The 56,729-nt window shown below is 59.0% G+C and carries 53 protein-coding genes, 4 tRNA genes, 1 rRNA gene and 1 pseudogene (1 of these 59 running past the window's edge); 21 read left to right on the top strand and 38 right to left on the bottom strand.

What is annotated here, in order from left to right; translation table 11 throughout:
• Window positions 1-109 (bottom strand): 16S ribosomal RNA (locus ACZ9W6_RS07455); the annotation flags it as partial.
• Window positions 110-407: 298 nt separating this feature from the next.
• On the opposite strand from ACZ9W6_RS07455, the gene istA reads away from it, so the two are divergent.
• The 6 genes and pseudogenes from istA (at window position 408) to ACZ9W6_RS07485 (ending at window position 3,588) form a co-directional block, all read left to right on the top strand.
• A complete protein-coding gene (gene istA, locus ACZ9W6_RS07460; protein WP_465190472.1) occupies window positions 408-1,121 on the top strand; it encodes an IS21 family transposase in 714 nt (237 codons plus the stop codon).
• Window positions 1,118-1,810: pseudogene (istB, locus tag ACZ9W6_RS07465) on the top strand (IS21-like element helper ATPase IstB). The gene istA and the pseudogene istB overlap by 4 nt, the downstream one beginning before the upstream one ends.
• 1,291 nt (window positions 1,811-3,101) lie before the next feature.
• A tRNA-Leu gene (locus ACZ9W6_RS07470) sits at window positions 3,102-3,188 on the top strand.
• Window positions 3,189-3,222: 34 nt separating this feature from the next.
• Window positions 3,223-3,309, top strand: a tRNA-Leu gene (locus ACZ9W6_RS07475).
• Between the two features lie 56 nt (window positions 3,310-3,365).
• A tRNA-Leu gene (locus ACZ9W6_RS07480) sits at window positions 3,366-3,452 on the top strand.
• 49 nt (window positions 3,453-3,501) lie between these two features.
• Window positions 3,502-3,588 (top strand) — tRNA-Leu (locus ACZ9W6_RS07485).
• 147 nt (window positions 3,589-3,735) lie between these two features.
• Here ACZ9W6_RS07485 and ACZ9W6_RS07490 read toward each other — a convergent pair.
• The 15 genes from ACZ9W6_RS07490 to ndk form a co-directional block, all read right to left on the bottom strand.
• Complete coding sequence (locus ACZ9W6_RS07490) at window positions 3,736-5,031, bottom strand: adenylosuccinate synthase (RefSeq protein ID WP_465190473.1); 1,296 nt, start codon at window positions 5,029-5,031, stop codon at window positions 3,736-3,738.
• Between the two features lie 27 nt (window positions 5,032-5,058).
• Window positions 5,059-6,210, bottom strand: a complete 1,152-nt coding sequence (locus ACZ9W6_RS07495; protein ID WP_465190474.1) for an ATP phosphoribosyltransferase regulatory subunit — start codon at window positions 6,208-6,210, stop codon at window positions 5,059-5,061.
• Window positions 6,211-6,290: 80 nt separating this feature from the next.
• Complete coding sequence (hflC, locus tag ACZ9W6_RS07500; RefSeq protein ID WP_465190475.1) at window positions 6,291-7,157, bottom strand: protease modulator HflC; 867 nt, start codon at window positions 7,155-7,157, stop codon at window positions 6,291-6,293.
• Between the two features lie 12 nt (window positions 7,158-7,169).
• Entirely contained in the window at window positions 7,170-8,351 is a 1,182-nt protein-coding gene (hflK, locus tag ACZ9W6_RS07505) for an FtsH protease activity modulator HflK (RefSeq protein WP_465190476.1), read from the bottom strand.
• The gene (hflX, locus tag ACZ9W6_RS07510) at window positions 8,338-9,474 is read right to left on the bottom strand and encodes a GTPase HflX (RefSeq protein WP_465190477.1); all 1,137 of its coding nucleotides are present in this window, start codon (window positions 9,472-9,474) and stop codon (window positions 8,338-8,340) included. Before hflX ends, hflK begins: the two co-directional genes overlap by 14 nt.
• A 74-nt stretch (window positions 9,475-9,548) precedes the next feature.
• Window positions 9,549-9,803, bottom strand: a complete 255-nt coding sequence (hfq, locus tag ACZ9W6_RS07515; RefSeq protein ID WP_465190478.1) for an RNA chaperone Hfq — start codon at window positions 9,801-9,803, stop codon at window positions 9,549-9,551.
• 82 nt (window positions 9,804-9,885) lie between these two features.
• Window positions 9,886-11,250 (bottom strand): ribosome biogenesis GTPase Der, encoded by a 1,365-nt coding sequence (der, locus tag ACZ9W6_RS07520; protein WP_465190479.1) that lies wholly within the window; start codon window positions 11,248-11,250, stop codon window positions 9,886-9,888.
• A gap of 12 nt (window positions 11,251-11,262) precedes the next feature.
• Window positions 11,263-12,399: an outer membrane protein assembly factor BamB gene (gene bamB / locus ACZ9W6_RS07525; RefSeq protein ID WP_465190480.1), complete on the bottom strand. Its 1,137-nt coding sequence runs from the start codon at window positions 12,397-12,399 to the stop codon at window positions 11,263-11,265.
• A 1-nt stretch (window position 12,400) separates the two neighbouring features.
• On the bottom strand, window positions 12,401-13,033 hold the full coding sequence (locus ACZ9W6_RS07530) for a YfgM family protein (RefSeq protein WP_465190481.1): 633 nt from the start codon (window positions 13,031-13,033) through the stop codon (window positions 12,401-12,403).
• Between the two features lie 14 nt (window positions 13,034-13,047).
• Window positions 13,048-14,319, bottom strand: coding sequence for a histidine--tRNA ligase (hisS, locus tag ACZ9W6_RS07535; RefSeq protein WP_465190482.1), 1,272 nt, complete (start codon window positions 14,317-14,319; stop codon window positions 13,048-13,050).
• 48 nt (window positions 14,320-14,367) lie between these two features.
• The gene (gene ispG / locus ACZ9W6_RS07540; protein WP_465190483.1) at window positions 14,368-15,642 is read right to left on the bottom strand and encodes a flavodoxin-dependent (E)-4-hydroxy-3-methylbut-2-enyl-diphosphate synthase; all 1,275 of its coding nucleotides are present in this window, start codon (window positions 15,640-15,642) and stop codon (window positions 14,368-14,370) included.
• A gap of 6 nt (window positions 15,643-15,648) precedes the next feature.
• A complete protein-coding gene (locus tag ACZ9W6_RS07545) occupies window positions 15,649-16,539 on the bottom strand; it encodes a RodZ domain-containing protein (RefSeq protein WP_465190484.1) in 891 nt (296 codons plus the stop codon).
• A gap of 8 nt (window positions 16,540-16,547) precedes the next feature.
• On the bottom strand, window positions 16,548-17,291 hold the full coding sequence (pilW, locus tag ACZ9W6_RS07550; RefSeq protein ID WP_465190485.1) for a type IV pilus biogenesis/stability protein PilW: 744 nt from the start codon (window positions 17,289-17,291) through the stop codon (window positions 16,548-16,550).
• Window positions 17,291-18,382, bottom strand: a complete 1,092-nt coding sequence (gene rlmN, locus ACZ9W6_RS07555; RefSeq protein ID WP_465190486.1) for a dual-specificity RNA methyltransferase RlmN — start codon at window positions 18,380-18,382, stop codon at window positions 17,291-17,293. Before rlmN ends, pilW begins: the two co-directional genes overlap by 1 nt.
• A gap of 86 nt (window positions 18,383-18,468) precedes the next feature.
• Window positions 18,469-18,894 carry a nucleoside-diphosphate kinase gene (ndk, locus tag ACZ9W6_RS07560; protein ID WP_465190487.1) on the bottom strand — a complete coding sequence of 142 codons (426 nt, stop codon included), beginning with the start codon at window positions 18,892-18,894 and terminating at the stop codon, window positions 18,469-18,471.
• A 144-nt stretch (window positions 18,895-19,038) separates the two neighbouring features.
• Here ndk and ACZ9W6_RS07565 point away from each other — a divergent pair, with 144 nt between their 5' ends.
• Window positions 19,039-19,935, top strand: a complete 897-nt coding sequence (locus ACZ9W6_RS07565; protein ID WP_465190488.1) for an SPOR domain-containing protein — start codon at window positions 19,039-19,041, stop codon at window positions 19,933-19,935.
• 60 nt (window positions 19,936-19,995) lie between these two features.
• On the opposite strand, the gene zapE is transcribed toward ACZ9W6_RS07565, so the two are convergent.
• The 14 genes from zapE to cmk all read right to left on the bottom strand — a co-directional run bounded on the left by zapE (window position 19,996) and on the right by cmk (window position 32,492).
• Window positions 19,996-21,153 (bottom strand): cell division protein ZapE, encoded by a 1,158-nt coding sequence (gene zapE / locus ACZ9W6_RS07570; protein ID WP_465190489.1) that lies wholly within the window; start codon window positions 21,151-21,153, stop codon window positions 19,996-19,998.
• Window positions 21,154-21,345: 192 nt separating this feature from the next.
• Window positions 21,346-21,690 carry a hypothetical protein gene (locus ACZ9W6_RS07575; RefSeq protein WP_465190490.1) on the bottom strand — a complete coding sequence of 115 codons (345 nt, stop codon included), beginning with the start codon at window positions 21,688-21,690 and terminating at the stop codon, window positions 21,346-21,348.
• A gap of 315 nt (window positions 21,691-22,005) precedes the next feature.
• Entirely contained in the window at window positions 22,006-22,899 is an 894-nt protein-coding gene (cysM, locus tag ACZ9W6_RS07580; RefSeq protein ID WP_465190491.1) for a cysteine synthase CysM, read from the bottom strand.
• Between the two features lie 53 nt (window positions 22,900-22,952).
• Window positions 22,953-23,411: an NUDIX hydrolase gene (locus ACZ9W6_RS07585; protein ID WP_465190492.1), complete on the bottom strand. Its 459-nt coding sequence runs from the start codon at window positions 23,409-23,411 to the stop codon at window positions 22,953-22,955.
• Window positions 23,408-24,403 carry an ADP-glyceromanno-heptose 6-epimerase gene (rfaD, locus tag ACZ9W6_RS07590; protein WP_465190493.1) on the bottom strand — a complete coding sequence of 332 codons (996 nt, stop codon included), beginning with the start codon at window positions 24,401-24,403 and terminating at the stop codon, window positions 23,408-23,410. The genes ACZ9W6_RS07585 and rfaD overlap by 4 nt, the downstream gene beginning before the upstream one ends.
• 15 nt (window positions 24,404-24,418) lie before the next feature.
• Window positions 24,419-24,997, bottom strand: coding sequence for a DUF924 family protein (locus ACZ9W6_RS07595; protein WP_465190494.1), 579 nt, complete (start codon window positions 24,995-24,997; stop codon window positions 24,419-24,421).
• Between the two features lie 26 nt (window positions 24,998-25,023).
• Window positions 25,024-25,986 (bottom strand): D-glycero-beta-D-manno-heptose-7-phosphate kinase, encoded by a 963-nt coding sequence (rfaE1, locus tag ACZ9W6_RS07600; protein WP_465190495.1) that lies wholly within the window; start codon window positions 25,984-25,986, stop codon window positions 25,024-25,026.
• Window positions 25,987-25,994: 8 nt separating this feature from the next.
• Entirely contained in the window at window positions 25,995-27,314 is a 1,320-nt protein-coding gene (locus ACZ9W6_RS07605; RefSeq protein ID WP_465190496.1) for a UDP-glucose dehydrogenase family protein, read from the bottom strand.
• Window positions 27,311-28,057: an orotidine-5'-phosphate decarboxylase gene (gene pyrF / locus ACZ9W6_RS07610; RefSeq protein WP_465190497.1), complete on the bottom strand. Its 747-nt coding sequence runs from the start codon at window positions 28,055-28,057 to the stop codon at window positions 27,311-27,313. Before pyrF ends, ACZ9W6_RS07605 begins: the two co-directional genes overlap by 4 nt.
• Before the next feature lie 21 nt (window positions 28,058-28,078).
• A complete protein-coding gene (gene lapB / locus ACZ9W6_RS07615) occupies window positions 28,079-29,242 on the bottom strand; it encodes a lipopolysaccharide assembly protein LapB (RefSeq protein ID WP_465190498.1) in 1,164 nt (387 codons plus the stop codon).
• 38 nt (window positions 29,243-29,280) lie between these two features.
• Entirely contained in the window at window positions 29,281-29,571 is a 291-nt protein-coding gene (locus ACZ9W6_RS07620; RefSeq protein ID WP_465190499.1) for a lipopolysaccharide assembly protein LapA domain-containing protein, read from the bottom strand.
• A 150-nt stretch (window positions 29,572-29,721) separates the two neighbouring features.
• Window positions 29,722-30,018: an integration host factor subunit beta gene (locus tag ACZ9W6_RS07625; RefSeq protein ID WP_465190730.1), complete on the bottom strand. Its 297-nt coding sequence runs from the start codon at window positions 30,016-30,018 to the stop codon at window positions 29,722-29,724.
• Window positions 30,019-30,027: 9 nt separating this feature from the next.
• Complete coding sequence (rpsA, locus tag ACZ9W6_RS07630) at window positions 30,028-31,713, bottom strand: 30S ribosomal protein S1 (protein ID WP_465190731.1); 1,686 nt, start codon at window positions 31,711-31,713, stop codon at window positions 30,028-30,030.
• A gap of 119 nt (window positions 31,714-31,832) precedes the next feature.
• Window positions 31,833-32,492, bottom strand: a complete 660-nt coding sequence (cmk, locus tag ACZ9W6_RS07635; protein ID WP_465190500.1) for a (d)CMP kinase — start codon at window positions 32,490-32,492, stop codon at window positions 31,833-31,835.
• Between the two features lie 149 nt (window positions 32,493-32,641).
• Between cmk and aroA the strand changes: the two genes are divergently transcribed.
• Window positions 32,642-33,934, top strand: a complete 1,293-nt coding sequence (gene aroA, locus ACZ9W6_RS07640; RefSeq protein ID WP_465190501.1) for a 3-phosphoshikimate 1-carboxyvinyltransferase — start codon at window positions 32,642-32,644, stop codon at window positions 33,932-33,934.
• A 147-nt stretch (window positions 33,935-34,081) separates the two neighbouring features.
• Window positions 34,082-34,513, top strand: coding sequence for a pyrophosphohydrolase domain-containing protein (locus ACZ9W6_RS07645; protein ID WP_465190502.1), 432 nt, complete (start codon window positions 34,082-34,084; stop codon window positions 34,511-34,513).
• Between the two features lie 6 nt (window positions 34,514-34,519).
• Here ACZ9W6_RS07645 and ACZ9W6_RS07650 read toward each other — a convergent pair whose 3' ends face one another.
• Together ACZ9W6_RS07650 and ACZ9W6_RS07655 are read right to left on the bottom strand one after the other, a co-directional pair.
• Entirely contained in the window at window positions 34,520-34,978 is a 459-nt protein-coding gene (locus ACZ9W6_RS07650; RefSeq protein WP_465190503.1) for a YaiI/YqxD family protein, read from the bottom strand.
• Window positions 34,975-35,868: a prephenate dehydrogenase gene (locus ACZ9W6_RS07655; RefSeq protein WP_465190504.1), complete on the bottom strand. Its 894-nt coding sequence runs from the start codon at window positions 35,866-35,868 to the stop codon at window positions 34,975-34,977. Before ACZ9W6_RS07655 ends, ACZ9W6_RS07650 begins: the two co-directional genes overlap by 4 nt.
• Before the next feature lie 69 nt (window positions 35,869-35,937).
• Here ACZ9W6_RS07655 and ACZ9W6_RS07660 point away from each other — a divergent pair, with 69 nt between their 5' ends.
• Window positions 35,938-36,237 carry a DUF4936 family protein gene (locus tag ACZ9W6_RS07660; protein ID WP_465190505.1) on the top strand — a complete coding sequence of 100 codons (300 nt, stop codon included), beginning with the start codon at window positions 35,938-35,940 and terminating at the stop codon, window positions 36,235-36,237.
• Here ACZ9W6_RS07660 and ACZ9W6_RS07665 read toward each other — a convergent pair.
• The 6 genes from ACZ9W6_RS07665 to ACZ9W6_RS07690 form a co-directional block, all read right to left on the bottom strand.
• Window positions 36,234-38,585, bottom strand: coding sequence for a heavy metal translocating P-type ATPase (locus ACZ9W6_RS07665; protein ID WP_465190506.1), 2,352 nt, complete (start codon window positions 38,583-38,585; stop codon window positions 36,234-36,236). The two genes, ACZ9W6_RS07660 and ACZ9W6_RS07665, sit on opposite strands and share 4 nt — an antisense overlap.
• Before the next feature lie 115 nt (window positions 38,586-38,700).
• Window positions 38,701-39,528 carry an ABC transporter permease gene (locus tag ACZ9W6_RS07670; RefSeq protein ID WP_465190507.1) on the bottom strand — a complete coding sequence of 276 codons (828 nt, stop codon included), beginning with the start codon at window positions 39,526-39,528 and terminating at the stop codon, window positions 38,701-38,703.
• A gap of 3 nt (window positions 39,529-39,531) precedes the next feature.
• On the bottom strand, window positions 39,532-40,794 hold the full coding sequence (locus ACZ9W6_RS07675; RefSeq protein WP_465190508.1) for an ABC transporter permease: 1,263 nt from the start codon (window positions 40,792-40,794) through the stop codon (window positions 39,532-39,534).
• 87 nt (window positions 40,795-40,881) lie between these two features.
• Window positions 40,882-41,922 (bottom strand): ABC transporter substrate-binding protein, encoded by a 1,041-nt coding sequence (locus ACZ9W6_RS07680; RefSeq protein ID WP_465190509.1) that lies wholly within the window; start codon window positions 41,920-41,922, stop codon window positions 40,882-40,884.
• 75 nt (window positions 41,923-41,997) lie between these two features.
• Window positions 41,998-43,110 carry an ABC transporter ATP-binding protein gene (locus ACZ9W6_RS07685; RefSeq protein WP_465190510.1) on the bottom strand — a complete coding sequence of 371 codons (1,113 nt, stop codon included), beginning with the start codon at window positions 43,108-43,110 and terminating at the stop codon, window positions 41,998-42,000.
• 381 nt (window positions 43,111-43,491) lie between these two features.
• Complete coding sequence (locus tag ACZ9W6_RS07690; RefSeq protein WP_465190511.1) at window positions 43,492-48,300, bottom strand: NAD-glutamate dehydrogenase; 4,809 nt, start codon at window positions 48,298-48,300, stop codon at window positions 43,492-43,494.
• Between the two features lie 517 nt (window positions 48,301-48,817).
• Between ACZ9W6_RS07690 and ACZ9W6_RS07695 the strand changes: the two genes are divergently transcribed.
• From ACZ9W6_RS07695 to ACZ9W6_RS07745, 11 genes are all read left to right on the top strand, one after another.
• On the top strand, window positions 48,818-49,582 hold the full coding sequence (locus ACZ9W6_RS07695) for an ABC transporter substrate-binding protein (RefSeq protein WP_465190512.1): 765 nt from the start codon (window positions 48,818-48,820) through the stop codon (window positions 49,580-49,582).
• Window positions 49,583-49,658: 76 nt separating this feature from the next.
• Complete coding sequence (locus ACZ9W6_RS07700; protein ID WP_465190513.1) at window positions 49,659-50,420, top strand: ABC transporter substrate-binding protein; 762 nt, start codon at window positions 49,659-49,661, stop codon at window positions 50,418-50,420.
• Between the two features lie 81 nt (window positions 50,421-50,501).
• Window positions 50,502-51,191 carry an ABC transporter permease gene (locus tag ACZ9W6_RS07705; protein ID WP_465190514.1) on the top strand — a complete coding sequence of 230 codons (690 nt, stop codon included), beginning with the start codon at window positions 50,502-50,504 and terminating at the stop codon, window positions 51,189-51,191.
• A complete protein-coding gene (locus ACZ9W6_RS07710) occupies window positions 51,188-51,919 on the top strand; it encodes an ABC transporter permease (protein WP_465190515.1) in 732 nt (243 codons plus the stop codon). Before ACZ9W6_RS07705 ends, ACZ9W6_RS07710 begins: the two co-directional genes overlap by 4 nt.
• A 9-nt stretch (window positions 51,920-51,928) precedes the next feature.
• On the top strand, window positions 51,929-53,059 hold the full coding sequence (locus tag ACZ9W6_RS07715; protein ID WP_465190516.1) for a succinylglutamate desuccinylase/aspartoacylase family protein: 1,131 nt from the start codon (window positions 51,929-51,931) through the stop codon (window positions 53,057-53,059).
• On the top strand, window positions 53,056-53,871 hold the full coding sequence (locus tag ACZ9W6_RS07720; RefSeq protein ID WP_465190517.1) for an ABC transporter ATP-binding protein: 816 nt from the start codon (window positions 53,056-53,058) through the stop codon (window positions 53,869-53,871). The genes ACZ9W6_RS07715 and ACZ9W6_RS07720 overlap by 4 nt, the downstream gene beginning before the upstream one ends.
• Window positions 53,872-53,967: 96 nt before the next feature.
• Window positions 53,968-54,951, top strand: a complete 984-nt coding sequence (locus ACZ9W6_RS07725) for a GlxA family transcriptional regulator (protein ID WP_465190518.1) — start codon at window positions 53,968-53,970, stop codon at window positions 54,949-54,951.
• Between the two features lie 182 nt (window positions 54,952-55,133).
• Window positions 55,134-55,601 (top strand): MarR family winged helix-turn-helix transcriptional regulator, encoded by a 468-nt coding sequence (locus ACZ9W6_RS07730; protein WP_465190519.1) that lies wholly within the window; start codon window positions 55,134-55,136, stop codon window positions 55,599-55,601.
• Window positions 55,591-56,136 (top strand): cytochrome b, encoded by a 546-nt coding sequence (locus tag ACZ9W6_RS07735; RefSeq protein WP_465190520.1) that lies wholly within the window; start codon window positions 55,591-55,593, stop codon window positions 56,134-56,136. The genes ACZ9W6_RS07730 and ACZ9W6_RS07735 overlap by 11 nt, the downstream gene beginning before the upstream one ends.
• An 8-nt stretch (window positions 56,137-56,144) precedes the next feature.
• Window positions 56,145-56,690 carry a YceI family protein gene (locus ACZ9W6_RS07740; protein WP_465190521.1) on the top strand — a complete coding sequence of 182 codons (546 nt, stop codon included), beginning with the start codon at window positions 56,145-56,147 and terminating at the stop codon, window positions 56,688-56,690.
• Window positions 56,691-56,711: 21 nt separating this feature from the next.
• Window positions 56,712-56,729, top strand: partial view of a YceI family protein gene (locus ACZ9W6_RS07745; protein ID WP_465190522.1) — the 5' portion only. Its footprint extends 549 nt past the window's final position; the window shows 18 of its 567 coding nt (coding positions 1-18); the start codon lies at window positions 56,712-56,714; its stop codon lies off the right edge, out of view.

The raw sequence follows: 56,729 nt of genomic DNA on the forward strand, positions 1-56,729 counted from the left end.
CACCCGTTCGCCACTCGTCAGCGGTGCAAGCACCCTGTTACCGTTCGACTTGCATGTGTAAAGCATGCCGCCAGCGTTCAATCTGAGCCAGGATCAAACTCTTCAGTTCAATCTCAAGCAATTTTTTGGCACGCAAGTTCAAAGAAACCGAATCCGAAGATTCGTGTCACTCTCTCTTGCAGTGCAAGTATTTGGCTTCGCCAGATACTTACACCTATCGGTTATTTGGTCTGTTAAAGAGCGGTGCTGACTTGCTTGCTTTGTTTCGCTGCGTCATCAGCTGAGGAGGCGAACTATACCCACCCCGCCCCACCTCGTCAACACCTCAAAACCAAAACAATCACACAAAGTGAACAAGTCATTGATTATAAAGCACCCCATAAAGCAAAAAAGTTGGCCGCAATCTATTGCAACCAACCCGCACACAAGACCACGACCTGCTCGTCCGCCTCGAAACCGAACCGGGCGTACAGATGCAAGCCGACCTTGTGGTGTTTCGTCGAGGCAAGTCGCCACTCTCTGCCTTAGCGGCAACTTTGGGCTACAGCTGTTTATCCTTTGTGCGCTTTGTCGCCAGCGAAGGCTTCGAGCCTGTGCGAACCTGCCTGCAGGCTGCCTGCGATTACTTTCAGGGCGTGCCGCAACAGGTGCTGTTCGACAATATGAAAACCGTGGTACTGGACCTCGATGTCTACGGTCCCGGGCAGCACCTCTTCCATCCCGGCTTGTTGTCACTGGCAAAAGGACTGGGCTTTGTGCCCAAACTATGCCGACCCTATCGCGCCAAGACCAAAGGCAAGGTCGAACGCTTTAACCACTATCTGCGAGAAAGTTTTTACAACCCGTTTGCGAGTCGGCTGAAGGGTGCCGGTTTGCCCGTAGATGTCACCACTGCCAATTGCGAGGTCGCACGTTGGCTGTCTGAAATGACCAACGTCCGGCAGCATGCCACGCTCAAAGAGCGGCCGCTGGACCGCTGGCAACGAGCGCTCGACAAACTGCAGCCGTTGCCAACACGGCGCGAGCCGCTTCCCGCCAGCGCTGCCACGACCAGCGTGCCGTTTGAATATATCCAGCATCCGCTGTCGGTTTGCAGTGCACTCCTGGGAGAAGCGGCATAAATTTGCAGCAAGAGCGTATCGCCCAGCTATGCCAACAACTGAAGCTGGAGTCGGTTGCCACCCAGTAGCCGACACTGGCGCAACGGGAAACCATGCTGCGCATGGCCGGGTTTCCCGCCGTCAAAATACTGGAAGACTACGACTTTACCTTTGCCTGCGTGGTACTGAAAACGCAGATTCAAGAGTTGCCAAGTTGGCGCTCCTGGAGCGTGCCGTGAACATCGTGTTGGTTGGTCCGAGCGGGCTAGGCAAAACCCATCTGGCCACAGCGATTGGCATTCGGGCCACGCAGGCTGGGCTGAAGGTGAAGTTCATCTCTGCCGCCGACCTAGTCTTGCAGCAGGGTTCTGCCCAGTGACAGGGTCGGTTCAAGGAGTACTTCAATCGAACGGTGATGGGGTCGAGTCTGTTGATTGTTGATGAAATTGGCTATTTACCCTTTTGGTCGTGAAGAGGCAAAACTGTTCTTCTAGGTGGTGGCAAAGCGCTACGAGAAGGGGTCGATGACTCTATCGTCGCACCTGCCATTCAGCCAGTGGGCGATCACGTTTACTGATGATGCCACGTTGACGGCAACTATGCTGGGCCGGCTGCTACACCACGCCCACATCATCAGCATGACCGGTGAAAGCTATCGGTTGAAAGACAAAAGAAAAGCCGTGGCAGTCAGGAAATCGACAATCTCATGAGATTCGGGTGGATCAGTTTTGAAATATCGATTTGAGGAATAGTGGGGCTGATTTCGACTGTCGTTGACAGTAGTGGTAAGAAGCAGAGCGGCAAATGCCAAAGGCGCCGCAGACCAGCTCTACGGATTCATGCTCTCTTAACTGACCTACCAGCAAGTACGATTGATCTCGTCGACCATCTAGAGAGCGGTAGCTTTTTTAGAATGGTTTTCTCCCGTACCAGTCGGTCAATGCGTGCCTCCAGCTCCTGAGTGCGCCGTTGCTCGGCCGTTAGCGCTCTGGCTTGGGGTGTGACGCCATTTTGCTCCTGCCGCAGCTACTCGACCCAGCTGCACATGATGGTTTCGCCGACATTGACGGCCTTGCAGGCCTGGTCGATGGAGTAGCTCCGCTACACGACCAGGGCGGCAGCTTCAGCTTTGAATCCTGGGGGTAAAAGTACGACGCGTTCTGCTCATAAGACACCTAGTTGCTGGTGGCGAGGTTACCACCTAAGTTGGCGTCCGAGATCATTGAACCATAACAGTTTCAACTCAAAGGCTAGTGGCGAAGAAACAGTCGGTCGACCTCCGGCCACGGTGCAAGCCCAGCCTGCGGTAGTAGCCAGGCCAACCTTGGGACACCGATTTGTGTGGCATTTGGACCTGTAAGAATGGCTGGTGCCACTTGACTTTGGCGGTCGACTGCTGCTTGGCGCACATCTGTCACGCAGTGGCAAGCCCAAAACCGCCGAGTAGGCACTAGAACACGCGCTGATCAACAGCTTTGACAGCCTTGACTGGGCTCCTTCTGCGTAGTCACAACGGCTTGGTACTTACCAACACCGCACATGCCGGAGCAGAACTGGATGGTGGAACAGGTGATCCGTACATTGTAAAGAACAGTGCACGCACCGGCCGCACTTTGAAAGCCTGGCGCACGCCAGCCAGATGATTGCAACTGGATGTGCTCTACAACCACCGGCGCCCACTCCAGACGTTAGGTATGAAGACTCTAGTGATGGCGTATCGATTTAGCAGCCTGACCTGTGCAGAAAGGGCTGGTTAGAAAGGATATCGCAGCCATATGAAATGGACCAGCACAACGAATCCACACCGCATCAGTAAGATGATGGGTTACCAACCGAAATGCTCGACCTCGACCTAAAGCGTTAACGCGCCGTCAAGCTTGCATTAGCCTCCACTACCAACACCTACACAGCAAATAAAAAAAGTGTTGACACCCCTGAAAAGATGTTTATAATTCGCAGCTCTTCGACACAACAACTGTTGAACGAAGAAAAATATCGCAAGCCCAGGTGGCGGAATTGGTAGACGCACTAGGTTCAGGTCCTAGCGCCCGCAAGGGTGTGGAAGTTCGAGTCTTCTCTTGGGCACCATGATTTTTCATGGTGTGCGATATAAAAAGTGATTGCCCAGGTGGCGGAATTGGTAGACGCACTAGGTTCAGGTCCTAGCGCCCGCAAGGGTGTGGAAGTTCGAGTCTTCTCTTGGGCACCATAATTCCAGCAGTTGCATTTTATGCAAGTGCAAGCAGTAGAAAAATTCAAGTTTTAGCCCAGGTGGCGGAATTGGTAGACGCACTAGGTTCAGGTCCTAGCGCCCGCAAGGGTGTGGAAGTTCGAGTCTTCTCTTGGGCACCAGTATTATCCGAAATCATTTCTGCGAGCAGTAAAGACAGTTAGAGTTTTAGCCCAGGTGGCGGAATTGGTAGACGCACTAGGTTCAGGTCCTAGCGCCCGCAAGGGTGTGGAAGTTCGAGTCTTCTCTTGGGCACCAAATAAAAAAAGCCAGCATGAAAATGCTGGCTTTTTTGCATTCTCATTCCCAGCAACGGCAAAGCCGGCAACCACCCCATCACTCATCGCTACCCACTCAAAACAAAAAACCCGCCGAAGCGGGTTTTTTGTCAGCAGACTATCGCAATTACAGGCCAAACGGGTGGCGCAGTACGATGGTCTCTTCACGATCCGGACCGGTCGACACGATGTCGATCGGCGCACCGCAAACTTCCTCGATACGCTTGAGATAAGCTTGAGCATTGGCAGGCAGATCATCCCAACGCTTGGCACCAACCGAGCTATCGCTCCAGCCAGGCATGGTTTCGTAGATCGGCTCGCACTGGCTCACATCGTCTGAGCCAAACGGCAGGATGTCTACAATCTCGCCATTCAGCTTGTAGCCTACGCACAGCTGAATCTCTTCCAGACCATCCATCACGTCCAGCTTCATCACACACAGACCGGATACGCCATTGATCTGAATGGAGCGCTTCAGTGCTGCCGCATCAAACCAGCCACAACGACGTGGACGACCGGTTACCGAACCGAACTCGTTGCCACGCTTGGCCAGGAAGGCACCAACTTCGTTATCCTGTTCAGTCGGGAATGGACCGGAACCCACGCGAGTCGCATAACCCTTCACGATACCCAACACATAGTTGAGCATCTGCGGAGCCACACCTGCGCCCGGTGCAGCCGCACCAGCCACGCAGTTGGACGAAGTCACGTACGGGTAAGTACCGTGATCGATGTCCAGCAGGGTGCCCTGCGCACCTTCGAACAGGATAGGCACACCAGCCTTGTCCAGTTCGTACAGTGTGCGGGACACATCAGCCACCATAGGCTTGATGCGCTCGGCCATCTTCAGGGTATCCGCCAGAATGGCTTCGTAGCTTACCGGCTCAGCCTTGAACAGCTGGGTCAGCAGGAAGTTGTAGTACTCGACGTTTTCCTTCAGCTTGACAGCAAAACGCTCAACGTCAAACAAGTCGATTACCTTCAGTGCACGGCGAGCCACCTTGTCTTCGTAGCATGGGCCGATACCGCGACCGGTAGTACCGATCTTCGCTTCGCCCTTGGCTGCTTCACGCGCCTGGTCCAGTGCGATGTGATACGGCAGGATCAGCGGGCAAGCCTCGGCGATCTTCAGACGCGCAGACGCATTGACGCCCGCAGCTTCCAGCTCGTCGATCTCTTTCAGCAGCGCCTCTGGAGACAGTACTACACCGTTACCGATGAAGCACTCGACGCCATCACGCAGAATGCCGGACGGCACCAGACGCACGACCGTTTTCTTGCCATTCACCCACAGGGTGTGGCCTGCATTGTGACCACCCTGGAAGCGAACTACCGCACGCGCATGGTCGGTCAGCCAGTCAACGATCTTGCCTTTGCCCTCGTCACCCCACTGGGTACCGATTACGACGACATTCTTGGACATGGGTAAACCTCTTTCTTCAAAAACCAATTAGCCGAACTGAATCAGGGACCAGCCTTGCTCGCCCCGGACCAGCTCTCGATCACAATTGAGCGCAGTCGAAGACTCGCCCAGATAATCCACAATTACCTTCTCGCCAGCGGCGCGAAGGCGCTTAATTTCATCTGCAGCCTGCAGCTGAAGGTTGGCCGCAACCTTGATTCCTTTTGCATTCTCGCTTTGCGGCAGAATGCGGATCAGATCACGCAGATCCAGACTGAAACCCGTCGCCGGACGCGCCCGGCCAAAACGCTTGCCGATATTGTCGTAGCGACCGCCACGAGCGAGCTCCTTGGCCCAGCCGTCGGCATAAGCGGCAAACATCAGACCATTGTGATATTGGGTACCACGCAACTCGGTCAGATCAAAAGTCAGCTCAACTTCATCTTGCAAGGCATTCGCAACTGCGGCCAACTGCAACAGGCCAAGCTCGACCTCGGGCAATGATGGCAAGCAAGTGCGTGCACGCTCTAGCACCGTGCGCGAGCCATACAGGGTCGGCAAGGCCAAGAATGCACTGCGATATGGCTCGGCGATATTCACCACCAGCTCGGACAGGCTGGATACATCCTTCGCCTGCAGAGCCAGAAAGACTTCAGCCGCTTTTTCCGGCAACAAACCAGCCGCCTGTACCAGACCGCGGAAAATGCCCATGTGGCCAACGTCCAGACGAACACCCTGCACCTCAACCAGTTGCAAGGAAGACAGCATCAGATGGATGATTTCCAGATCCGCCTCGATACCGGCATAGCCATACAGCTCGGCACCAATCTGCAGCGGCTCGCGTGAGCTCATCAAACCATCAGGACGTGCGTGCACCACACTGCCGGCATAGCAAAGCCGGGTAACCCCGGTACGATGCGACAACAGATGCGCATCAATACGCGCTACCTGCGGCGTGATATCTGCCCGCAAGCCCAGCTGGCGACCAGAAAAGTGATCATCAAGCTGATAGGTCTTGAGACCAAGCTCGGCATCCTCGGCAGTTACCAGCGCATCGTAATATTCGATCTGCGGCGGCAAAACCAACTCGTAACCGGAGACCCGGAACTGCTCAAGCATTGCGGCCTTTGCCGACTCAACCTGCCGCGCGGTTGCCGGCAGGATATCTGCTACATATTCAGGTAACTGCCAATTTCGCATCAGTCTTTCACACACAATAAAAGGCGGGATTCGCGATCCCGCCTTGCAAATGAAATGTTCTGTTAACGGTCAGACCAGCTTCAGGGCTTGGTGCTCTTGAAATACTTGAAGAACTCCGAGCTCGGGTCCAGCACAAGAACATCGCTCTTGTTTTTCATGGTCTGCTTGTAGGCATCCATACTACGCCAGAAGGCGTAGAACTCGGGGTTCTTGCCATAAGCCGCAGCATAAATTGCACCAGCCTTGGCATCACCCTCACCCTTCATGGTCTGCGCCTTGCTATACGCTTCGGCAAGCAGTACTTCACGCTGACGATCAGCATCGGCACGAATCCGCTCGGCCTCGCCAGCACCTTCGCTTCGCAGCTGGCTGGCTACGGTCTTGCGCTCGGAATTCATGCGCTCAAAAACCGAAGCACTGATTTTATCCGGAAAATCGACTCTTTTTAAGCGTACATCCATAATTTCGATGCCGATTTTTTGTGCATCGAGGTTCGCACGCTGTCTAACGATCTCCATGACCTGATCTCGCTGGCCAGAAACCACATCCGAGACCGTTTTCTGGCCGAATTCAGCACGCAAACCATCGTTGATGGTTTGTTTCAATCGGGCAACAGCTGCGCCTTCATTACCACCAACGCTCTTATAGAACTGTTCAACATCAAGAACACGCCACTTGACGAAGCTGTCCACCAGCACGTTTTTCTTCTCGCGGGTATTGAACAGCTCCGGCTCTTCCGGGTCGATAGTCTGAATACGACGATCAAAAAAGCGCACGTTCTGCAGCAGCGGAATCTTGAAGTGAATACCAGGACTATCGATGGTACGCACCACCTCGCCAAACTGGAAAACCATCCCGAACTGACGCTGGTCCACGGTAAACAGCGAAGAGGAGGCTACCAGCAGCGCGGCACCCACGGCAAACAGTGTAGGCAACATTCTATCCATTATTTACCTCGCTCAGTTTCTGCCACGAATCACTTCGCGGGCGTTTTCTTGTGTGATGGCCGGTGCAGGCGCTACCGATTGTGCACGTGGCGGTGCCGCCTCTCCCTGCATTGCAGGCATACCCGGAGCAGACTGGGCAATCAGCTTATCCAGCGGCAGATACAGCAGGTTATTGCCACCCTTCTGATCAACAATGACCTTGGTCGAGTTGGTCATGACCTGCTGCATCATGTCCAGATACAGACGATCACGCATGACCTTGGGTGCTTTCACATACTCGCCAAGCACGCTGTTAAAGCGCGCTGCATCACCCTCTGCTGTCGAAACGACACGCTGGCGATAGCCTTCGGCCTCTTCCAGCAAGCGGGAAGCCATACCCTTGGCTTTAGGCACGACGTCATTGGAGTAGGCAATCGCATCATTGCGCAGCTTTTCCTTGTCCTGCCCCGCCTTCACTGCATCATCAAATGCAGCAAGTACCGGCTCTGGAGGCTGAACGCCATTGATGTTCACCTTGGCAACCCGTACACCCAGCTTGTAGCGATCGATAATCGACTGGATGATCCGGTGCGTGTCAGCGGCAATCTGGGCACGACCTTCGTTCAATACGAAATCAACCTTGTTGCGGCCAACCACCTCACGAATCGCCGTCTCCGCCGCCTGCTTCACGATATCGCGCGCATCAACATCGGCGGACAGATTGTTGAACAGGAATTCGCGGGCATCCTTGATGTCATACTGAACCGACAGCTGCACATCGATGATGTTCTGATCTTCGGTCAGCATCAGCGATTCTTCGTTGACACGATTCTTGGCACTGCCGCGGTAGCCGACTTCGATGCTGCGAACCTCGGTCAGATTGACGATTTCGACTGTCTCGAAAGGATATGGTGCGCGCCACTGCAGACCCGGCTCGGTAGTCCGGTTGTAGCTGCCCATACGCAGTACAACCCCTTCTTCACGCGCATCTACCACATAAAAACCACTCAGCAACCAGAGGCCACCCAGCACAGCAACCAGCCCGGCCGCACCAAAACGCATGCCTCTAGGCGGCATATCCTGGCCACCGCCGTCATTTGGCGTCTTGCCGCCCAACATACGTGACAGACGCTGGTTCAACTTGCGAAATACCTCATCCAGATCCGGCGGGCCGTCATTCGGACGCTTACCCCAGTTATTGTCATTCTGCGACATAGTGGTCTCTGATTTCCGTGGATTGATGATTAGTCATATTCTGAACATATTCGGCAATCGCCTCGCGCAGGAGTTCCAGCCCCTCACCAGTCAAGGCCGAAACACGCACACCGGCGGGCAAGCCAAGCTCGCTACGCTCGATTGCAGCAGGCAGCTCACGCAAGTCGGTTTTATTCCATACCAGCAACTGCGGCGTCTGATCCGCGCCGATTTCACGCAAAACTGTATTCACATCGTCGATCTGGCGATCCTTGTCATCAGATGCACTATCGACAACGTGCAAAAGCAAGTCCGCCTGGACCGTCTCTTCCAAGGTGGCACGGAATGCAGCCACAAGGGAGTGCGGCAAATCCCTGATAAAGCCAACCGTATCCGACAGGACGATAGACAAACCAGGCTGCAGGAACAGTTTTCGACTGGTGGTATCCAGCGTGGCAAAAAGCTGATCTGCGGCCAATGTTCTGGCTTTGGTCATCGCATTGAACAGGGTAGATTTGCCGGCATTGGTATAACCAACAATGGATACCGACAGCAGACCAGACCGTTCACGACCGCGCCGCTGGGTCTTGCGCTGCTTCTGTACTGTTGCCAGCCTGTCTTTCAACGCCTTGACGCGAATGCCAAGCAAGCGACGGTCGGTTTCCAACTGGGTTTCACCCGGGCCACGCAGACCAATACCGCCCTTCTGACGTTCAAGGTGAGTCCAGCCTCGCACCAATCGGGTAGACATATGGGTAAGCTGCGCCAGTTCAACCTGTAGCTTCCCTTCGTGACTGCGCGCACGCTGGGCAAAAATGTCTAGAATCAGCGACACGCGATCAATCACGCGACACTGCAATACCCTCTCGAGATTACGCTCCTGGATCGGTTTCAGATCGTGGTTGAAGATCACCACATTGGCCTGGCATGCCTTTACCAGCGCGGCCAACTCTTCGACCTTGCCCTTGCCGGCATATAGCGCAGCATCAGGCCGCTGGCGCTTGCCGCGCAGACAAGCCGCTACTTTCACGCCGGCGCTGCGTACCAGATCAGTACATTCCTGTACCGACTCCTCATAGTCCGGAATACCAAAGTCAAGGCAAACCAGAACAGCTACATCTCCCAAATCCGGGCGGTCAAACACTGATGGTATTCCCAAGAGACAAAACCGGCAGGAGAACAAGCAACCTGCCGGTTTTGAAGTTCAGACAAGATAAATCAGGCGTCGCTATCTGCTTTACCGCCATGATTCTCGTGCGGGATATTCACCGGACGAGCAGGAACAACGGTAGAAATCGCGTGCTTGTAAACCATCTGGGTTACGGTGTTCTTCAGCAGCACGACATACTGGTCGAAAGATTCGATCTGGCCTTGCAGCTTGATACCGTTAACCAGATAGATGGAAACCGGTACATGTTCCTTGCGCAGGATGTTCAGGAACGGGTCTTGTAGCATTTGCCCTTTAGAGCTCATTTTTTTCTCCGATTTCATGGATTTGTGAATTTTTCATAGCAGGGGCGCTAAAACTCTTTTTAGCATAAAAAAAACCGCCGTACTATTTTCGTCCCTTATGACGCAGCAAGCTGGGTTTGGTTCCTGTTGCTTCTACCTCAAACGGATTCACGCTTGACTTGTATTGTACTCGCAGCGGCGTGCCCTGCAGATGAAAAGCCTTGCGGAACATGTTTTCGAGGTAACGCGTGTAACTATCCGGCACCTTGCTCAGTGCATTACCGTGAATCACGATAATCGGCGGGTTCATGCCACCCTGGTGAGCATAGCGCAACTTCGGGCGTACCGGGCCAACTCGTGGCGGCTGCTGCCGTTCGACAGCCAACTGCAGGATACGGGTCAGTTTTGGCGTTGGCAGCTTGGTCATCGCCGCCTGATAGGCCTCGTCAATCGACTTGAACAAGTCACCCACACCTTTACCCTGCAAGGCAGAGATATAGTGGAACTTGGCAAAATCAAGGAAGCCAACCTTGCGCGCGATCTCGTGCTTGACGTGATCCTTGCGCTCGTTATCAAGGTTATCCCACTTGTTGACCGCCACCACCAGGGCGCGGCCAGCCTCGAGGGCAAAACCGGCGATGGTTGCATCCTGCTCGGAAATATCCAGCTGGGCATCGAGCACCAGTACGGCGACGTTGGCATCTTCGATCGCCTGCATGGTCTTGATCACCGAGAACTTCTCGATCATCTCGTCAACCTTGCCGCGACGACGCACACCAGCGGTGTCGATAATGGTGTACGGCTTGCCTTCGCGCTCGAAGTCGATGTAGATGCTGTCGCGCGTCGTACCCGCCTGGTCAAAAGCGATCACACGATCTTCGCCAAGCACCGCATTCACCAACGTAGATTTACCCACATTCGGGCGGCCGATAATGACGAACTTCGGGTGACTGACTTTCGGCTCGTCTTCTGCGTCCGGGAAGTGCTCGAGTACGGTTTCGACCAGCTCGCGCACGCCATCGCCATGCGATGCAGAAATCGACCAAGGCTCGCCCAGTGCCAGCTCGTGGAACTCCGCTGTCGCCATCGAGCGCTGCAGACCCTCAGCCTTGTTGACCACCAGATAAACCGGCTGGTTATTGCGACGCAGGCGGTTAGCAATGATCTTGTCTTGCGGCGTAATGCCGGTACGGCCATCCACCAGGAAAATGATGGCATCAGCCTCATCCACAGCCTGCAAAGTCTGCTTGGCCATTTCAAACAGGATGCCATCTTCCACGACAGGTTCAAAACCACCGGTATCGATTACCAGATACGGCTTGCTGCCGACACGGCCATGGCCATAGTGGCGATCGCGCGTCAGGCCAGGCTGATCGGCAACCAGCGCATCGCGGCTGCGGGTCAGACGGTTGAACAGGGTGGATTTGCCCACATTCGGGCGCCCTACCAGGGCAATAGTCGGTTTCATTCGATACAGCTTTTAGTTTGTCAGCGCAGACAGTGAGCCACTGGCGTCCAGCACATAAGCCACTTTGCCCATGGCAAGCGGTTTGGCAACGACACCATCGGACTTCAGCTTGCTGCGGCCAACGATTTGTCCATCAAGCGGTGAAAGCAGATGTGCATAGCCTTCACCATCAACAACCATCAGATTGTCACCCAGTTGCACCGGTGCACCAGGCGCACGATATTGCAGAGCATCCTGCTTCCACAGGTTACGGCCGCTATCCAGATCAAAAGACCAGACCACGCCGTTGTCTGCAGTTACATACACGGCCGTCGCGCCAATACTCAGACCACGACTGCTACCCACTTCACGTGACCAGATCTGCTGACCGCCACGAGCCTCGAAGCAGGCAACACGACTCTGATACGCCACCGCACACACGCGACGACCATCAAATACCGGCTGTGAAACCACATCGGTCACACGCTCCAGCTCGCTGGCACCACGTGGCGAAGCCACCACGCTTTGCCACAGCATGCGGCCTTGTTCCAGCGCATAAATCGACAGTTTGCCGGCAGAGCCGCCAACCATCAGTACATCATCCCCTTCGACGCGGATTTGCGGCGTCGTCTGGCGCACAACCAGAGCCGGCATCGCTTCGCTATCGGTCCACAACTGACGACCGGTTTGTGGCTCGAATGCCGTCAGGCGGCCATCATTGCTGCGCACAACCAGCGCATTCCCGCCAACAACCGGTGGTTCGGCAGCATAGCTGGTCAGATCCTTGCTCCAGACCTGCTTGCCGTCACTGCTGTTCACCGCCAGCAATTTGCCATCAGCAGTGCCGACAAACACGAGATTGCCCGCAACGGCTACGCCGGCTGACAGGCGCTGGTCAAGGTCAAAACTCGCGACCTGTCGACCCGACAGCACATCAAACGCAGCAATCTTGCCATTGCCACCCGCCACCCACAGCTTGCCCTGATCATAAGCAGGCGAGAACAAACCGCCATCAGCAGCCGGAGCCGAAACCTGCCACTGCACACGCAAACTGCTTTTGACAGCAAAGTCACGCAAAGCCGTCGGTTCATGACGAGCATCGCCATCAAAGATACTGGCACAACCACTTAGTAATGGTAGTGCAACGAGAGCGGCTAGCAGGTGGCGCATATTAATTCCCCAATGATTCCAGCTTGGTCTGAACCAGTTCACGAACCGGGCTGTCGGAAGACAGTTTGCTGATGGCAGTCTTGTAACTTTCGCGAGCTCCGGCTGCATCGCCGCGCGCCACTTGCACATCACCGCGCAAATCGAAGTACAGGCCATCGAAGCTAGCCGGGCGAGCCTGTGCCAGCTCAGCCAGCGCCGCATCGTACTGTTTTTCATCCAGCATGATGGTTGCCAGGCGCAAACGGGCTACTGCCAGCAGGTTTTCATCTTTGCCGGCATGCTCGATTACCCACTTCAGCTGACCACGTGCCGTGGCCAGATCACCTTTTTCGAATGCCAGCTTGGCTGTCAACAGTGCAGCATTGGCGGCATATGGCGTGCCCGGATGCGCATCCTGAATCAGGGCCGCAGACGACTTGGCCTTGGCAACCGCACCGCCTTCAACCTGCAGTTCGAACTGGCTGAACAGTTCAGCCGCCTTGGCACGCTCGATAGCCTGGTAATAATGCCAGCCCTTGTAACCCAGATAAGCAGTCAAGGAGCCAACTACCACAGCTGATATCAGCTTTCCCCACTTGGCCCAAAAGGCCTTCATCGAGTCAATCTGTTCCTGCTCTTGCAAATCGTAAGCCATTACTTACCCCGAAATCAGTTAAGGAAACGACGCACAGTCTCGATAACGTTGGCCGCAACCACCGTTTCCTGAGCCGCTTCGGCACGCAGTGGCTTCACCACTACCTGACCGCCTGCGACTTCGTTCTCACCGATAACCAGCGCCACGGCTGCGCCGCTGCCATCAGCTTTTTTCATTTGTGACTTGAAGCTGCCATCGCCCATATTCTGGATCACGCTGCAGCCAGCCTGACGCAGGCTTTGTGCCAGTTGCATCGCAAAAGTTGCCGCACCGGCACCCTGATTGACGATGAACACGTCGCAGGCCTTGCGCTCCGGCAGCAGGCCTTTTTCGGCCAGCAACAGCAGCACGCGCTCCATACCCATGCCGAAACCGATGCCGGGTGCCGGCTTGCCGCCCAGCTGTTCGATCAGGCCATCGTAGCGGCCACCCGCACATACCGTGCCCTGCGAGCCCAGCTCGGTGGTAACCCACTCGAATACCGACTGGTTGTAGTAGTCCAGACCACGCACCAGACGATGGTTTTCGATGAACTCGATACCCAGCGCGGCAATCATCGCCTTCCAGCCATCATAGTGGGCACGCGATGCTTCACCCAGATAGTCAGCCAGACGCGGTGCCTTGTCAGCCATTTCCTGCAAGGCCAGGTTCTTGGTGTCCAGTACCCGCAGCGGATTGCTGTAGAGGCGGCGCTTGCCGTCTTCGTCCAGAATATCGACGTGCTGCTCGAGATAAGCGATCAAGGCCTCGCGGTGCGCAGCCCGCTCTTCCTTGTTACCCAGGGTGTTGATCTCGAGGCGCACGCTGCCTGCCAGCCCAAGACGCTGCCACAGGTCTGCCGTCATCGCGATGATTTCGGCATCAATGTCCGGCCCGGCCATGCCCAGTGCCTCGACACCGATCTGGTGGAACTGGCGATAGCGGCCTTTTTGCGGGCGCTCGTGACGGTACATCGGGCCCATATACCACAGCTTCTGCGTGGTGTTGTACAGCAGATTGTGCTCGACCACGGCACGCAGGGTACCGGCAGTCCCTTCCGGACGCAGAGTCAACGGGTCGCCATTGAGCTTGTCTTCGAAGGAGTACATTTCCTTCTCGACAATGTCGGTCACCTCGCCGATCGAGCGCACAAACAGCGGTGTCGGCTCGACAATCGGAGTACGGATATTGGCGTAGCCATAGTCATGCAGCCAGCCGCGCAAGATGGTTTCGAAGTATTCCCACTGAAACGATTCGGCCGGCAGCACATCATTCATGCCGCGCACTGCCTGAAGCTTTTGTGCCATTTAGTCTTGTTCTTTCTTCAACGCATGCAGCCAGGGTTGGCCGCGAGCTTACACAGCCTTGATAGCGATGGTACGCGCCGCCCCTTCGCGTCGCTTGCTGCCACCTTCGCCATAACGGCTGCGGACATAATTCTCGACAATTGCCTGAAACTCGGCGGCAATGTGCTCGCCCTTCAGGGTAACGTCTTTCTGGCCGTCAACATAGACCGGCGCCACCGGCACCTCACCGGTACCCGGCAGGCTGATGCCGATATCGGCCAGTTTGGATTCACCAGGGCCATTCACTACACAGCCCATTACCGCAACTTTCATGTCTTCCACGCCCGGATACTGCAAGCGCCATACCGGCATCTTCTCGCGCAGGAAGGTCTGGATATCGTCGGCCAGTTCCTGGAAGAAGGTACTGGTGGTACGGCCACAGCCAGGACAGGCGGTAACCAGCGGCGTAAATGAACGCAGGCCCATGGTCTGCAGCAGCTCTTGCGCTACCACGACCTCCTTGGTACGCGCCTCGCCCGGCTGCGGGGTCAGCGAGATACGGATGGTATCGCCAATGCCCTCCTGCAGCAGAATGGCCAAGGCCGCGCTGGAAGCCACGATACCCTTGCTGCCCATGCCGGCCTCGGTCAGGCCCAGATGCAACGGGAAGTCGCAACGACTGCCCAGATCCCGGTAAACGGTAATCAGATCCTGCACATTGCTGACCTTGCACGACAGCAGGATGCGGTTGGCCGGCAGGCCCAGCTCCATCGCCTTGTCGGCAGACTCCAGCGCCGACACGATCAGCGCCTCGCGCATGACCTTGTCCAGCGACAGCGGGTTGGCCGCAAGATTGTTGGCGTCCAGCATGCGCGCCAGCAGCACCTGATCAAGCGAGCCCCAGTTGACGCCGATACGCACGGCCTTGTCGAGCTCGGCTGCGGTGCGGATCATGAAGGCAAACTTGTCGTCACCCTTCGCGCCCTTGCCGACATTGCCGGGATTGATACGATATTTGGCCAATGCGCGCGCGCAGTCCGGGTAGTCCTTCAGCAGGCGATCACCATTGAAATGGAAGTCACCAACCAGCGGTACATCACAGCCCAGGTCATCGAGGCGCTGACGGATTTCGGCGACTTTGGCCGCGGCCTCCGGGCTGTTGACGGTGATACGCACCACTTCCGAGCCGGCTTGCGACAGCTCGTAAACCTGACGGGTGGTTGCCTCGGCATCGGCGGTATCGGTATTGGTCATCGACTGCACGACTACCGGATGATCCGAGCCCACCATCATGTGGCCAACGGCCACTTGCAAGGTCTTGCGACGTTTGATTGCTGCGTCCATCTATTCTCAGTTCAATTCCAGTTTGGCGGTGCTGCCACGAATCTTGCCGGTCAGATCAACCGGCTGGCCATTGTGCATCAGCTGCACTGCCTGTGCATTGCCGATCAATACCTTCAAGGGGCCATTGCCGCTGGCGCTCTTGCTGCCATTGGCCGGCACCAGACCGAAAATCAGTTTCTTGCCGTCACGATCACGCACTTCCACCCAGCTCTCGGCGCTGGCACGAATCTCGATCGCCACGTTGGCCGCAGCCACAGCAGCTGCCGGCGCACTGGCGGCAACAACAGCCGGGGCTGCAGACACTACCGCCGGGGCCGGTGTCACGACCGGTGCAACCGGCACGGCGGCAGAAGCCTCTGCCGTTACCGGTGCTGGTACTTCGGTCGCCGCCTGCTCTTCGGCAAACGCCTCGGAAGCGGGTTGCTGCGCCAGCGGTGCCGAAGCCTGCACGGGCTCGGCCGGCTTGTCAGCCTGTTTGCTGTACAGCGAATAGCCACCAACAGCGACCATCACCAGACCGATAATCCACAAGGATGCCTTGGACGAAGAAGACGCTGCTGCCGGGGCCTTGCCATGAGTTTCTGCCGCAGCTTGCGGTTTTACCGCTTCGCCAACGTTGGCCGCAGGCGCTGCGGTTGGCAGGCTGGCATCCAGCAGTTGCAGCATCTGCTGCTCGTCAAGTTCCAGATAGCGCGCATAGCTGCGCACAAAACCGCGCGCAAAAGTCGTACCCGGCAATTGATGCCAGTGATCACTCTCGATGGCGCTCAGCTGTTTGAGTGACAGCTTGAGGCGCTCGGCAACCTCGCCCAGGCTCAGCCCGCGCTTTTCACGCTCTGCGCGCAGCAATGCGCCCAGTGATGTCGAATTATCCAGACTGCTCTCGCTTGTGTGCATGGTGGTATTCAGTTTCCTGTCAGCAGCAGTTGTGCTTCCCGGGTATCCGGGTATTTTTTCTTGAGCAAGGCAGCGAGACGCAGCTCCAGCGAGCGGTCCTGCTTCAGGCGTGCAAAACGGATTACCAGCCAGAGATCCGCTGCCTGCATTCTGTTTTCATCCAGCTTCAAACGGTCAAAGTACATGCTGGCCAAGGCCGTATTGCGATTCTGTACCGCCAGGCTGAACAGCTCGCGCAGCGCCAGCGCATCATTCGGCGAACGGCGCAGCGCGGCCAGCAGCCATTCGTTGGCGCGATCATTCTGCCCCATGCGCACAAAACACTGGGCCCGGTTGATCATTGCTGATTGCGGCGTAGCATAGAACGGATCGCTCAGCGCGCGATCAAAGCGCGCCTGCGCTTCGTCAAAACGGTTATTGCCGCACAGGTACAAGCCGTAGTTATTGTTGACCTCGGGGTTGGCCGGGTCGATCTTCAAGGCTTGCTGGAAAGCTTTTTCAGCCTCGGCCGACACGCCAAGCTGCATATAGATCAGCGCCTTGGCGAGATAAGCATCCTGGTAGGCCGGATCAAAGGCAATCGCCTGTTCGGCATTTTCCAGCGCCACGCGCATATTGCCGAACTTCATGTATTCGATAGCCAATAGCGCCCGGGTCTGGGCCAGTTCGCGCGGCGTAGCGGTTGCAGCATAGGCGGACACGCCTGACAAGGCGGCCAGCAACAACACGGCGACGAAGCGCGAACGGATCATCAGCTATTTCCTTCTGCGATGCGTATCCACTTTTCCTGACGGCGGGTCTTGTCCATCACCTGACCGGCCAGCTGGCCACAGGCGGCATCAATATCATCACCACGCGTCTTGCGAACCGTCACCACAAAGCCGGCTTCCTGCAGGATTTCGCGGAAAGCGCGGATGCTGTTATTGCTGGAACGGTCGTAACCGGAATTCGGGAACGGGTTGAACGGAATCAGATTGAACTTGCATGGTACGTCACGTACCAGCGCAATCAGTTCCCGCGCATGTTCCGGCCTGTCGTTCACCCCGTCAAGCATCACGTATTCAAAGGTAATGAAATCGCGCGGTGCTTTTACCAAGTAACGCTGGCAGGCAGCCATCAGTTCTTTCAGCGGGTATTTCTTGTTCAGCGGCACGATCTCATCGCGGATGCGATCGTTCGATGCATGCAGCGACACCGCCAGCGCCACCGGACAGGCCTCTTTCAGCCGGTCCATCTGCGGCACCATGCCTGAGGTCGACACCGTCACGCGGCGGCGTGACAGGCCGTAGCCGTGATCGTCGAGCATGATCTGCAGGGCCGACACCACATTGTCGAAGTTGGCCAGCGGCTCGCCCATGCCCATCATCACCACATTGGAGATCACGCGCTCGTTCTTCGGCGTCACGCCCATAGCCTTGTTGGCCCACCACAGCTGGCCGATGATCTCGGCGGTGCTGAGATTACGATTGAAGCCCTGGCGGCCGGTGGAGCAGAACGTACACTCCAGCGCACAGCCAACCTGAGATGATATGCACAAGGTGCCGCGATCATCCTCGGGGATGAACACGGTCTCGACACCGTTGCCGGTGCCCACGTCGAGCAGCCACTTGCGGGTACCATCTTCCGATGCCTGCTGCACCATGAGATCCGGCACGCGCACACAGGCCGTGTCGTGCAGCTTGGCACGCAGGCTCTTGGCGATATCGGTCATGGCATCAAAATCCGCCTCGCCCATCTGGTGCATCCAGCGCATGATCTGTTTGGCGCGGAACGGCTTCTCGCCCATCGCGGCGAAATGGTCGGTCAGTTGAGGCAGGTTGAAGTCGAGCAGGTTGGTCTTCATGTCAATCTCGGTTACGGGCAGCCGCCGAAGCGGCAGCTGCCGGGTACAACAAGGTTGCGGCCAAGATTGGCCGCAACCGGCAAAACTTAGCGCGAAGCGATTTCGGTCGCAGCGAAGAAGTAAGCCACTTCGATAGCGGCGTTTTCCAGGCTGTCGGAACCGTGAACGGCGTTAGCGTCGATGGACTCGGCGAAGTCGGCGCGGATGGTACCGGCGTCGGCTTTCTTCGGGTCAGTCGCGCCCATCAGTTCGCGGTTCTTCAGAACGGCGTTCTCGCCTTCCAGCGCCTGGATCATAACCGGGCCGGAGATCATGAAGTTCACCAGATCGTTGAAGAAAGGACGCTCTTTGTGAACGGCGTAGAAGCCTTCGGCTTCAGCGCGCGACAGTTGCTTGTACTTGGCAGCAACGATCTTCAGACCAGCGGTCTCGAAACGATCGTAGATCTTGCCGATTACGTTCTTGGCTACTGCGTCCGGCTTGATGATGGACAGGGTACGTTCGATTGCCATAATAAACTCCCGGTTTTCAGGCGATATGGTTAAACTTGGCGGGTCGGCCTAAAGCCGCCCACCGGGTATCCGATTTTGAGGAACCCGTTAGTTTACCAGTGTTTAGCTGCATTTGCTGCATAGATTGCAAACCCGGAAAGCCTCATGCCAGCCGATACCCCATCACAGTCCGACCCGGCCCTGTCGGGTCAAATCAAGAAACGTATTGCCATTGCCGCCGGCCTTGCGCTGGTTGCGCTGGCCGCCATTCCGCTGATCAACGGCATGGGCAAGGATGAGGCTGCCAGCACGCCAGCCAGCCAGCCGATCAGCAGTGGCAAGATCGTGCAGAAAGACGCCAGCGAAGCCGCCTTTGTGGTCGAAGCCCCGATAGCCAGTGCCGCCGTTGCCAGCGCGCCAACAGCCGAAGCCAGCATCGCACACAGCAACACCCCGCTATCGCCGAGTCAGGGCAGTCCGCTTGCCGTCACAGGCAAGCCGGCGATGGTCGGCAGCACACCAGCCGTCCCGCCGCCGAGTATCAGCCAGCCACTGGCCAGGAGTGCCAATCCGGTGCCAGCCACCACAACGCCAGCGCTGAAGCAGAACGCAGCTGCGATACCGGCCACAACCACGCCGTCCAGCAGCACGCCTACCCGTCAGCCTGCGGCCAACCCGCCGGCAGCCGCAGCGCGCCCTGCCGCGACAGCGGCGCAGACCCCAGCAGTGGCCGCTACCGCCAAGACACCTGCGCTGGCTCCCAGCCACATCACCCTGCCGGGTGACGAAACTGTCGCCGCGCCGCGTATCATCCCGCGCGCCGGCAACAGCCAGACCGCCCCGGCTGGCAGCTCCTTCGGCTACCAGGTACAACTCGGCCTGTTTGCCACACCAGAAAACGCCGATCGCCTGATCGACGACCTCAAGAAGCGCGGCATCGCCGCCCGTACCGAGACCCGCGTACAGCTCGGCCCCTTCCGCACCCGCGCCGAAGCCGAAGAAGCAATGAACAAGCTCAAGGCCCTCGGCTATCAGCCGCTCTTGATCCCGCTCGGTTCCTGATAAACAAATGGCCGCAAGCAACGCTTGCGGCCAACGTTTTATTCACACCGAAACGCAATATCAAGTCTCGGTAATCCCCTCGCCAATCTTGAAGTCATCCACCAGATGCGGCAGCGCCAGATAGGTCTGCGACTGCATTTCGGTCAGACGGCTGGCGGTACGGAAGAACTCGCTGGCCTGCAGCCCCTCGGTATAAATCTCTTCGGCCGGTACGCTGCTGCTGGCAATGAACTTCACGCGGTGGTCGTAAAACACATCCACCAGCCAGGTAAAACGCCGCGCTACCGAAGAATCCTTCGCCGCCAGCTTGGGGATGCCGGACACGAATACCGTGTGATAAGTACTGGCGATCTCCAGATAATCGGTCTGCGCACGCGGACCATCGCAGATCGCGGCAAAGTCAAACCACACCACGCCCGGCGCGTGGTGTTTCGCCGGAATCTCGCGCCCGAGCACCTGCAGCACATTCGGCAAAGGGTTGGCCGCAGCGGTCAGCCGTTCGTACATCGCCAGCATCTTCGCCTCGGCCGCCTCGTCAGCCGGCACATGGAACAGGCCTTCCCGTGTCAGTTCGCGCAGACGGTAGTCATTGCCACTGTCCACATTCAGCACATCAAGGTGATCTTTCAGCAACTTGATGGTCGGCAGGAAATTGCTGCGCATCAGGCCGTTCGGGTACAGATCATCGGGCGGATAGTTCGAGGTCATTACGCAGACAATGCCGCGACGGAACAGCTCGGTAAACAACCGGCCAAGCATCATCGCATCAGCAATATCGCTGACATGAAACTCGTCAAAACACAGTACACGCACGTCTTTGGCAATGCGTGCAGCGACGGTTTTCAGTGGATCAGCCTCGTTATGAAAGGTGCGCAGCTGCTTGTGAATCTCGGCCATGAAATGATGGAAATGCACGCGACGCTTGCGCTTGTAAGGCAGGCAGCCGAAAAAGGCGTCCATCAGAAAACTCTTGCCGCGCCCCACCCCGCCCCAGAAATACAGGCCGCGCGGCACATCGGGGCTACGCAGGCTGCGCCCGAGAAAACGGTTGCGCTTGGACTTGAACTCCATCAGCCGCTGCCACAAGGCATCCAGCTGTTCGATGGCGGCGGCTTGCGAGGCATCAGCAATGAAACCCGGCTGGCCATGCAGCGATTGATACCATTGTTGCGGGCTCATCGAGCCATCGGTAGGCGGCGAGAAAACGTGTTGGGACATGGCGGGCAGCAGGTCAATTCAGAACCCTGACATGATAACCGCTTTAGCCGCCACCCTGCAGCGGGAAAGCGGATGCGGGCCGGAAAGGTTGGCCGCAATGAGCTAATGCTGGCGGCCAACCTTGGTCATTCAACACAAAGAAAACTCTAGCTTTCTTCGGTTCAGTATCAAACTGCCACAGCCTACTTGCGGCTATTTTCCAAGAAAACCTTCGACCTCTGCGCGCCACTGAACCAAGCTTGGCAGCAATTCTGTTAAAGCCAGACTGCCATCCCCTTTCGACAGCCATGCAAGTAAATTACTAAGTGGAAAATCAGTCGACTCCGATGATTTTGAAACAATTTCCCGAGTTCTTGCAGCAGGTCGCGCTGAATTGGCTGACAACTCTTCAGCGCGAGTCAAAGGCCACTCTGAAGAATGCTTCCACCAATTCGCCGCGGCATTGATCGCAGAGACAACTGTATCCCCTCCCGAGTCGACTGGCCCCAGTTCAAGTGCCGCAGCTTTACGCGTATCTGAGCCAAGCGTATCAATCATGTACTGCTACATTGCGACAAAACCGAGACCGATGAAGTATTCACACTTGTCACGTGGACCATCACTACCTACACACCCGTTTTCGAGCCCAGATATCTTGCTATCCAACATAGCCAGAAACTCCTGTAAATATCCCAACTCGGCATCCGCATATTCCCCATCAATCATTACGTACATAAATGCCGTCCCTCAGATCATTCAAAACCAGTAATTTTATAAGACAGCAAAACAGCGGAGATTCAGCGAGGCTACTCACCTGATCAGCATGGTTTGAAAGGTTGCAAAAAATTGGCCGCATCACTGCGGCCAAGCTTTTTACTGCGAGAACAATCCCGTCGACAGATACCGGTCGCCTCTATCGCAGACGATGGACACGATCACCGCATTCTCCAGCTGCTGATTGAGCTGCAAGGCCACGGCCAGTGCGCCGCCGGAGGATGGGCCGGCGAGGATGCCTTCTTCGCGCGCAAGGGCGCGGGCGGTGTTCTCGGCGGTTTGCTGGTCAACCAGCATCAGCTCGTCAATGCGCGAGAAGTCGCAGATTTTCGGCAGGTATTCGGCCTCCCATTTGCGGATGCCGGGAATCTGGCTGCCGCTTTGCGGCTGCACGCCGATGATTTTGATCGCCGGATTCTGCGCCTTCAGATAGCTGCTGGTACCCATGATGGTACCGGTGGTGCCCATGCTGGACACAAAGTGGGTGATGCTGCCCTCGGTATCGCGCCAGATTTCAGGGCCGGTACCTTCGATGTGAGCCAGTGGATTGTCGGGATTGGCGAACTGATCAAGGATGCAGCCAACGCCGGCAGCCTGCAGACGGCGCGCTTCGTCAATCGCCCCCGGCATGGAGGCGGCCTTGGGGGTGAGGATGACCTCGGCACCGTAGGCGCGCATGGTGTCGACGCGCTCCTGGCTGGAGCCTTCCGGCATCACCAGGATCATCTTGTAGCCCATCATGGTGGCGGCCATCGCCAGCGCGATGCCGGTATTGCCGCTGGTCGGCTCGATCAGGGTGTCGCCCGGCTTGATGTCGCCGCGCGCTTCAGCGTGGCAAATCATCGACAGCGCCGGACGGTCTTTTACCGAGCCAGCAGGGTTATTGCCTTCGAGCTTGACCAGCACGATGTTGTTACGGTTGCCAGGCAGGCGCTTGAGGCGCACCAGCGGGGTATTGCCGACAAAGTCTTCCAGATACTTGAATTGCGCCATCTCTTGCTTTCGTATTGTGCAAAACAAGGTTGGCCGCAAATGCGGCCAACCGTTCAAACTTGCCGGGCAGCCAGGATGCTGGCCAGCCCTTCGGGAAATACCGCTTGCGGTGGCGAGGCCAGCATTTCGCGGTCAAACCAGCGTGCCGCGCCCATGCATGCCCGCTCTTGCTCTGTCCAGCCACGGCTGTCGGGCTGATGATCGCCAACTTGCACGATGAAGTAATGCTCTTCGGCCCACACCCGCTCGCCATCCAGCAGCGTCAGCTCGAACTGGCGGGTAGCCAGCGCTTCGCCCGGCTCGGCCAGCACAAAGCCGGTTTCCTCGAAGCATTCGCGCTGCGCTGCCTCGGCGACAGTTTCGCCCTCTTCCACGCCGCCGCCCGGGGTAAACCAGTATTCGATCGGGCCATCAGTGCCCTGCGGCTGAAACGGAAACAGCAACACGCGGCCAAGATCATCCAGCATCAGCAGGCGCGCCGCGCGGCGCACCCGCAGTGCGGCACGACTCATCGCTGGATCAGCCAGTCCACATAGCGATCGACACCCTGCTCGACGGTCAGCATCGGCGCGCTGTAACCGGCCTCGCGCAACTTGCCGATATCGGCCTGGGTGAAACTCTGGTACTTGCCCTTCAGTGCGTCAGGGAAGTCGATATATTCCAGAATGCCCTGCTCTACCAGCTCGCTCAGCGTCAGTGCCGGCTTGCCTTCGTGGCGGCGGCAGGCGTTGACGGTGGCCACGGCGACGTCGTTGAACGGCTGGGCGCGACCGGAGCCGAGGTTGAAGATGCCGGATTTTTCCGGGTGATCGAGGAAGTGCAAGTTGACCTTGACCACATCCTCCACCGACACGAAGTCGCGGCTCTGGGTGCCGTCGGCGTAGCCGTCATAGCTGCCGAACAGTTTGACCTTGCCGGTTTCGCGGTACTGGTTGAAGTTGTGGAAGGCGACCGAGGCCATGCGACCTTTGTGCTGCTCTTGCGGGCCGTAGACGTTGAAGTAACGGAAGCCGGCGACTTGCGCGGTCAGGCCTTCAGCCATGCGCTGGCGCAGGATCTGGTCGAACAGGAATTTGGAATAGCCGTAAACATTCAGCGGGCCTTCATGCTGGCGCTCTTCCTTGAACACGCTGCCCTTGCCGTAAGTGGCGGCGCTGGACGCATACAGGAATGGAATCTCCTCGGCCTGGCAGAATTCGAACAGCTCCAGCGTGTACTGGTAGTTGTTCTCCATCATGTATTTGCCGTCGTGATTCATGGTGTCCGAGCAAGCACCCTGATGCAGGATGGCGCGGATTTCGCCGTCAAAATCGCCGCTGCCGATCAGATTGATGAAGTCCTGCTTGTCGAGGTAGTCGGCAATCTCGCAATCCACCAGATTGACGAACTTGTTGCCATTGCTGAGGTTGTCGACGGCAATGATGTCGGTTTCGCCACGCGCATTCAGCGCCTTGACGATATTCGAGCCGATAAAACCGGCCGCGCCGGTGACCACGATAGTCATGCTGTTTCCCTTAGTTCAGAAGCCGCTGCCCGGCTGAGCCAGATAGTGCAGCTCTTCGGCAGTGGAAGGCCGCGCCAGCGCCACATTGCGGTGCGGGAAGCGGCCGAATTGTTCGATCACCGCGCGATGGCGGTGGGCATAATCAATCACGCTGTCGCGACCGGGGCTGTCAGCCGGCAGGCTCTCGAAGCGGCGCACCGCCTCGTACTGATCGGCAAGATTCTCGCTGTGTTCCAGCGGCAGATAGACAAACCAGCGCGCAACCGGCGGCAGTTGCTGATCAAGATTGGCGGCCAACAGCTGTTTGGCCAGCGTCAGCGCCCACGCATCACAGGCAAAAGCCGCGACGCTGCCGCGATACAGATTGCGCGCAAACTGGTCGGTAGCGATCAGCGCTGCCAGACACTGCCCGACGTTGGCCGCATCCGGCTGCAAATCGCCTGCGGCCAACTGCGCCGGCAAATCGCCAAACTGCTGGCGGATGGCGGCATCAAAAGCCTCGTCCTTGCGAAACCATTCACCGCGCGGGCGGGACAAGGCGGCCTCGTCGCTGCCGCCAAACCAGAACTGCAATACTTGCTGAAAGCGGTCCATCGCTTGCCCCTTTGCCAGTCTGCGTTTTACAGCGCGAACAGCTCTTCCTGCTGACACACCGCCGTGCCCAGCTTGGCCACCACGATGCCAGCCGCGGCATTGGCAAGACGCATCGCCAGCGGCTGATCCAGCCCTGCGGCCAACATCAGGCCCAAGGTGGCAATCACCGTGTCACCCGCGCCGGAGACGTCGTACACCTCGCGCGCAAGGGTCGGCTCGTGCACCACATCGTGGGCGCGATACAGACTCATGCCCTCTTCGCTGCGTGTCACCAGCAAGGCATCAAGATTCAGCTCGGCGCGCAAGGCCTGCGCCTTGGCACTCAGCTGTGCCTCGTCGGCCCATTTGCCGGCCACCTGGCGGAACTCACTGCGATTCGGCGTCAGCAAGGTGGCACCGGCGTACTTGCTATAATCGTCGCCTTTCGGGTCGATCAGCACCGGCTTGCCGGCGGCGCGCGCCAGTTCGATCATGCGCGTTACGTGGGTGAGGCCACCCTTGCCGTAATCGGACAGGATCACCACATCATGCGCGGCCAGCAGCGACTGGTATTCGTCGAGCTTGGCGGCCAGCACTTCATGACCCGGATTGTCCTCGAAGTCGAGGCGGATCAGCTGCTGCTGGCGCGCGACCACGCGCAATTTGATGGTGGTGGAAATCTTGCCATCGCGCTTGAGCGAAGCCTGGATGCCGTCCTGCTGCATCAGACGCTCGAGCGCCGTACCGGCTTCGTCATCGCCGACCACCGACAGGATGGTGGCCTTGCCGCCGAGGCTGGCGATATTGCGCGCCACGTTGGCCGCACCACCGGCACGCTCTTCCATGCGGGTGATGTGTGCCACCGGCACCGGTGCCTCGGGCGAGATACGGGTGGCATCGCCGAACCAGTAACGGTCCAGCATCACATCGCCGACCACCAGCACGCGGCTGGCGGCCAGTTTTTCAGCCAGTGTGGCCGGCTGCAGGCCCAGACTGTCAATAAAACCCATTGCTGACCTCAACGACCGATAGCGTGATAGATAAAGCCCTGGCCACGCAGCCAGGCCGGATCATACATATTGCGACCATCAAAAATGAACGGCTGCTTCAGCGCCTGACGGATGGCGTCGAAGTCCGGCGCGCGGAAGGCCTTCCATTCGGTGGCAATCAGCAAGGCATCAGCCGCATCCAGCGGCGACATCATGTCGTCGGCAAACACGAGGCGCGGATTATCGCCCATGACGCGACGCGCTTCTTCGCTGGCCACCGGGTCAAAGGCCACTACCTCGGCACCACGACGGGTGAGCTCGTCGACAATCACGCGGCTTGGCGCTTCGCGCATATCGTCGGTATTCGGTTTGAACGCCAGGCCCCACAAAGCAAAGCGACGGCCGGACAAATCATCACCAAAGGCGGCGACGACTTTCTCCACCAGACGCAGCTTCTGCGCATCGTTGGCCGCCTCGACCGCATTCAGCACACGCATGGCGTGGCCGTTTTCGCGACCGGTAGCCACCAGTGCTTTCACGTCTTTCGGGAAGCAGGAACCGCCGTAGCCGGTGCCCGGATACAAAAAGTGATAGCCGATGCGCGGGTCAGAACCGATGCCCTTGCGTACCAGCTCGATGTCGGCACCCAGGGTTTCGGCCAGATTGGCCAGCTCGTTCATGAAGGAAATACGCGTGGCCAGCATGGCGTTGGCCGCATATTTGGTCAGCTCGGCTGAGCGCACATCCATGAACAGGATACGCTCGTGATTGCGCTGGAACGGCGAGTACAGGCGGCGCATGGTCTCGATGGCACGCTCGTCGTCAGCACCAACCACGATACGATCTGGCTTCATGAAGTCCTCGATCGCCGCGCCCTCTTTCAAGAACTCGGGGTTGGACACCACGGCAAACGGCAGGTCAGCACCGCGTGCAGCCAGGGTGTCGGCAATCGCAGCACGCACCTTGTCACCGGTGCCGACCGGCACGGTGGACTTGTCGACCACGATCTTGTAATCCGTCATGTGCTGGCCGATATTGCGCGCAGCCGCCAGCACGTATTGCAGATCGGCGGAGCCGTCCTCGTCCGGCGGCGTGCCGACGGCGATGAACTGGATATCGCCGTAAGCGACCGATTCGGCGACATCGGTAGTAAAACGCAGGCGACCGGCGGCCACATTGCGCTTCACCATATCATCCAGACCCGGCTCGTAAATCGGGATACCGCCAGCCTGCAGCATGGCGATCTTGGCCGGATCCACGTCCAGACACAGCACATGGTTGCCGACTTCAGCCAGACACGTGCCGGTGACCAGGCCCACATAGCCGGAGCCAATTACGGTTATCTTCATGCTTTGCTCGCGTAGTATTGCTGGATGTCGCCATTGATCGCGGCCAGCGTGGCCAGCGGGTCAGCCGACTGGGTGATCGGACGGCCAATCACCAGATAGTCGGCACCAGCTTCGAGTGCGGCAACCGGTGTCATCACGCGGCGCTGATCGTCAGCGGCGCTGTCGGCCAGACGAATGCCCGGCGTTACCAGCTTGAATTCACTACCCAGCTGCGCCTTAAGCAGGCTGGCTTCCTGCGCCGAGCACACCACGCCATCCAGACCGCTGTCGCGGGTCAGCGTCGCCAGACGCAGTACCTGCTCTTGCGGCGACACAGTGATGCCGATTTCGGCCAGATCGCTGGCTTCCATGCTGGTCAGCACGGTCACACCGATCAACAGCGGACGCTGGCTGTAGCCGGCCAGTGCTTCGGCGGCGGCACTCATCATGCGGCGACCACCGGAGGCGTGAACGTTCACCATCCAGACACCCAGCTCGGCTGCCATCTTGCAGGCGTGCGCCACGGTATTCGGGATATCGTGGAACTTCATGTCGAGGAAAACCTGGAAACCGCGTGCGACCAACTGCTCGACCAGTTTCGGACCGGCGGCGGTAAACAGTTCCTTGCCAACTTTCAGGCGGCAAGCCGAAGGATCCAGACGGGCTGCAAAGGCCAGTGCCGCTTCAGCTGTCGGGAAGTCCAGCGCCACCAGCACCGGGGACGCTACGTTGGCCGCATGGCCTGCAGAAATCAGTGGGTTCATGTCTTGTTCTTCAATCCGGTATCAATGGTTTTCCGAGCGGTTAGGCGTAAAGCTCTCCCACTCGCCGCAGGCCGGGCAGTGCCAGAAGAAAGCCCGCGAGCGGAAATTGCAGCATTTGCAGCGATGCACAGTCAGACGCTGCGCATGTTTCATGATGAGCGAGCGCGCGACCTCGGCATCCATGCGGCCGTCGGCACTCAATTCATCCATCTGCGACTCGACAAGGCGGTACACCCCCAACAGGCTCGGGCGCGCATGCACGGCTTCACGTGCGGCTTCCAGTGCCTTGGTTTCGCCTTCGTAAGTCGCGATTTTCTGGTACAAGAGGTCGGTCAGCTCCAGCTGCGAGAAGGTGCGCTGATATCCACGCAATAGCGCAATGCCTTCCTGCGGCTTGCCCAATGCTTCATAAGCATCAAACAGCCGTTCGGCGACCATCGCCAGGTATTCGTAATGCTGTTTTTCGATGCCCTGCCAGGCGGCAATCGCTGCCTCATGCAGGCCCTGAGCCGTCTCGATATCGCCAAGCAGAATGCTGGCGCGCACACATTTGCGGTTGGCCGCAAAGGCCTCGCTCACATACTGGCGTGCCTGAGCATAGTCAGACTGGTACAGCGCTGCCTGGGCCAGCTCGCAATAAAACTGCGCCACTTCGTGCTGAAAGGAGTGCGCGTCATTGCGCAATTCGCGCGCGGTGCTGATCGCCTTTTGCCAGTCGCGATCCTGCTGGTAAATCGACAGCAACTGCTCGCGTGCCGGTTTGCCCATGGTCGGGCTATCCAGCAGTTTCAGCAGGATTTCTTCGGCACGATCCACGAGGCCCGCCTTGTGAAAGTCCTGCGACAACTCGAAACGTACCAGTGCTTTCTGCTCGCGGTTCAGATCCGGCAACTCCAGCACCTGCTGATGCAGACGAATCGCCTTGTCGTTTTCACCACGACGGCGATACAGCTTGCCCAGACTCAGCTGCACTTCGAGGGCATGCGGATGGGCACGTGCCACCTCGGCCAGCGACCGCGAGGCGATGTCGGTCTTGTCATCGACCAGTGCATCCAGCCCCCGATAAAAACCGATAGGCACTTCGCGTGCCTGCTTCAATACACTGCGCATGTCGACACGCGCAGCCAGCCATCCCAGTGCAAAAAACGCCGGAAACAGCAATAACCACCACAGTTCGATATCCAAACCCTACCCTCGACTACTTTGTTGTTCTGTTTGCCCGCTCAATCAGCCAGGGCATCACTGGGATCATGCACGGTGCGGGCATTCTGCCGCGCGCGCATTTCCTTTTTCAGCTGGGACAATTCGCGACGTACGCGCAAGGAATAGGTAAAGGTTGCCAGCATGGCAATCAGCACCCCGGCGACGAAGAAAATCAGCAGCAGCAGAATCAGCGGCACTTCCCAGGCATGGCCAAAGAACAGCTTGAACTCGACGATCGCACTGTTTTGCACCGTCACCGCCACCAGCAATACCAGCAGCAGCAATTCCAAAAGACGCACGAGATAACGCATTCCAGCCCTCCAGCCTTGATAGAAGTCCGCTGCAAGTTTAAACGAAAGCGCGTGGCGATGCTCGCCAACAGGGCATGCGCCTGCCTGACGGCAATAAAAAAACGCTGCAACTTTGCAGTTGCAGCGTTTTTTCCAGGCTGGCCCGAATGCTTAATCAGCATCCTCGAGGGAGAGATCCACGCGTTCGCGCAGCTCTTTCCCCGCCTTGAAGTGAGGAACGTATTTCTCAGGAACGACAACACTGCTGCCGGACTTGGGGTTGCGACCGATACGCGGCGGACGGTAGTTCAAATCGAAGCTGCCGAAGCCGCGAATTTCGATTCGCTGCCCTTTTGCCAGGCTGCCGGCCATCGCATCCAGAATGGTCTTGACGGCCAGCTCAGCATCTTTCGCGACCAACTGAGGATAACGCTCGGCAAGCCTTGCAATAAGCTCAGATTTGGTCATATCCATCACTTATTCGTTGCCGCCGGACAGTTTAGCCTTCAGCAGAGCGCCCAGGCTGGTAGTACCGGAAGAAACGTTGGCGCTGGCTTCGGAAGCGATGGCACCCAGAGCTGCCTTCTCTTCTTGAGCGTCCTTGGCCTTGATGGACAGGCTGATGGAACGTGCCTTGCGATCAACAGCGATGATCACGGCTTCAACTTCGTCACCCTCTTTAACGTGGGTGCGGATGTCTTCAACGCGGTCACGCGATACTTCGGAAGCACGCAGGTAGCCTTCAACATCACCTTCCAGCTGAACAACAGCACCCTTGGCATCGGCGGACTTCACAACGCCTTTAACCAGAGCACCCTTGTCGTTCATGGCAACGTAGTTGTTGAACGGATCACCTTCCAGCTGCTTGATGCCCAGGGAGATGCGCTCTTTCTCGACATCGATGGACATAACCACGGCTTCAACTTCGTCGCCCTTCTTGAAGTTGCGAACGGCTTCTTCGCCGGCAACGTTCCAGGACAGGTCGGACAGGTGAACCAGACCGTCGATGCCGCCTGGCAGACCAACGAATACGCCGAAGTCGGTGATGGACTTGATGGCGCCCTTGATCTTGTCACCCTTCTTGAAGTTGTCAGCAAACTCATTCCATGGGTTTGGCTGGCACTGCTTCATGCCCAGGGAGATACGACGACGGTCTTCGTCGATTTCCAGGATCATGACTTCAACTTCGTCACCAACCTGAACTACCTTGGATGGATGTACGTTCTTGTTGGTCCAGTCCATTTCGGATACGTGTACCAGACCTTCGATGCCCTGCTCGATTTCAACGAAGCCACCGTAGTCGGTCAGGTTGGTTACCTTGCCGAACAGACGGGTGCCGGCTGGGTAACGACGGGACAGGCCCACCCACGGATCTTCGCCCAGTTGCTTCAGACCCAGGGATACACGGTTCTTCTCTTGGTCGAACTTCAGTACCTTGGCTTCAACTTCGTCACCAACGGCCAGAACTTCGGACGGGTGCTTCACACGGCGCCATGCCAGGTCGGTGATGTGCAGCAGGCCATCGATACCGCCCAGGTCAACGAACGCACCGTAGTCGGTGATGTTCTTGACGATACCCTTGACAACCAGACCCTCGCGCAGGGTTTCCAGCAGAGCTTTGCGCTCTTCGCCCAGAGTTTCTTCCAGTACGGAACGGCGGGATACAACCACGTTGTTACGCTTGCGATCCAGCTTGATTACCTTGAACTCGACTTCCTTGCCTTCGTACGGAGTGGTGTCTTTCACCGGACGTACGTCAACCAGGGAACCCGGCAGGAAGGCGCGGATGCCGTTGACCATAACAGTCAGACCACCCTTGACCTTGCCGCTGATCACGCCAGACAGGATCTTGCCAGCTTCCAGAGCCTCTTCCAGGTCGATCCACGCGGCCAGACGCTTGGCCTTCTCGCGGGACAACTTGGTTTCGCCAAAGCCGTTTTCCAGGGAGTCGATCGCAACAGTCACGAAGTCGCCGATAGCAACTTCAACCTGGCCGTTGTCGTTCTTGAACTCTTCAACCGGAATCAGGGACTCGGACTTCAGACCGGCATTCACGGTCACGAAGTTGGAGTCAATGCCTACGACTTCAGCGGTGATTACTTCACCGGCGCGCATTTCTTGCAGAGCCAGGCTCTCTTCGAACAGGGCGGCGAAGCTATCCATAACGAGGTTAGTCATCAGATTTCTCTTAAAGCATGCCTTGCGTCACGCGGGTAAGTTTGGGGGCGTTGCTGCTGCAAGGAGGGGCAACAACGTAAAACAGAAAACAAGAAACCGGTGCCTTAACGCTCGGCGAACCACTGCAGCACCTGATCGACCGCCTGGTCGATATTCAGTGCCGAGGTGTCCAGCAAACGGGCATCCGGTTCTTGTCGCAGCGGAGCAACTGTACGGGCGGCATCGCGCGCGTCCCGCTCAGAAATGTCCAGCTGAATCTGGGCGAGGTTAGCAGATTCCCCTTTTGCGATCAACTGTTTATAGCGTCGCCACGCGCGCTCTTCGGCGCTGGCCGTCAGGAAAATCTTCAATTCTGCGCGCGGAAAAACCACCGAACCCATATCACGACCATCCGCCACAAGGCCGGGTGCGTGCTGATAGGCGCGCTGTCTTTCCAGCAAGGCGGCGCGCACAGCCGGCAAAGCGGCAATACGGGAGGCACCCATACCGATATCTTCGGCACGAATAGCCGCACTCACATCGTTGTCATCCAGCCACACTTTGTCGTCGTGAAAGGCGGCAGGCAGGCGGGCGGCAGCGGCGGCCACCCCCATTTCATCCTCCCAGCTCACGCCTTCGCGCAGCGCATACAAGGCCGCCAGGCGGTAAAGCGCGCCGGAATCCAGATAGTGGAAACCGAGCTTGCGCGCCACCAGCGCTGCCACCGTACCCTTGCCGGAGGCAGACGGGCCATCAATGGTAATCACGGGTCTGAGCGTATTCATGGCTGTCTCGCAAACTGAAACCGGTCATTGTAGCGCAGACTGGCACGGCGGGGCGGTTTGCATCGCACTGCACAAAGCTTTACATTGCCTGTTCAGAGATCACCCGATTGGCCGACAGAGCCAGCCCAACCCACGGAAAACCATTACTTATGGAACAGTTGACCCTGCACCCGACGCCGCGCCTGCAAGGCAGTATCAAGCTGCCCGGCTCCAAGAGCATTTCCAACCGTACCCTGCTGCTGGCAGCACTGGCCGATGGTCAGACCCTGGTGCGAGACCTGCTGGACTCCGACGATATCCGCCGCATGCTGGAGGCGCTGGCCAAGCTAGGCGTCAAGGTCGAACAACAAGGCGACAGCCGTGATTTTCTGGTGCATGGCACCGCTGGCGAATTCCCGGTCAAGCAGGCTGATCTGTTTCTTGGCAATGCCGGCACTGCCTTCCGTCCGCTGACCGCGGCGCTGGCGCTGATGCAGGGCAGCTATCACCTGCACGGCGTGCCACGCATGCACGAACGCCCGATCGGCGATCTGGTTGACGCGCTGCGCGTAGCCGGTGCCGATATCGCCTATCAGGGCAACGAAGGCTTCCCGCCCTTGCAGATCTCGCCGGCCAAGGTGCAGACCGGCCGCACGATCCCGGTCAAGGGCAATGTCTCCAGCCAGTTCCTCACCGCCCTGCTGATGGCCCTACCGGCCACCGGCGAGGAAGTAACCATTCAAGTCATCGGCGAGCTGATTTCCAAGCCTTATATCGAGATCACCCTGAACCTGATGGCACGTTTTGGCGTAACGGTACAACGCGATGGCTGGCAGCGCTTCACCATCGCACGCGGCCAACGTTATCAAAGCCCCGGCGAAATCCATGTCGAGGGCGATGCCTCCAGCGCGTCCTACTTCCTCGCCGCCGGCGCACTGGCTGGTGGCCCGGTGCGGGTGGAAGGGGTTGGCCGCAGCAGCATCCAGGGCGATGTAAAGTTTGCCGATACCCTGGCGCTGATGGGTGCGCAGATCACCATGGGTGACAACTGGATCGAGGCCAGCGCACCGGCTGGCGGCCTGAAAGCGATTGATGTCGATCTCAACCACATCCCGGATGCCGCGATGACCATCGCGGTGGCCGCGCTGGCCGCCAACGGCACCACCATCATCCGCAATGTGGAAAGCTGGCGCGTGAAAGAAACCGACCGTCTGGCGGCGATGGCCATCGAGCTGCGCAAGGTCGGCGCGACGATTGTCGAAACCCAGGACAGCATCAGCATCACGCCACCGACCACACTGATTGCCCATGCCGAGATCGACACCTACGACGACCACCGCATGGCAATGTGCTTCTCGCTGGTTTCGCTGCTGGGCACGCCGGTGGTGATCAACGACCCGAACTGCGTCGCCAAGACCTTCCCTGACTACTTCAGCGTACTGGCCAAACTCGCGCGCAGCTGACCGTCACCACAAGGCATCACAGGCCGCCACCCGTTTCGGGCTGGCGGCTTTTTTCATGCCTGATCCCAAGAGATACCGGCAGGCCGACTTGTCAGCAAGCTCACAAAAACACAAGATATGCCAATACAAAAAAACAAGGAACACAAAATGAGCGATATTTTGAGCAATCGCCGTGACTTCATGCAACGCTTTGACATGGCCCTGCCCTCCCGGCCCGAATACCAGCCAGAAGCGCTCGCCATGTGGCAAAACATGCTGCAGGAAGAATGGCAGGAATTCATGCACGCGCTAGACGACTATCGCCAACTGCCGGCGCAGGATGCCGCACAACAGCTGCAATCACGCGCCGAGCTGGCGGCAGAAGGCGTCGATGTGCTGAATGTCCTGCTGGGCCTGCTGCTGTCGCAAGGCTTGCCGGTAGAAAAGATGTTTGATGCGATTCATGCGGCCAACCTTGCCAAGTGCGTGGATGGCCAGGTAATTCGTCGTGAGGATGGCAAGATTCTGAAACCGGCTGGCTGGCAACCGGCTGACAAACAAGGCGTGATCCGCGCGGCCTCGTCGGGCCACGCGGCCTGAGCAGCCTTAACGGGGCCTGGCGGCCAACCTTTGCAGCAGCTTGTCCAGCTGGGCGGCAAAAGCCTGGCGATCACGCTGACTAAACGCTGCCGGGCCGCCGGTTTCCACGCCGCTGTCGCGCAACTCGCTCATGAAATTGCGCAGCGCCAGCGCCTCGCGGATGGTGGCATCCGTATACAGCTCGCCACGCGGGTTAAGCGCCAGCGCACCCTTTTCCACCACTTGCGCCGCCAGCGGAATATCAGCCGTCACAACGATATCGCCGGGCTGCGCCTGCTGCGCGATATGGTTGTCGGCGACATCAAAGCCGGCCGGCACCTGCACCGCGCGGATATGCGGCGATGGCGGCACGCGCAGCAACTGGTTGGCCACCAGCACGGTAGCGGTGCCGGTGCGATCGGCGGCGCGATAGAGAATTTCCTTGATGACGACGGGACAGGCGTCGGCATCGACCCAGATGGTCATGTACTGCCTTTCATGAATTGCTGATACCAGGCGTGGCGCGCGCTGCGTGCGCGTTCAAAACGGCCGCTCAGGGCGGCGGCGTCACCGGCGGCCAACTCGCTGCGCAAGGCCTGCAAACTGGCCAGATAGGCATCAAGTTCGACCAGCAGCGCCTCACGATTGGCCAGCGCGATATCGCGCCACATTTCGGGGTGACTGCCGGCGATACGGGTAAAGTCGCGAAAACCGGTGGCGGCAAAGTCGAAACATTGCGCGGCATCCGGCTTGGCCAGAATGGTATCGACGTAGGCAAAGGCAAGCAAATGCGGCAGATGGCTGACGGTGGCAAACACGCTGTCGTGTTCGGCGGCCGACATGCGATGCACGCGCGCGCCGCAGGCCTGCCAGCCCTCGGCCACCAGGGCAATCGCATCGTCGTCGTTTTCCGGCAAGGGCGTCAGCACCACGCGGCGGTTTTCATACAGGCCGAACTGCGCCGCCGCCGCACCCGACAGATCCGAGCCAGCGATCGGGTGGCCCGGCACGCAGCGCGCCAGTTGCGCCGGCAGATGCTCGCGCAGCAGTGCCACCACATCGCTCTTGGTACTGCCGCCGTCAGTCACCACACAATGCGCGGGCAAGACCGGCGCAATCTCGGCAAACACGCGCCCCATCTGGCCGACCGGTGTAGCCACCAGCACGAGGTCTGCGTTTACCACCGCGGCAGCGGCGCTATCGCTGGCCTCGTCAATCACACCGAGTGCGACAGCCCGCTCGAGGTTGGCCGCCGAGCGATCCACCCCGATCACGCGGCCAACCTTGCCGGCACGGCGCATGGCCAGCGCGAAAGAGCCGCCGATCAGGCCTGCGCCTATCACCACCAGGGTCAATCCGCCTTGTGCTTGCTGCATGGATGCTTTCCGTTTGCTTGCAGGAAGCGACTATCATAACCCCTTTTTTGCAATGCAAAAGGAGTGGCCATGGCCTGCTCGCTTTACATCTATTACAAGGCTGACGGCAATCTTCTGCCAATTCACAAGGAAGCTGCGACTTTGCTGGCAGATGTCCTGCAACAAACCGGCATCACCGGCAGATTATTGCAACGTTGCGAAGATGCGCATACCTGGATGGAAATCTACGAGCCGGTCAGCGACATTGCGGCGCTGCGCAAAGTGCTGGCGGCCAGCTTGAGCCGCCTGCCGGCGCTGGCCAGCCTGCCACGGCACGAGGAATACTTTGTCGAGCTGACAGCCGCCAGCCCGACTGACACACCGGCTTAACGCCAGCGTCGCAACAGCAGCGAATTGCTGACCACCGACACCGAGCTGAGCGCCATCGCGGCTGCGGCAATCACCGGATTGAGCAGGCCGATGGCGGCCAGCGGAATGCCCAGCGTGTTGTAGACGAAGGCAAAAAACAGGTTCTGCCGGATCTTCCCGACCGTCGCGGCAGACAGGCGGATGGCATCCAGCACATGCTCGAGGTCGCCATGCATCAGCGTGACATCGGCCGCGTCGATGGCGATGTCCGAGCCGCCACCCATGGCAAAACTGACGTTGGCCGCCGCCAGCGCCGGCGCATCATTGATGCCATCTCCCACCATCGCCACCCGCGCACCGGCCGCACGCAGATCGCGCACAAAGGCCGCCTTGTCTTCCGGCTTCAGCCCGGCGTGCACCTCGCTGATGCCGACCTCGCCGGCAATTTGTCGCGCGCTGGCCAGCTTGTCGCCGGTCAGCATCACTACCCGCACACCGCGCTGCTGCAGACTGGCCACCGCCGCGGCCGAGGTTGGCCGCACGGTATCGGCCAGCGCCAGCAAGCCCACCGCCACGCCATCCACCGACACGCCCAGCACGGTCTTGCCCTGTTCGTAGAGCGACAGTGCCGGCTCCGGCACGCCGCCGATCGCCCACTCCGGCACGCCGACGCGCACCGCCGGGCCATCAATACCCAGCTGGCCACTGACACCGGCCGCGATGTGGGCGCTGAAATTGCAGAATTGCGGCAAGGTCTGCCCCGCTGCGGCGGCGACAATCGCCCGCGCCAGCGGATGTTCCGACCCCGCCTCGGCCGCCGCGGCAATGGCGACGATATCGCCGGCGGCCAACCTGGCCAGCGGAATGATGTCGGTGACTTGCGGCTTGCCCTGCGTCAGGGTGCCGGTCTTGTCGACCAGCAGCACATCGAGCTGGTGCGCCTGCTCCAGCGCTGCGGCATTACGGAACAGCATGCCGCGCCGCGCGCCATTGCCCATGCCGACCATCACCGCCGTCGGCGTTGCCAGCCCCAGCGCGCACGGGCAGGCAATCACCAGCACCGCCACCGCGTGTACCAGCGCCAGCTGCCAGTCGGCCAGCCACAGGCCGCTGACGACAAAAGTCAGCAGCGCGATCAGCAGCACCGCCGGCACGAAACGCGCCGAGATACGGTCGGCCAGTTGCTGGATCGGCGCCTTGCTGCCCTGCGCCTCGGTCACGCTGCGCACGATGGCGGCCAGCCGTGTGGTCTTGCCGGCCTGGCTGATGGCCACCCGCAGCATGCCGCCCTGATTGTGAGTGCCGGCATACACCTGATCGCCGGCGCGACGGCTGACCGGCAGGCTCTCACCGGTCAGCATGCTCTCGTCCAGTACCGCCTCGCCATCGACCACCACGCCGTCTGCGGCCAACCTTTCGCCGTGCGGCACCACCAGTACATCGCCGCGCTTGAGCTCGGCCAAAGGCAACGACTGACGCACGCCGTCACGCTCGATCAGCGCGAGCTTGGGCGTCAACGCCAGCAGGCCGCGAATCGCATCGGCGGTCTTGTGCTTGGCGCGCGCCTCCAGCCATTTACCCAGCAACACCAGCGTGATGATGCTGGCACTGGCTTCGAAATACACATGCTGCTCGTGCCAGCCGGCCAGTACCACCCATGCCGACCACAGCCAGGCAATGCCGGTGCCCAGCGCCACCAGCACATCCATATTGGCACCACCACTGCGCAGCGCATGCCAGGCACCGCGATAAAAACGCCAGCCCAGCCACCACTGCACCGGCGCGGACAGCAACAACTGCCACTCGCGCGGCAGCCAGCCATGATGGCCGCCCTGCAGCATCACCAGCATCTCGCCGGCAAAAGGCAGGCTCAGCAAGGCAGCCAACAGCAGATGACGCTGCTCGCCAGCCAGACGCGCCGTCGCCCTCGCCTCTTGCTGCGCCAGATCGTCTTCCTGTTGCCAGTGCGCCTGATAGCCGGCTGCGGCTACTGCGGCGCGTATCGCCTCTTCATCAACCGTGCCCGGCAGCAGGCTGACAAACAGCATCTCGCTGGCCAGATTCACCGTGGCACTTTTCAGCGGCAGTTTCTGCAGCACTTTTTCGATGCGGCCGGCGCAGGCCGCGCAGCTCATGCCGTCGATGGCAAAACGCCAGTGTTGCAAGGGCACGCTAAAGCCGGCGGCCTCGATGCTGGCGGCCAGCTTGTCGGCGCTTTGCCGGCTTTCGTCAAAGCGGATCTGCGCGCTCTCGCTGGCAAAGCTGACACTGGCTTCGACGCCGTCCAGCCGGTTCAGCACTTTTTCGATACGGATGGCGCAGGCGGCGCAGGTCATGCCCTCGACCGGCAAACTCAACTGGCGACTCATGCTTGGCTCCCTTGGTGGAATCTGAGGTCATAATATACCCCCAAGGGGTATCAAGCAAGGCCGCAAAAAAAGGCCAACCGCAAGGTTGGCCGCAGTCCCACTCCTGGATACAGAATCAGTGCACCGTTGCTGTCCGCATACGTTCGCTGCGCCCGCGCAGCCATTCCAGCGTCAGCAGCAAGGCAATCGAGAACAGGATCAGCACGGTTGCCGCTGCCGCAATCGCCGGGCTGATGTTTTCCTTGATGCCGCCAAACATCTGGCGCGGCAAGGTGGTCTGCTCGGGGCTGGCGAGAAACAGCGTCACGACAACCTCGTCAAACGAGGTGGCAAACGCGAACAGCGCCCCAGAAATCACGCCCGGAGCCACCAGCGGCAAAACCACGCGGCGGTAGGTGGTCAGCGCATTGGCACCCAGGCTGTTGCTGGCGCGGATCAGGTTTGCATTGAAATTGCGCAGCGTGGCCGACACGGTAATCACCACAAACGGTACGCCCAATGCGGTATGCACGAGAATCAGCCCCAGATAGCTGCCGGTCAGCCCCAGCGGCGCGAAAAACAGATAAGCGCCCACACCGACAATCACCACCGGCACTACCATCGGCGAGATCAGCACCGACATCAGCACGCTCTTGCCCGGAAAGTCACTGCTGTTCAGCCCGATGGCGGCCAGGGTACCCAACGCGGTGGCCAGCAGCGTTGCCGCCGGCGCGACGATAAAGCTGTTACGCAGCGCATTCAGCCAGACTTCGTTGCCGAAGAATTCCTGGTACCAGCGCAGCGAGAAGGCCTCTATCGGATACAGCAAAAAGGTATCGGCCGAAAACGACAAGGGCACGATGACCAGCAGCGGCGACACAAGAAACAGCAGCACCGCGCAGCAGAAGGTGCGGAACAGCCAGAACCACAGGCGTTCGATCGTGGAAGCATAAGCAGGCAACATGGCTCACCCCAGACTCAGTTTGTTGGCACCCACCAGCTTGCCGTACACCGCGTACAGCGCCAGCGTTGCGGCCAGCAGCAAGGCACCCAGTGCCGCCGCCATACCCCAGTTGATGGTGACATTGGTGTAGAAGGCCACGTAGTAGCTGACCATCTGCTCTTGCGGGCTGCCCAGCAGGGCCGGCGTGATGTAGTAGCCAATGCTCATGATGAACACCAGCAAGGCGCCGGCGGCCACGCCCGCCACGGTCTGCGGAAAGTAGATCTTCCAGAATGCGGCAAAGGGGTGATCGCCCAGCGAAATCGCCGCCCGCATATAGCTGGGCGGAATGCTCTTCATCACGCTGTAGGCCGGCAAAATCACGAAAGGTAGCAGGATGTGCACCATGGCGATGTAGACACCGACGCGGTTGAATGCCAGCTGCAAAGGCTCGCCGATGATGCCCAGATTCATCAGCGCGCTATTGATCAGGCCCTCGCGCTGCAACAGCACGATCCACGAGGCCACGCGCACCAGTACCGAAGTCCAGAACGGCAACAGCACCAGAATCATCAGCAGATTGCTCTTGCGCGCCGGCAGATTGGCCAGCCAGTAAGCCAGCGGATAGCCCAGCATCAGGCAGAACACGGTAATCCACAGGCTCATCCATAGCGTGCGGCCGAAGATATTCAGAAAGGCGCGTTCTTCTTCGGGCGCCAGCTCCGGCACGCCCTGCTTGTTCTCGCGCAGGTCGAGCGAGTTGTAGAGGTAATACGGCGTCCACGGTTTGGCATTCTTGGCAATCACATGCCAGTGCTCCGGGTCGCCCCAGCGTTCGTCGATTTCAATGAAGCGGTCGCGCACCGAAGCGCCTGCGGCCAACTCCAGCGGCATCTTGCGCGCGGTACGCTGCAGCAGCGAGCGATAGCCGCTGATATCCATATTCAGCCGCTTGGCCAGCTCCGCCACGGTTTTCTGCTCGCGCGCGACGGTCAGGTCTTGTGCCATCGCGGCAAATACCGCTTCGGACGGCAAGCCGCGCCGGTCCCAGCCGGCAATCTGCGCCGAAGTCTGCGGCAGATAAGTGACGACCTCCGGGTTGTCGATACTGCGCTTGAGCAAGGCGGCAATCGGCACGAGAAAGGTCAGCAGCAGGAAAATCGCCAGCGGTGCCACCAGGGCGACGGCCTTCAGCTGCTTGCGCCGGCGTTCGCGCGCCAGCTTCAGCATCAAAGGCTCGCCATCGGCCGCGGTCAGCGGCTGCTTGATGGAAAGGGTATCAGTCATGAGATCGGCTTTCATGGCAGCCCTGCCAGCGCGGCAGGGCTGAAAACAAGCGGCGGCGCGGCGGATGCCCGCCGCCACGAGTCAGGCTTAGCGCGCAGCCCAGGCGTTGAAGCGCTCTTCCAGCTCTTCACCGTTCTCGACCCAGAAGGCCACATCCAGTGCCAGCGCGTTTTTCATGTTGGCAGGCCAGGTCGGCAGGTTGGCCGCAGACTTCGGATCCACCTTCTGTACCGCCTTCAGATTGGTCGGGCCATAGGCGATCTTGTTGGAGTAGATTGCCTGATGCTCGGCCTTGCTGGCGTGGTTGATGAAGTTCATCGCGTCTTTCAGCTTGGTCGAGCCTTTCGGAATCGCCCACGAGTCCACGTCGTACACGCTGCCTGTCCACACGATTTTCAGGTTCTTGCCTTCTTTTTGCGCGCTGTCGATGCGGCCGTTATAGGCCGAGCTCATCACCACGTCGCCGGAGGCGAGGAATTGCGGCGGCTGTGCACCGGCTTCCCACCACTGGATATTCGGCTTGAGCTGATCCAGCTTCTTGAAGGCACGCTCGACACCGGCCTTGCTGCCCAGCACCTTGTAGACATCAGCCGGCTTCACGCCATCGGCCATCAGCGCGAATTCCAGCGTGTATTTGGCGCCCTTGCGCAGGCCGCGCTTGCCCGGATATTTCTTCACATCCCAGAAATCCGCCCAGCCTTGCGGCGCGGTCTTGAGCTTGTCGGCGTTGTAGGCCATCGCTGTCGACCACACAAACATGCCGACGCCACACTCGGATACGGCCGGCTTCACGAAGTCGGCCTTCTTGCCAACCTTGTTCCAGTCCAGCTTTTCAAACAGGCCCTCTTCACAGCCACGCAGCAACTCGGGCGACTCCACCTCGACCACATCCCAGCTGATCTTGCGGGTATCAACCATGGCCTTGATCTTGGCCATTTCGCCGTTGTAATCGCCGGCAGTAATCTTGCCGCCAGTCGCCTTTTCGTAAGTCTGGTAATAGGCGGCGGTTTGCGCCTCCTTGTTGGCACCACCAAACGAAATCACGGTCAGATCCTTGGCCATGGCCGGCAGACAAAGGGCGACGGTGACGGCACCCAGTGCCAGGCGGAATGTTTTCTGCTGTTGCATGCTGCTTCTCCTCGGTATGGCTTTGCTTGTGGGGGTGTTCTTGTAGCCGTGGCCGGCACATGGCCGGCTATGTGTTCAGTGGGCGATGCTGATCGGATCCAGCGCACGGATGTCGCGACTCATCCAACCGATCTGCAGGGTGTCGCCATTGCGCCAGCGGCCATCAAACTCGCCGACCGGCACCTTGACCATGAAGCCGCCCTGCCCGGCTACCTGCAGCCGCAGCCGCACGTGGTCGCCAAAATAGATGCACTCATCGAGCTGTGCCGACAGGCGGTTTTCGCATTGCTCGGCATGGTTGTTGAGACGTACTCGCTCCGGGCGGATAGACAGCGAAGTCGCCTCGCCGGCGCGGCCAACCCCGACTGCGGCAGCCGTCAGGGTTTCACCGCCAGGCAGGCGCACCACGCAATGCTGGTGCTCGTTCAGCGCCACGACTTCGCCATGCAGGGTGTTGTTCTCGCCAATGAAGTTGGCCACGAAGGAATTGACCGGCGCCTCGTACAGCACGTTGGCCGCATCGATCTGCTGGATGATGCCGTCCTTGAACACGGCGACGCGGTCCGACATGGTCAGCGCCTCGCTCTGGTCATGAGTGACGTACACCACGGTGATGCCGAGGTTCTCGTGAATATGCTTGATCTCGAGCTGCATATGCTCGCGCAGCTGTTTGTCCAGCGCGCCCAGCGGCTCGTCCATCAACACCAGCTGCGGCTCGAATACCAGCGCGCGCGCCAGCGCCACCCGTTGTTGCTGGCCACCCGACATCTGCGCCGGATAACGGCCGGCCAAGGCCGACAGCTTCACCATATCCAGCGCCTTTTTCACCCGCTCGGCAATCTCGCTCTTGCCCATCTTGCGGATGGTCAGCGGGTAAGCGAGGTTTTCGGCCACGGTCATGTGCGGAAACAGCGCGTAGTTCTGGAACACCATGCCGATATTGCGCTTGTGCGGCGGCACGTGATTGAGCAGCTGACCAGCGAGGCGAATCTCGCCGTGGGTCGGCGTCTCGAAGCCGGCCAGCATCATCAGGCAGGTAGTCTTGCCCGAGCCGGACGGCCCGAGCATGGTCAGGAACTCGCCACGGCGGATGTCCAGATCAAGGTTTTTGACAATCAGCGACTCACCGTCATAGCTTTTTTGCACGCCACGGAAGCTGACCAGGATATCGCTCTCGCTCTGATTCATACCACCCTCCAAAATTCCGCCATGCGGAATCAAGTTCCGATATATGAATCCAGATTACTGAGCGACTACACGACTGTAAAGCATGGCAGCCATGCCACCGGCACATGCCGTCTATGCCCGGGTGCTGAAAATACAAAGCCAAGTACTTGATAACAAAGAAATTAGCTGAACATATTGCAGGAATATGATTGCTGCAACGCACAATAACTCCGCCACCTCACCCCGGATGAAAACCGCAGCAAATCATTTATTTTCAATAGCTTAGCCAGTACAGCCCTCATCAGCAGTCTTTGCCGGCTCAAACAGCTGTTTGTAGTTTGCCGACAACAAAAAAAGCCGACCTTGCGGTCGGCTTTGAAGGAAGTACTACTGGGATTCGGATCAGGCAAGCAGATGGTTGTTCAGCTCGCGCATGCCGGCAGACAGCATCGCCAGATCCAGCGCCTCGAAGGATTGCAGCTCGGCAAACATCTGCTGGCAAGCTTCGACATCGCTGACACGCTGTGCCAGCCACGCGCTGACAAAGCCTTCATCGCTCTCGGCAGTCAGTGCGGTCTGGGTCAGGGCGCGATGCTGGCGGTACAGATCGTCACGCAGCGCAGAGCGCGCCAGCGACTGCCAGCGGTTGTCGCGCGGCAGCTGTGTGATGGCGCTACGCAGCCAGTCCAGTTGCAGATCGCGACCCAGCTGCATGTAGTTGGCCGCCAGTACCGGCAGCGACAGCTCGCTGTCTTCGCCGATTTCGATGATGTCCAGCAGCGGCACTGCGAACTCCAGACGGGCCAGCAGGCTGGCCAGTTCGGCCGGCAGATTCGGCTGTTGCAGACGCGCTTCCAGACGGGCTACCTGCGGGTAGGCATCGGCACTGATCAACTGCGGCAGCGCAGCCAGCAAGGTCTGTACCTTGTCGGCGTATTGCGCCACGGTGTTGCTGACTGTGCCGGCAACCGGACGACGGTTACGCAGGATCCAGCGCACAACGCGCTCGACCAGGGTACGCACCATCACCATCATTTCCATCTGCAGTTCGGCATTGATCTGGTTGTCCAGCTGCTCGATGCGGCCCCACAGCTGTTCGGCATCAAACACGCGGCTGGCAATCCAGTAAGCGCGGGCGATGTCGCCAGCCGAGAACGCCGACTCTTCCTGCATGCGGAACACGAAGGTGGTGCCCATGCGGTTGATGATCAGGTTGGCCAGCTGGTTGGAGATGATCTCGCGCTTCAGGTGGTGGTTCTGCATCTGCGCGCCGAAGCGTTGCTGCAGCGGCTGCGGGAAGTAGTTCACCAGCACCGGCAGGAAGTCGGCGTCATCCGGCACATCGCTCTTCAGGATGGCCTGATCCAGCGAAATCTTGCTGTAAGCCAGCAGCACGGCCACTTCCGGCGGCGTCAGGCCCTGACGTGCCAGACGGCGTTCGTTGATCTGGGTATCGGAAGGCAGATACTCGATCTCGCGGTTCATTTCGCCAGTCTTTTCCATATGCGTAATCATGCGCGCATGGGTAGACAGCATCGATGCCGCGTGGCCACGGTTGATCGCCAGCACCTGGGTCTGCAGGTAATTGTTACGCAATACCAGATGGCCGACTTCTTCGGTCATCTCGGCCAAGAGATCATTACGCTGCTTCAGCGTCATGTCGCCGGCCTGCATTACCGCGCCCACCAGAATCTTGATGTTCACTTCGTGGTCGGAACAATCCACACCAGCGGAGTTGTCGATCGCGTCGGTGCAGATGCGGCCGCCAGCCAGGGCGAACTCGACACGGCCCAGTTGGGTGCATGTCAGGTTACCGCCTTCGGCGACGACCTTGACCTGCAGCTGGTTGCCGTTGACACGTACCGGGTCGCACGCGCGGTCGCGGGCGTCGGCGTGGCTCTGGGTCGAGGCCTTGATATAGGTACCGATACCGCCGTTGTACAGCAGGTCGGCCTTGGCCTTCAGGATTTCATGGATCAGCTCGTTCGGTGCCATGCTGTCCTTGTCGGTTTCCAGCCAGGCCTTGATTTCGGCCGACAGCGGAATGGACTTGGCAGAACGTTCGAAGATGCCGCCACCTTGCGAAATCAACTCGCGGTTGTAATCGGCCCAGCTGGAGCGTGGCAGATTGAACAGGCGTGCACGTTCGGCAAAGCTGGTCGCCGCGTTTGGCGTCGGATCCAGGAAGATGTGCATGTGGTTGAACGCGGCCTTCAGGCAGATGTGCTCGGACAGCAGCATGCCGTTACCGAATACGTCGCCCGCCATGTCACCGATACCGATAACGGAGAAGTCCTGTTCCTGGGTGTTCACACCCAGATGACGGAAGTGGCGTTTTACCGATTCCCATGCACCGCGCGCGGTAATACCCATGCCCTTGTGGTCGTAACCGGCCGAACCACCCGAAGCAAACGCATCACCCAGCCAGAAGCCGTAAGACTCGGAAATGCCGTTGGCGATATCGGAGAAGGTGGCAGTGCCCTTATCGGCGGCAACCACCAGGTAAGGATCATCCGGGTCCAGACGACGCACGTCAGCCGGCGGTACGATCTGGCCATTCACCAGATTGTCGGTCACATCCAGCAAGGCGGAGATGAAAGTCTTGTAGCTGGCGATACCTTCGGCCATGAAGGCTTCGCGGTCGCTCGGTGCCGGCAGTTGCTTGCCGACGAAACCGCCCTTGGAGCCCATCGGCACGATCACCGAGTTCTTCACCATCTGCGCCTTCACAAGGCCCAGTACTTCGGTACGGAAGTCTTCCATCCGGTCGGACCAGCGCAGACCGCCACGGGCAACCTTGGAGCCACGCAGATGTACGCCTTCGACACGCGGGCTGTAAACCCAGATCTCGAACATCGGACGCGGCTGCGGCAGGAAGGAGATCAGGTTGGATTCCAACTTGAAGGAAATGTAGGACTTGAACTCGCCCTGCGCATCCTTCTGCCAGAAGTTGGTACGGCGGGTCGCCAGAATTACCTGCAGGAAACCGTTCAGGATACGGTCTTCGTCCAGGTTGGCCACATTGTTCAGCTGCTCTTTCAGCTCGGCTTGCAGTGCCACGGCCTTGTCATCGTCAAAGGCGGTCGGGTGCAGGCGGGCATTGAACAGTTTCACCAGGCGACGGGTGATCTGCGGGTAGTTGGCCACGCAGTTTTCGATATAGGCCTGGCTGAAGGTCAGACCGCCCTGGCGCAGATACTTGGCCAGTGCGCGAACCAGGGTGATTTCACGCCAGTCAAGACCAGCCACCACGGCCAGACGGTTGAAGCCGTCGTTCTCGACATCACGCGCAAATACATGGCTCAGCAGGGTCTGGAAGTTCTGCTGTACCGCTTCGTCGTGCATGCTGTCGCCAGCATTGCCCAGATCGAGACCGAAGTCGCTGATCCACACCTTGCCGTCCTGCAGCTCGAGGCTGTACGGATGCTCGTCGCGCACCTGCACGCCCATGTTTTCCAGGATAGGCAGGCTGGCGGACAGGCCCAGAGGTTGGCCGCAACGGAACAGCTTGAGGTTGTAACCGCCGCCACGATGGAAGGCGCGATACAGCTTCATCGCCAGCGCGCCGTCCTTGCCGGCTACCTGCTGGATCAGCTGGATGTCCAGTACCGCATTACGCGCGGCAAATTCTTCACGGTAAGCCACCGGGAAAGCACCGCGATAGCGCTTGGCCAGCAGATTGCCCTTCTCTTCGCCGTGGGTTTCGATCAGTTGCTGTACCAGCTCTTCCTGCCAGCCGCGCACCACGCGCGCGATGTCGCGCTCGAGTTCATGCTCGCGGTACTGCGGCAGCTCGCCACCCTGAACGCGGATGATGTAATGCACGCGGGCCAGCGGGCTGTCGCTGATCTGTACGCTGAATTCGGCCGAAGCGCCATTGAAGGCATTCATCAGCACTTTTTCGATCTTCAGGCGCACTTCGGTATTGAAGTTGTCGCGCGGCGCAAACACCAGGCAGCTCACATAACGGTGATAGCGGTCAGCACGGGTAAACAGGCGCACGCGCGGGCGTTCCTGCAGGCTGACGATGCCTTCCACGATAGGCAGCAGGGTCTCGGCCGGGATCTCGAACAGCTCGTCGCGCGGATAGCTTTCCAGCACGAAACTCAGTGTCTTGGCGCGGTAGCTGTTGTCCACGTAATCGCAAGCGGCCACCACGTGCGCGACTTTCTGGCGCAGCAGCGGGATGTCTTTCGGCGATGTCTGGTAAGCGCCAGCGGTATACAGGCCGAGGAAGCGGCGTTCGCCGATCACTTCGCCCTTGCTGTTGAAACGCTTGATGCCCACAAAGTCGAGATAGGCCGGACGATGCAGTACCGAGCGCGACTGCGACTTGTTGAGGATGATCAGTTGCGGCTGATGTGCCAGCTCGCGCAGCGCCTTGGGCAGTGCCTCAAAGCTCTCGGAATATTCTTTGTTGCCCTGGTTCTTCAGGAAGCCGAGACCGGAATCCTTGACGATTTTCAGGCTGTCGGAGCCATCGCGCTTGACGAGGTCGTAATCGCAATAGCCCATGAAAATGAAGTGGTTGTCAGCCAGCCAGTCCATGAAGGCCACGGCTTCGGCGGCTTCTTCGACACGCGCGCCATCCAGTGCGGCCAACTCGTTGCGGATCTCGGCCTGCACCTTGCGCATCTGTGGCTCGTCGTCCACCACGCGGCGCAGCTGCGACAGCACCAGTTCCAGATCGTCCTGCAGCGCCTGCAGCGCGGCCGGGTCGCTCACACGGTCAACCTGGGCGTGGATGAAGGACTCCAGCGGCAGGCTGCGGTCTTCGGTGCGCTTCAGTTCGGTAATCTGGCCCTTGTCGTCACGGCCGACAGACAGCACCGGATGAACCAGCAGATGCAGGTTCAGGTTATGGCGAGTCAGCAGCATGCTGATGGAGTCGATCAGGAATGGCATATCGTCGTTGACGATTTCGATCACGCTATGCGTACTCTGCCAGCCGTCGCGCTCGAAGTCCGGATTGTAGATGCGGGCCTTGCTCTGGGTCTGGCCGCGCTTGGCAGCAAACTCCAGATGCGCATTGGCAGCACCAAACATATCCAGCGCGGAGAAGGTTTTCAGGTCTTCTGCGTCCGACTCTTCGAAGTAGAGGGGAATAAAGCTGTCGAGGCGGGAGCGTTCGGCCGGAGCCATCTTCTGTTCCGCAACAGCGAGGATATCAGCCATCAGGCTGGCAAAATCGGTCTTGTTTGTAAGCGACATGGTGCTTCTCGATTGTTATGAGTACACAGGTGTTGTGTGGGCGCATTGTAAGAGCCGTCCTACATATGGGATTTCCATATTGCGACATCCCCGTACACATTCACCCACCGCACTGCACAAGATAGGTCAACCCTATTTACATCACTGCGACAGAAATGCACGCTCTGCCTGTCGTCAAAGCGACGGCAAATTACAGAATGAACATAGGGCACAAACAGGGCATTTTGCCAGCAAAATTGCATAAACCCATGTTTTTAAAGGGTTTCACAGCAGTTAAAAAACACTGTAGAATTCGCGCCCTTGCATTTGGCTGCCGCCAGACGCCGGCGGCTCGATTGAAGCCGACGATTTTGCGTGCCACCATTTCTGTGCCCTCCACAAGAAGAGGCGCAGAAAACAATATTGCAACACCCCCCTGAATCAGGTGCTCCTAATCCGGCACAAAGCCGGAACCTGCCAGGAACGCCAACCCCGAGCATCCCGCGTGGATGCTTTATCTTTCAGAGAGATAGAGAGTATGAAAAAGGCATTTGTACTGGCCGCACTGGCTGTTGCGTCCACCGCTTTCTCCGCTCAGGCAGAAACCCTGCGCTTCGGTATTGATGGCAACTACCCACCGTTCGCCAAGCAAGGCGCTGACGGCAAGCTGCAAGGCTTCGACGTGGATATCGCCATGGAACTGTGCAAGGCGATGAAAGTGACCTGCCAGATCGTGCCGCAAGACTGGGACGGCCTGATCCCGGCGCTGAACGCCAACAAGTTCGACGCCATCCTGTCGTCGATGTCCATCACCGAAGAGCGCAAGCGCGCGGTGGACTTCACCAACAAGTACTACCACACCCCTAGCCGCATGATCGCCAAGACCGGCACCGCGGTTGACCAGAACAGCTTCAAGGGCAAGAAGATCGGCGTGCTGCGTGCCTCCATCCAGGAAAAGTTTGCCAAGGATTTCTGGGCCAAGAACGGCGCCTCGCTGGTGGCTTACGGCAAAGTGCCTGAAGCTTTCCTCGACCTGAAGTCCGGCCGTATCGACGGTGTGTTTGTTGACTCCGTAGTTGGCGAAACCGACTTCATCAAGTCCAGCCAGGGCAAAGGCTTTGCCTTCGTCGGCCCTGACTACAACGATCCGAAATACTTCGGCCAGGGTGCCGGCATTGCCGTGAAAAAAGGCAACAAGGCCCTGACCGAACGTCTGAACAAAGCCATCGACCAGATCCGCAAGGATGGCAGCTACAAGAAAGTACAAGACAAGTACTTTACCTTCAACGTATACGGCAACTAAGCCGCTGCGTCGCCCTGCCCGCTCGCCCGGGCAGGGCGTTTCACAATAAAAAAACCCAACCGTGACGGAGAAACCCATGAAGAAGCCCTTGCTGACGGGTCTGGCCCTGCTCGCCCTGAGCATGACCACCCATGCAGAAACCTTGCGCTTTGCAACCGACGCCAGCTACCCGCCGTTTTCCAAACAGGGTGCCGATGGCAAGATGAGCGGCTTTGATCCGGACATCGCCCAGGCGCTGTGTGCGGCGATGAAAGCCAGCTGCGAAGTAGTGCCTTACGACTTTGACGGCATCATTCCGGGTCTGCATGCGAAAAAATTCGATGCCATCATCGCCTCGATGAACATCACCGAAGAGCGCAAGAAGGCGGTCAATTTCTCCGACAAGTACTACAACATGGCCAGCCGTCTGGTGGCCAAGGCTGATGTCCAGGCCAATGATGCCTGGTTCAAGGGCAAGCGTATCGGCGTACTGCGTTCCTCCATCCAGGAAAAATACGCACGCGAGCACTTCGTCAAGCTGGGCGCCAAGCTGGTGCCATACGGCAAGGCGCCGGAATCCTTCCTCGATCTGAAGGCCGGTCGTCTGGATGCCACGTTTGTAGACGCCGCGGTGGGTGATGTGGATTTTGTCCGTACCCCGAACGGCAAGGGCTTCGCCCTGGTCGGTGCCGATTACAACGATCCGAAATACTTCGGCATCGGTGCCGGCATCGCCGTACGCAAGGCTGATGCCGCCCTGCTCGAGCGCATCAACAAGGCGCTGAAGCAGATTCGCGCCGACGGCACGTACGACAAGATCCAGAAGAAATATTTCAGCTTTGACATCTACGGCAAGTAAGCCGCTGCAATTTCGCTGAACCGCCTGCCGGCCAAGCCCGGCAGGTCCGCTCCGGTCGGAGCGCGAGTAATGGAGTCCGATATGTTTTTACAAGGTTACCTTCCGAGCATTCTGGAAGGCACGGTGCTGACCCTGCAGGTCGCGCTGGCATCACTGGTGGTGTCCGTGGTGCTGGGCCTGATCGGCGCGCTGTTCAAGATGGCACCATCCAAGCCGCTGGTCTGGCTGGCCGAGCTTTACTCCACCGTGGTGCGTGGCATCCCGGATCTGGTATGGATGCTGTTGCTGTTCTTCGGCGTGCAGATGCTGATCAACGAGTTCTGTACCCGCATGGGCTGGCCGGCGCCCGAGATCGATGCCTTCTTTGCCGGCGTGATGACTATCGGCTTCATCTTCGGTGCCTATATGACCGAAACCTTCCGTGGCGCCATCATGGCGGTACCCAAGGGCCAGATGGAAGCCGGTCTCGCCTACGGCATGAGCCCGCTGCGCGTGTTCTTCCGCATCACCTTTCCGCAGATGGTGCGTTTTGCCCTGCCAAGCTTCTCCAACAACTGGCTGGTACTGGTGAAATCCACTGCCCTCGTGTCGGTCATCGGCCTCAATGACGTGATGTATCGCGCCGATACCGCCAAGTCGATCACGCAAGAGCCGTTTACCGTTTACGCGATTGTCGGCCTGATCTTCCTGGCCATTACCAGCGTGTCCGACTTTGCCCTCAAGCGTCTGGAAAAGCGTTACTCCATGGGTATCAGGGAGAGTGAACTATGATCGACATCAACCTGATTATCGAGAAGCTGCCGGCCTTCTTTGGCGGCACCGACGGTGCGCCGATGATGAGCACCAGCGACGGCCTGCTGCTGACGCTGCAACTGTTGGCCGCATCGCTGGTATTCGGCCTGATGATGGCGGTGCCGATGGCGCTGATGCGGGTATCCAGCAACAAATGGCTGGCCCGTCCGGTATGGCTGTACACCTATGTGTTCCGTGGCACGCCGCTGCTGGTACAGCTGTTCATCATCTACTACGGCCTGTCGCAGTTTGAATGGGTACGTGACAGCTGGGCATGGGAATATCTGCGCGAGGCCTATGTCTGCGCGATTCTGGCCTTCACGCTGAATACCGCCGCCTACACCACCGAGATTCTGGCCGGCCAGATCCGCAACACGCCGCACGGCGAGATCGAAGCGGCCAAGGCAATGGGCATGGGCAAATGGCTGATGATGCGCCGCATCGTGATTCCGTCTGCGCTGCGTCGTGCCCTGCCGGCCTACAGCAACGAAGTGGTCATGATGATGCAGTCGACCTCGATTGCCGGCCTGGTAACACTGGCCGATCTGACCGGCGTTGCCCGTCGCGTGTTCAGTGACACCTATATGCCGTTCGAGCCCTTCCTGACCGTAGCAGCCATCTATCTGGTACTGACCTTCGTCTTCGTCTGGCTGTTCAAACTGGCGGAAAAGCGCTGGCTCGCCTATCTGGCCCCGCGCAAGCACTAAGGAGCGAGCATGCAACGTATCGACCATCCGCTGTTGCCCGCCAACAGCCTGAATACCACGCGCCAGCTGAGCAGCTTCCATTTCGGCAATGCCGGCCAGGGACAAAAGGTCTACATCCAGGCCAGCCTGCACGCCGACGAACTGCCGGGCATGATGGTGGCCTGGCAGCTCAAGCAAAGCCTGCTCGAGCTCGAAAACAAGGGCCAGCTGCTGGGCGAGGTTGTTCTCGTGCCGGTGGCCAACCCTATCGGCCTCGATCAGAACCTCAACGGCGTGGCGCTGGGCCGCTTCGAGCTGGCCAGCGCCGAAAACTTCAACCGCCACTTTCCGTGGCTGGCTGACGAGATCTTCCACGCCATCCGTGACGAGCTGGGCAGCGACGCCGCGGCCAACACCCGCCTGATCCGCCGCGAACTGCGCCAAAGGTTGGCCGCAATGTCGCCGGCCAGCGAGCTGGCAGCACAGCGCCTGGTGCAGATGCAGCTGGCTTGCGATGCCGACATCGTGCTGGACCTGCATTGCGACTGCGATGCCGCCCTGCACCTGTATACCGGCACCGAACTGTGGCAAGCCTGCGAACCGCTGGCACGTTATATGGGCGCAGCCTGCACCCTGCTCGCCAGCGAATCCGGTGACTACCCGTTTGACGAAGCCTGCAGCCGTCCGTGGTGGTATCTACGTGATCTGGCGCGTGCGGCCAACCTGCCGGCCAGCATTGATCTGGCTTGCCTCGCCGTCACCGTCGAGCTGCGCGGCCAGCGTGATGTGGCTTATGCCCAGGCACGCAAGGATGCCGATGCGATTCTGGCCTTCCTGCAGCAACGCGGCATCATCGCCGGCACGGCTCCGGCAATGCCCGATCTGCTTTACCCAGCCACCCCGCTGGCCGGCTCGGACAATCTGCGTGCGCCGCACGCCGGTGTCGTGCACTACCATCGCCAACCCGGCGAGCTGGTCGAGGCTGGCGACATCATCGCCGACATCATCGACCCGGTGAACGACCGCGTGACCTCCTTGTGCGCCCAGCGCGCGGGCATGCTGTACGCCCTCGCCGGCCGCCCTTATGCCATCAGCGGCCTGTGGCTGGCCAAAGTCGCCACAGCCGAATCATTCAAAACCGGAAAGTTGTTATCAGCATGACTACTACAAACCACCAAACCGCCAACGGCGCCAAGGCTGATGGCAACCTGAAACTGCAGGTTTCCGACCTGCACAAGAGCTACGGCAGCCACGAAGTGCTGAAAGGCGTATCGCTGACCGCCCATGCCGGCGATGTAATTAGCATCATCGGTTCGTCCGGCTCCGGCAAGAGTACCTTCCTGCGCTGCATCAACATGCTGGAACAGCCCAACAGCGGCACCATCGCCGTTACCGGCGAGACGCTGGGCCTCGTCACCGACAAGCGCAACGGCGCGCTGAAGGCGGCCGACCCGAAACAACTGGCGCGCATCCGCACCAAGCTGGCCATGGTGTTCCAGCAGTTCAATCTGTGGGCGCACATGACCGTGCTGGAAAACATCATCGAGGCGCCTATCCATGTGCTGGGCGTACCGAAGGATGAAGCCATCGCCCGCGCCCGCAAGTATCTGGAAAAAGTTGGCCTCAAGGACGTCGAGAACAAATATCCGGCGCACATGTCCGGCGGCCAGCAACAGCGCGTGGCGATTGCGCGCGCGCTGGCGATGGAACCGGAAGTGATGCTGTTTGACGAGCCGACCTCGGCACTCGACCCGGAACTGGTCGGCGAAGTACTGCGCGTGATGCAGGATCTGGCACGCGAAGGCCGCACCATGGTGGTGGTGACGCACGAAATGGGCTTTGCCCGCGAAGTGTCCAACCACGTGATCTTCCTGCATCAGGGCCGCATCGAAGAACAGGGCAACCCGCGCGAAGTGCTGGCCAAGCCCAAGAGCGAGCGTCTGGCACAATTCCTGTCCGGCAGTCTCAAATAAGTCGTACAATCGCGCCTTGACAAGCAGGCGCCATGCTGACCATAACCTCAGCATGGCGTCTTTTTCTATTGCTTCATTTCCTGCCTGATCCTGCCCATGGTGAATATCGCTGCTACCGGTAACAAACCCATACGTTTCGGCTTTCTGCTGTTGCCGAATGCCTCTATGGCTGACTTTGCCATTGCCAGCGAAGTACTGACCCGCGCCAATCAGCTGGCCGAGAAAAAGTGCTATGAATTCCTGCCGCTGTCGCTCGACGGCCTGCCGGTAACGCTCAGCAACGGCATGCGCCTGCCGGTTGACCTGCCGCTGGCGGCCAGCCCCAAGCTGGACGTGCTGGTGGTACTGGCCGACGAAATCAGCATCGATCTGGCAGCAGACGATCTGGGCAAGCAGATCAGCAGCCAGCTGGGCGAGCACACGCAGTTGGCCGCACTGGGCTGCGCCAGCTACTGGCTGGCACGCGCCGGCCTGCTGTCCGGCCATCGCGCCACCATCCACTGGCAGGAAATCAATCGCCTGAACGACGAATTCCCCGACGTGATCGTGTCGTCCAATCTGTTCGAGATCGACGGCAACCGCCTGAGCGCTGCCGGCGGCGCGGCGACCTTCGATTTCATGATGACGCTGATTGCGGCCAACCTTGGCCAGGAATTCGCGGCCTCGCTGTCGGAAGTATTCAGCATGGAACGCCTGCGCCCGGGCAGCGAGCGCCAGCGCATTCCGTTGGCTACCCGCATCGGCGGCAGCCAGCCCAAGCTGACCGAAGCGGTCAGCCTGATGGAAGCCAATATCGAAGAACCGCTGACCACCGACGACATCGCCTACTACGTTGGCGTGTCACGTCGCCAGCTCGAGCGCCTGTTCAAGCAGTATCTGGGCACCGTACCGTCCAAATATTATCTGGAGCTGCGCCTGAACCGCGCGCGCCAGCTCTTGCAGCAAACCAGCAAGTCCATCGTGCAGATCGGCCTTGCCTGCGGCTTTTCCAGTGGCCCGCACTTTTCCAGCACCTATCGCAGCCACTTCAATATCACGCCGCGCGAAGAGCGCGCCCAGCGCAGCATCAAGCCCGAATAAGCCGGATGCCACCAGGCTGTGGCGCATCGGTCACAGCCGTGGCAAGCCAATAAACACGGCCTTGCCAGCCCGCTGTTGCTGTCCAGCTAGCCACGATTAATAAATCGTAATAACTTGCCAGACTGCAGCACTTCCAATTTGTACTAACTACAACTATCCTAGCATCAACAAACGGAGCAGCCATGACAAACTCCCCAAGCAAGCACCGCTCATTGCCACTGGTACGCGAACTGGTTCGCACCTATCAGGCTTTCGAGCAACTGAGCACGCAACGCGTGAAATGCCATGGCCTGACCCATCCGCAATTCGATGTGATTGCCACGCTGGGCAATACCCAGGGCATGTCCTGTCGCGAGTTGTCGGAACGCACGCTGATTACCAAGGGGACCCTGACCGGTGTGCTGGACAGATTGCTGGCCAAGGGCCTGATTACCCGCACCGTGCCCGAGCATGACCGTCGCAGTGTGTTTGTCGCCCTGACCGATAGCGGGGATGAGCTGTTCCACCAGTCCTTCCCCGATGTGGTCAACCACTGCGGCGAAGCCTTTGCCGGTATCAGCGATGAAAAACTGTTGCAACTTGCCGCCGAGCTGGCAGCAATTCGCGCCGCCATCCAGCGGCGCACGGAGATAAACGAGGATGAAGACTGAAAAGTACCACCCCGCCCAGATCATGCTGCACGCGCTGATGGCCGTGTGGCTGATTGCTACCTTTGCCTTTGGCAAATATCTGGCCAGCCTGCCGCTGTCGCCACTGAAATTCCAGCTGATGAGCTACCACAAATGGGCCGGCATGCTGGTGCTGGCCCTGCTGCTCGTACGCATCATCCTGCGCCTGGCCAAGCGCGCACCGGCCCTGCCAGCCGGCATGAGCCAGGGCGCCCGCCTCGTTGCCCACGCCGGTCACCTTGGCCTGTATGCCCTGATGGCGCTGATTCCGCTGTCAGGCTGGCTGATGAGCTCGGCCTACGGCATTCCGGTCGTGCTGTTCGGCACCCTGCCGCTGCCTGACCTGATTGCGGCCAACCCCGAGCTTGGCGAAACGCTGGGCAAGGTGCATGGCCTGCTGAATACCCTGCTGTTGCTGCTGGTCATCGGCCATGTGGCAGCCGCGCTCAAACACCAGTTTATCGACCGCGACGGCCTGCTCACCCGGATGAGCCTGCGTCCGCAACGTGCCCGCTAAGGACTCTCATGTACAAGCAAACCCTCGTGGCCATGGCCTTGTTCGCCATGGCTGGCGCCAGCCATGCCCAGCAACTCGACCCGGCCAACAGCCAGCTGGTTTTCAGCATGAAGCAGATGGGCGTGCCGGTCAGCGGCAGCTTCAAGAAATTTGCGGCCAACGTCAGCTTTGACCCGGCCAAGCCCGAGCAAGGCAAGGCCGATATCAGCATCGATATCGCCAGCATCAGCCTGCCCACCGCCGAGGCCAATGCCGAGGCCAAAAAGAAAGACTGGTTTGATGCCGCCCGCTTTGCCCAGGCCCGTTTTGTCTCCAGCAGCATCAAGCCACTGGGCAACAACCGTTTTCAGGTGAACGGCAAGCTGACCATCAAAGGCATCAGCCGTGATGTCAGCGCCCCGTTTACCGCGACCAGCGCAGGCAAGAACCTGAGCATAGACGGCACCCTGCCGATCTCGCGACTGGCTTTCAACATCGGTGATGGCAGCTGGCGTGATACCGCCACCGTTGCCGACCAGGTTGATCTGCGTTTCCGTTTGACCCTCAAGCCCTGAACCTGACCAAGGACCAAACCCATGATCCGTACCGCACTC

It is taken from the genome of Vogesella lacus (assembly GCF_979366295.1).

What these genes read in the sequence shown, in the direction of transcription:
- ACZ9W6_RS07490 (WP_465190473.1), bottom strand. Translation starts at nt 5,031, where the DNA reads ATGTCCAAGAATGTCGTCGTAATCGGTACCCAGTGGGGTGACGAGGGC.
- ACZ9W6_RS07495 (WP_465190474.1), bottom strand. Translation starts at nt 6,210, where the DNA reads ATGCGAAATTGGCAGTTACCTGAATATGTAGCAGATATCCTGCCGGCA.
- hflC (WP_465190475.1), bottom strand. Translation starts at nt 7,157, where the DNA reads ATGGATAGAATGTTGCCTACACTGTTTGCCGTGGGTGCCGCGCTGCTG.
- hflK (WP_465190476.1), bottom strand. Translation starts at nt 8,351, where the DNA reads ATGTCGCAGAATGACAATAACTGGGGTAAGCGTCCGAATGACGGCCCG.
- hfq (WP_465190478.1), bottom strand. Translation starts at nt 9,803, where the DNA reads ATGAGCTCTAAAGGGCAAATGCTACAAGACCCGTTCCTGAACATCCTG.
- der (WP_465190479.1), bottom strand. Translation starts at nt 11,250, where the DNA reads ATGAAACCGACTATTGCCCTGGTAGGGCGCCCGAATGTGGGCAAATCC.
- bamB (WP_465190480.1), bottom strand. Translation starts at nt 12,399, where the DNA reads ATGCGCCACCTGCTAGCCGCTCTCGTTGCACTACCATTACTAAGTGGT.
- ACZ9W6_RS07530 (WP_465190481.1), bottom strand. Translation starts at nt 13,033, where the DNA reads ATGGCTTACGATTTGCAAGAGCAGGAACAGATTGACTCGATGAAGGCC.
- hisS (WP_465190482.1), bottom strand. Translation starts at nt 14,319, where the DNA reads ATGGCACAAAAGCTTCAGGCAGTGCGCGGCATGAATGATGTGCTGCCG.
- ispG (WP_465190483.1), bottom strand. Translation starts at nt 15,642, where the DNA reads ATGGACGCAGCAATCAAACGTCGCAAGACCTTGCAAGTGGCCGTTGGC.
- ACZ9W6_RS07545 (WP_465190484.1), bottom strand. Translation starts at nt 16,539, where the DNA reads ATGCACACAAGCGAGAGCAGTCTGGATAATTCGACATCACTGGGCGCA.
- pilW (WP_465190485.1), bottom strand. Translation starts at nt 17,291, where the DNA reads ATGATCCGTTCGCGCTTCGTCGCCGTGTTGTTGCTGGCCGCCTTGTCA.
- rlmN (WP_465190486.1), bottom strand. Translation starts at nt 18,382, where the DNA reads ATGAAGACCAACCTGCTCGACTTCAACCTGCCTCAACTGACCGACCAT.
- ndk (WP_465190487.1), bottom strand. Translation starts at nt 18,894, where the DNA reads ATGGCAATCGAACGTACCCTGTCCATCATCAAGCCGGACGCAGTAGCC.
- ACZ9W6_RS07565 (WP_465190488.1), top strand. Translation starts at nt 19,039, where the DNA reads ATGCCAGCCGATACCCCATCACAGTCCGACCCGGCCCTGTCGGGTCAA.
- zapE (WP_465190489.1), bottom strand. Translation starts at nt 21,153, where the DNA reads ATGTCCCAACACGTTTTCTCGCCGCCTACCGATGGCTCGATGAGCCCG.
- ACZ9W6_RS07575 (WP_465190490.1), bottom strand. Translation starts at nt 21,690, where the DNA reads ATGATTGATACGCTTGGCTCAGATACGCGTAAAGCTGCGGCACTTGAA.
- cysM (WP_465190491.1), bottom strand. Translation starts at nt 22,899, where the DNA reads ATGGCGCAATTCAAGTATCTGGAAGACTTTGTCGGCAATACCCCGCTG.
- ACZ9W6_RS07585 (WP_465190492.1), bottom strand. Translation starts at nt 23,411, where the DNA reads ATGAGTCGTGCCGCACTGCGGGTGCGCCGCGCGGCGCGCCTGCTGATG.
- rfaD (WP_465190493.1), bottom strand. Translation starts at nt 24,403, where the DNA reads ATGACTATCGTGGTCACCGGCGCGGCCGGTTTTATCGGCTCGAATATC.
- ACZ9W6_RS07595 (WP_465190494.1), bottom strand. Translation starts at nt 24,997, where the DNA reads ATGGACCGCTTTCAGCAAGTATTGCAGTTCTGGTTTGGCGGCAGCGAC.
- rfaE1 (WP_465190495.1), bottom strand. Translation starts at nt 25,986, where the DNA reads ATGGGTTTTATTGACAGTCTGGGCCTGCAGCCGGCCACACTGGCTGAA.
- ACZ9W6_RS07605 (WP_465190496.1), bottom strand. Translation starts at nt 27,314, where the DNA reads ATGAAGATAACCGTAATTGGCTCCGGCTATGTGGGCCTGGTCACCGGC.
- pyrF (WP_465190497.1), bottom strand. Translation starts at nt 28,057, where the DNA reads ATGAACCCACTGATTTCTGCAGGCCATGCGGCCAACGTAGCGTCCCCG.
- ACZ9W6_RS07620 (WP_465190499.1), bottom strand. Translation starts at nt 29,571, where the DNA reads ATGCGTTATCTCGTGCGTCTTTTGGAATTGCTGCTGCTGGTATTGCTG.
- ACZ9W6_RS07625 (WP_465190730.1), bottom strand. Translation starts at nt 30,018, where the DNA reads ATGACCAAATCTGAGCTTATTGCAAGGCTTGCCGAGCGTTATCCTCAG.
- rpsA (WP_465190731.1), bottom strand. Translation starts at nt 31,713, where the DNA reads ATGGATAGCTTCGCCGCCCTGTTCGAAGAGAGCCTGGCTCTGCAAGAA.
- cmk (WP_465190500.1), bottom strand. Translation starts at nt 32,492, where the DNA reads ATGAATACGCTCAGACCCGTGATTACCATTGATGGCCCGTCTGCCTCC.
- aroA (WP_465190501.1), top strand. Translation starts at nt 32,642, where the DNA reads ATGGAACAGTTGACCCTGCACCCGACGCCGCGCCTGCAAGGCAGTATC.
- ACZ9W6_RS07645 (WP_465190502.1), top strand. Translation starts at nt 34,082, where the DNA reads ATGAGCGATATTTTGAGCAATCGCCGTGACTTCATGCAACGCTTTGAC.
- ACZ9W6_RS07650 (WP_465190503.1), bottom strand. Translation starts at nt 34,978, where the DNA reads ATGACCATCTGGGTCGATGCCGACGCCTGTCCCGTCGTCATCAAGGAA.
- ACZ9W6_RS07655 (WP_465190504.1), bottom strand. Translation starts at nt 35,868, where the DNA reads ATGCAGCAAGCACAAGGCGGATTGACCCTGGTGGTGATAGGCGCAGGC.
- ACZ9W6_RS07660 (WP_465190505.1), top strand. Translation starts at nt 35,938, where the DNA reads ATGGCCTGCTCGCTTTACATCTATTACAAGGCTGACGGCAATCTTCTG.
- ACZ9W6_RS07665 (WP_465190506.1), bottom strand. Translation starts at nt 38,585, where the DNA reads ATGAGTCGCCAGTTGAGTTTGCCGGTCGAGGGCATGACCTGCGCCGCC.
- ACZ9W6_RS07670 (WP_465190507.1), bottom strand. Translation starts at nt 39,528, where the DNA reads ATGTTGCCTGCTTATGCTTCCACGATCGAACGCCTGTGGTTCTGGCTG.
- ACZ9W6_RS07675 (WP_465190508.1), bottom strand. Translation starts at nt 40,794, where the DNA reads ATGACTGATACCCTTTCCATCAAGCAGCCGCTGACCGCGGCCGATGGC.
- ACZ9W6_RS07680 (WP_465190509.1), bottom strand. Translation starts at nt 41,922, where the DNA reads ATGCAACAGCAGAAAACATTCCGCCTGGCACTGGGTGCCGTCACCGTC.
- ACZ9W6_RS07685 (WP_465190510.1), bottom strand. Translation starts at nt 43,110, where the DNA reads ATGAATCAGAGCGAGAGCGATATCCTGGTCAGCTTCCGTGGCGTGCAA.
- ACZ9W6_RS07690 (WP_465190511.1), bottom strand. Translation starts at nt 48,300, where the DNA reads ATGTCGCTTACAAACAAGACCGATTTTGCCAGCCTGATGGCTGATATC.
- ACZ9W6_RS07695 (WP_465190512.1), top strand. Translation starts at nt 48,818, where the DNA reads ATGAAAAAGGCATTTGTACTGGCCGCACTGGCTGTTGCGTCCACCGCT.
- ACZ9W6_RS07700 (WP_465190513.1), top strand. Translation starts at nt 49,659, where the DNA reads ATGAAGAAGCCCTTGCTGACGGGTCTGGCCCTGCTCGCCCTGAGCATG.
- ACZ9W6_RS07705 (WP_465190514.1), top strand. Translation starts at nt 50,502, where the DNA reads ATGTTTTTACAAGGTTACCTTCCGAGCATTCTGGAAGGCACGGTGCTG.
- ACZ9W6_RS07710 (WP_465190515.1), top strand. Translation starts at nt 51,188, where the DNA reads ATGATCGACATCAACCTGATTATCGAGAAGCTGCCGGCCTTCTTTGGC.
- ACZ9W6_RS07715 (WP_465190516.1), top strand. Translation starts at nt 51,929, where the DNA reads ATGCAACGTATCGACCATCCGCTGTTGCCCGCCAACAGCCTGAATACC.
- ACZ9W6_RS07720 (WP_465190517.1), top strand. Translation starts at nt 53,056, where the DNA reads ATGACTACTACAAACCACCAAACCGCCAACGGCGCCAAGGCTGATGGC.
- ACZ9W6_RS07725 (WP_465190518.1), top strand. Translation starts at nt 53,968, where the DNA reads ATGGTGAATATCGCTGCTACCGGTAACAAACCCATACGTTTCGGCTTT.
- ACZ9W6_RS07730 (WP_465190519.1), top strand. Translation starts at nt 55,134, where the DNA reads ATGACAAACTCCCCAAGCAAGCACCGCTCATTGCCACTGGTACGCGAA.
- ACZ9W6_RS07735 (WP_465190520.1), top strand. Translation starts at nt 55,591, where the DNA reads ATGAAGACTGAAAAGTACCACCCCGCCCAGATCATGCTGCACGCGCTG.
- ACZ9W6_RS07740 (WP_465190521.1), top strand. Translation starts at nt 56,145, where the DNA reads ATGTACAAGCAAACCCTCGTGGCCATGGCCTTGTTCGCCATGGCTGGC.